Origin of the sequence: Variovorax sp. CF079, from assembly GCF_900101545.1 — a bacterium.
Taxonomy (GTDB): domain Bacteria; phylum Pseudomonadota; class Gammaproteobacteria; order Burkholderiales; family Burkholderiaceae_C; genus Variovorax.
On sequence record NZ_FMZU01000030.1, the window covers coordinates 1 to 55,129 of the forward strand.

Here is a 55,129-nt window from a genome sequence, read left to right on the forward strand (position 1 = left end):
AGCGACCGGATGCGGGCGATTGGACGAAGCCTCTGACTTGAGCGGTGCTGCCCGAAATCGAGTCCTTCGTCGCCGGCGTGGCCGCGACACTACCGTCTTGGCTGGGCGATTTCTTCGCCGATGAGTTCGCGCAGTCCTGTCCTATCCCGCCCGACGCCGACAGGCAGAATGCGGCCATAAGCGGGCGTGCGACGGCACCTCAGAACTCGCGGGACCGGTGAGAGCGGCGAGCAGCGCTGCTGACAATGCAGTGCATTGCCAAGACAATGCAATTGCATTACTATCCGGGGAAGCAAAATTTTCAGGAGGCCGAAATGGCTGCCACCCTCGAAGCTGAAAGCACCCTCACCGACCGCTACCAGACCACAGTGCCCGAGCCAATTCGGCAGGCGTTGCGGTTGGGCAAGCGCGACAAGATCCACTACGAGCTGAAGGATGGTAGCGTCGTGATCAGCCGTGCCGAAGCAGCCGCCGAGGCGGATCCTGTCATGGGCCAGTTCTTGAATTTCCTGGCCAAGGACATCGCTGCCCACCCGGAGCGCGTGAAGGCCGTGGACGCGGGGTTCGTGGAGCGCCTGCGTGGCCTTACCGAAGGCGTCGATGTCGACCTGGATGCTGCGCTGTCGTGTGACGACGAATGACCGAGGCCGCTGAACCGAGGCCTCTGATCATCAACGGCTGGAACATCTTCGCGCACCCGCTCTTCCTGGACCAACTCGAGGAACTCGCGCAAAAGGTGGAGGCGCTGAAGAAGCGCGACTCGAAGGGATGGATGAAGAAGAATGCGGCCAAGCGCCTGGCTGCGGTAACGAAGGTCGCGTTTGAACTGATCCCTCAAGACCCTACGCATCCGCAGTTCCGCCAGGGCGACACCCTGGGAGACGAGTACAAGCATTGGTTCCGTGCCAAGTTCCTGCAGCAGTACCGCCTGTTCTTCCGCTACCACGCCGAGACCAAGACGATCCTGCTGGCCTGGGTGAACGACGAGGACACAAGGCGTGCCTACGAGAGTGATACAGATGCCTACAAGACCTTCCGAAAGATGCTCAAGGATGGCAACCCGCCCGACAGCTGGAATGCGCTGCTGAAGGAGGGACGGGAGCAGATCGAGCGGCTGGCCAAGGTGGCCGCGGCGACGAAGTAGGTCCCGGTGGAGGCGGACAGCGTCTCTGGGTTTGAGGCTGCCATCTCAGCCCGGCAATCGCTGGCCGAGATTGCCTCCCTGGACTGGCGAGGGCCGGGTGAAGAAACTGTCGTCCACAGACGTGAAGGACCGCACGGGCCCTAACCGGCTGTTCCCCTTTGCTCCATTGCGGGCCTACGGCTCTTGCACAAAAAGGAACGACCCCCGGCAGCAAGTGACTCGGAGGTCGTTTGGCGTCTTGGGCTTTGGCGTCAACGCTTTAAGCCAACCCCGAGGGCCACGAGCCCGGTTTTTTTAGGGGTTGCTGGAGAGCAATCCGTTCGTGCGGGCGTGGTGCAGCGCCTGCGTCCGGCTCTTCACGCCGAGGCGCCGGAACAGGCGCCACAGGTGCACTTTCACCGTGTGCTCGCTGATGTCGAGCTCGGTCGCGATGTCGCGGTTGCTCATGCCCTGGTCGAGCATGGCGATCAGCTGGGTCTGGCGCTTCGACAGCTTGCTGTTGGCGGCGGCCACCGGCTCCTCGGCCTCGGTGTCGGCCATCAGGAGGCCGCGCAGCGCGGCGGTGAGTTCCGCGGAACTGGCCGACTTCTCGATGTAGGTGTCGGCGCCGGCCTCGATGCAGGCCTCTTCCATGTCGGCTGCCGGCGAAGCCGAGTAGACCGCGACCGGAACGTCGGGGTAGATCTGCTTCACCGCGATCACGCCTGAAACGCCTGTCACATCGGGCAGTTTCAGGTCGAGGCAGAACAGCCCCGGCGCACCGTGCTGCTTGACGGCGCTGGCCAGCTTGTCGAGCCGTTCCAGCTCCACGATGTTCTCGGCCGGCCGCAGGCGCCGCAGCACCATCACGATGGCGTCGCGCATCAAGGGGTGATCGTCGATGACATAAATACTCATAACTTTTTTCTCACTGTGTGCGCGCTGGCCGGCGGTGCCGGTCGTCATCGCGCGGAATCTTCCCTAGTTCTTCTCGTTTGCAGCCTCGGATGCAAGCGCTTCCAGGGCCTCCGTTGTCGTTCGCATGCCCGCATTGTCGATGGGTTCGAGTTGCGCGGCGATCAGGGTCAGTCCGGCGCCGCGCTGCTCGCGCAGCGTCGCGATCGCCCGGCCCGCCTCCTGCGGCGACGCGAAACCCAGACTTTGTATCAGTTGTGCACCATTCGCGTCGAGCAGCTTGAAATAAAAAAGCCCGTCTTTTTCGCGGTATTGCTTGAAACTCGGCCGCGCGGCCCTGGCTGCCTTGCGGGCCGTGCCCTGGCTCCCGGCCCCCAGATTGCGCAGGCCGACGGCATGGCGCAGCTCGGCCATGAAGGGGCGGGAGAGCGCTCGCGCCTTGTCGGCGCCGGCCAGGAGGATCTTCTCGATCTGCGCCGGGTCATTGAGCAGGGCATCGTAGTGTTCGCGCATCGGCGCGACCTCGCGGTCGATGCGCTCGAACAGGATCTGCTTGGCATCGCCCCAGCCGATGCCGTCGGCGTAGGCTTTGCGCAACGCTTCGGTTTCCTCGCCGTCGGCGAAGGCCTGGTAGATCTGGAACAGCGCCGAGCCCTCGGTATCCTTGGGCTCGCCGGGTGCGCGCGAGTCGGTCACGATGCCGGCAATCAGCTTCTGCAGCTGGGCGCGCGGGGTGAAGAGCGGGATCGTGTTGTCGTAGCTCTTGCTCATCTTGCGGCCGTCGAGGCCCGGCAGCGTGGCCACCGCGTCGTCGATCTCGGCCTCGGGCAGCGTGAAGTGCTCGCCATAGAGATGGTTGAAGCGCTGCGCCATGTCGCGCGCCATCTCGATGTGCTGCACCTGGTCGCGGCCCACCGGCACCTTGTGGGCGTTGAACAACAGGATGTCGGCGCCCATCAGCACCGGGTACATGAAGAGGCCGGCGCTCACGTCGGCGTCCGGGTCCTCGCCGCGCGCGATGTTCTTGTCCATCTGCGCCTTGTAGGCATGGGCGCGGTTCAGCATGCCCTTGCCGGTGACGCAGGTCAGGAGCCAGGTGAGCTCGGGAATCTCGACAATGTCGGACTGGCGGTAGAAGGTGACGCGCTCCGGATCGAGCCCGCAGGCCAGCCAGGTGGCGGCGATCTCGAGGGTCGAGCGCTGGATGCGCGCCGGCTCGTCGACCTTGATCAGCGCGTGGTAGTCGGCCAGGAAGTAGAAGCTCTGCACATGGGCCTGGCGGCTGAAGCGCACCGAATGCCGCACCGAGCCGACGTAGTTGCCCAGATGCGGCGTGCCGCTGGTGGTGATGCCGGTGAGGAAGCGGACGGGAGCGGTGGAGGACGTTGCCATGGGGGAAAACTCAGCGCAGCAGGGCCGTGAGGGGGGAGATCAGCAGGTTGATCGCCTGGTAGCCGAAGCTCATCAGCGGGCGCAGCCACCAGGTGCTGACGATGCCGGCGATGACCAGGCCCATCACGATGAAGAAGCCGTAGGGTTCGATGCGCGCGAGGAACTCCTGCGCGCCGCCGCGCGGCAGGAGGCCGGCCAGCACCCGGCCGCCGTCGAGCGGGGGCAGCGGAAACAGATTGAAGGCCCACATCACGAGATTGACCAGCACGCCGCCTTGGGCCATCTTGATGAAAAAGGTTTCGTCGACGCCCGCGGCGACCAGGCCGACCAGCAAGAGCGCCCACAGGATGGCCTGGATGAAATTCGAGGCCGGCCCCGCCAGCGCCACCCAGATCATGTCGCGCTTCGGATTGCGCAACTGGCCGAAATTGACCGGCACCGGCTTGGCATAGCCGAACAGGAAGGCGCCGGAGGTCGCGAAGTACAGCAGGAGCGGCATCAGGATGGTGCCGATGGGGTCGATGTGCTTGACCGGGTTGAGCGTCACGCGCCCCAGCACGTAGGCCGTGTTGTCGCCGAGGTAGCGTGCCACGTAACCGTGGGCCGCCTCGTGCACCGTGATCGCGAAGACCACGGGCAGTGCGTAGATCAGCACGGTTTGAATCAGGTTTGAAATATCCACCAACCCATTGTCTCAGACCGGCCAGGGAGGCCGGGCTCAAAGGCCGAGCACCGCCAGCGCGCCGCGGCCCTGCCGCACCAGGACCGGATCGCCGCCCATGCCCATCGGCGTGAGGTCGACCACCGTGGTCGGCTCCGAAGGGCAGGCGCCGGCGTCGATCACGGCGCCGATCTGCTTTTCGAAGCGTTCGCGGATCAGCTGCGCATCGTTGAGCGCCTCGGTCTCGCCGGGCGGGATCAGCGTGGTGGCCAGGAGCGGCTCGCCGTGCAGCATGAGCAGTTCACCCAGCACCCTGTGGTCGGGCACGCGCAGGCCGATGGTCTTGCGCTGCGGATGGCTGACGCGCCGCGGCACTTCCTTGGTGGCTTCGAGCAGGAAGGTGTAGGGCCCGGGCGTGGCCGCCTTGAGCAGCCGGTACTGCTTGTTGTCGACCCGCGCATAGGCGGCGAGCTCGCTCAGGTCGCGGCAGATCAGCGTCAGGTGGTGCTTCTCGTCGACCTGGCGGATGCGACGCAGCTGGTCCACCGCATCCTTGTCGTCCAGGTGACAGGCCAGTGCATAGCTCGAATCGGTCGGCACCGCGACGATCTCGCCGCGCGCCAGCAGGGCGGCGGCCTGCTTGAGAAGGCGCTGCTGCGGGTTGTCGGGGTGGAGTTCGAAGTACTGGGCCATGGCCTTGCGCATTCTGCCTAGGATTCGGCCGGCTCGATCGGCACGCGGCGCTCGCGCACCGTGAGCCAGGCGCCGGCCGCGCCGCAGATCGCGATCGTCGCGATGCCGATCAGCGAGAGCCGGTCCGGCACCTGCGAGAACATGAGCCAGCCGCCCAGCATCGCAAAGGCGATCTGCGCGTAGAGGTAGGGCGTGAGGGTGGAGGCTGGCGCGCGCTGGTAGGCCAGGATCAGGATGAAATGGCCGACCGTGCCCATGAAGCCCATCAGGCACAGCAAGGCCCACCAGTGCCAGCCCGGCAGTGCCGCCCACGCGAAGGGCAGGGTGAGGGAGGCGATCAGCGTGCCGACCCAGCCGGTATAGAAGTGCATCGTGAGCGGGTTCTCGGTCTGCGCCAGCTTGCTGGTCAGCACCTGGAACCAGGCGTTGGTGAGCACCAGTCCGATCGGCAGCAGCACGGCCCAGCTGAAGGCTTCGCCACCCGGGCGCAGGATGACCAGCGTGCCGGCGAAGCCGCCCGCCACCAGCGCCCAGCGCAGTGGCGACACCTGTTCCTTGAGCGTGGTCGCGGCCAGGAGCGTGATGACCAGCGGCGCGATCAACACCACCGAGGTGAATTCGGCCAGCGGCATGTAGCGCAGGCTGAGGAAGGCCAGCGTGCTCGACGCGAGCAGCAGGGCGCCGCGCAGCAGCTGGTACTTGGGATGCTGGGTGCGCAGCAGCGCGGGGCCGTGCTTGGGCAGCAGCACGACCGTGGTCGCGACCGCCTGGAAGGCATAGCGGAACCACACGCCCATCAGGATCGGCACGCCGGCGGTCGAGAGCTTGGTGGCGGTGTCCAGCGTTGCGAAGCAGGCGACGGCCAAGAGCACCAGGCCGATGCCGGCCAGGATGCGCTCGGATGCGATGTCGCGCGTGCTCTTCCGGACGGCCAGGCCGCCGCTCGTCGACGGCCCGGTCACTGGATGCGGTGCTCCAGCAGCTCCCACACCGGTGTCAGTTTGCCGGGGAGCCAGGGAAGTTTGCCCAGGTCGCAGTGACTCTCGTCGGGGCTGTGGAAGTCGCTGCCGCGCGAGGCGGCGAAGCCGAACTCCAGCGCCTTGTCGGCGTACTCCTCGTATTCGGCCGGCGAGTGGCTGCCGGTGACGACCTCGATCGCCCGGCCGCCGTGCTCCTTGAATTCGAGGAACAGGGCGTACTCCTCGTTGGCAGTGAACCGGTAGCGGCCGGGGTGCGCGATCACGGCCAGCCCCTTGGCGCCGGTAATCCATCGCACCGCGTCCTTCAGCGTGGCCCAGCGGTGCGGCACGTAGCCGGGCTTGCCTTCGGTGAGGAACTTGCGGAACACCTCGTTGGTGTCGCGGCAGTGGCCCTGCTCGACCAGGAAGCGTGCGAAATGCGTGCGCGAGATGAGCTCGGGATTGCCGACGAACTTGAGCGCACCTTCGTAGGCGCCATGGATGCCGACCTTGGCCAGGCCTTCGGACATCTCCATGGCGCGTTTGCCGCGGCCGCCGCGCGTGTCGTAGAGGCCCTCGGTTATCGCCGCGTCCTCGGGGTCGAAGCCCAGGCCCACGATGTGCACCGTTTCATTGGCGAAAGTGACCGAGATCTCGGTGCCCGTGAGGTACTTCATGCCCTGCTCGCGGGCCGCCGCGGCTGCGCGGTGCTGGCCGCCGATTTCGTCATGGTCGGTCAGGGCCCAGAGTTCGACGCCGTTGGCGGCGGCCCGGGCGGCCAGCTCTTCGGGGGTCAGGGTGCCGTCGGACACCACGGAGTGACAGTGCAGGTCTGCATTGAGGATGGAAGACACGCCACGATCTTATTCTTTTCGTCTTTTCAGCGTTTCTTGCGGAATGCCACCCAGGCCGCGATCGCGGTGAAGCTCAGCACGATCGCCACCACCACCCAGAAGCCGTGCTTGTCCTCGGCCAGCGGGATGCCGCCCACGTTCATGCCGAACAGGCCGGCCAGGATGTTGATCGGCAGCGCCAGCACGGTCACCACCGTCAGCACGAACAGGCTGCGGTTGTTGTCCTCGTTGACGTTGGCCGCGATCTCTTCCTGCAGCAGCTTGATGCGCTCCTGCAGCGCACCCATGTCGCGCAGCACCACCGAGAACTCCTCGGTCGAGCCGCGCAGTTCCTGGGCATCGGCTTCGGCCATCCAGGAGGGCGGGCGCTGCAGCAGCCGGAACAGCGCCGCCGGTTCGGGCGCCAGCAGGCGCTGCAGCCGCACCAGCAGGCGGCGCATCGCGCCGAGCCGGGCGCGCTTGTGGTCGAGTCGGCCGGCCAGGAGTTCGTCCTCGATCGTGTCGATGCGCGCCGTCACGCCGCGCACGATGTTCACCAGCACCTCGGCCTGCGCGCGCAGCAGGTGTTCGAGCAGCTCGGTGGTGGAGCGCGGCGCATCGCCGGCCTTCACCGCCGTGCGCAGCGCGTCGACCGAGCGCAGCGGCTTGGCGCGCGCCGTCACCACCAGGCGCGGGCCGACGCTGATCCACAGGGTGGAGATGTCCGAGGGCTCGAAGCTGAACTCGAAATGCACGTCGTTGATGACCGCGATCAGCGAATCGTCGGCGCGCTCGATGCGGGTCGAATGCAGGCCTTCCTTCAGCGTCTCGAAGAAGGTGTCGGACAGGTCCGCATGCCGCTGCAGCCAGCGCTCGGCCTGCGCGTGGCTCAGGTTGAAGTGCAGCCACAGGAAGGCGCCGGCCGGCGGCTCGGCCTGCTGCAGCCAATCGGCCGCAGCGGCGGAATCGATGGCGCTCGCCGGCTCTTCGGCCGCTGCGTCGAAGAGGTAGCCGCAGATCAGGCCTGCTTCGTCCCCGCCATACGATGCGGTGGCGATATCCCGGGGTGAGGGCAAGGCGGAGCGGTTCAGAACGTCAGAGGGTCGGAAGGCAGGCGAATCCCGCCAATGCTGTGCGTCTCATATGTCAGTATCGTGACGACACGCCGAAAGCGCCTTTTCTGTCACATGTTCGTCATGCAGGCGGGGCAGCATGGTCTTTTCCCCTGATTCGAGCCGACCATGACGCTGCCCAGCACCCTCAGCGACCACAACGACCTGATGGAGCGCATCGCACGCGACCTGGTCGACAGCTACGACGAGGAGTTCGAGCTCGAGATCGAGGATCGCAATCTCGAGGAGCTCGAATCGGGCCGCACCGCCGACAAGGCTGAGCGCCAAGCCTATTTCAAGGAGCTCTTCCGCCTGCAGGGCGAACTGGTCAAGCTGCAGGACTGGGTGCAGCACAGCCGGCAGAAGGTGGTGATCCTGTTCGAGGGCCGCGACGCGGCGGGCAAGGGCGGCGTGATCAAGCGCATCACCCAGCGGCTCAATCCGCGCGTGGCCCGCGTGGCCGCGCTGCCGGCGCCCAACGACCGCGAGCGCACGCAGTGGTACTTCCAGCGCTATGTGGCCCATCTGCCGGCCGCGGGCGAGATCGTGCTGTTCGACCGCAGCTGGTACAACCGCGCCGGCGTCGAGCGCGTGATGGGCTTCTGCACCGACGACGAGTACGAGGAGTTCTTCCGCACCGTCCCGGACTTCGAGCGCATGCTGGTGCGTTCGGGCATCAAGCTCATCAAGTACTGGTTCTCGATCACCGACGAAGAGCAGCACATGCGCTTCCTGGGCCGCATCCACGACCCGCTCAAGCAGTGGAAACTGAGCCCGATGGACCTGGAATCCCGCCGCCGCTGGGAGGAATACACCAAGGCCAAGGAAACCATGCTCGAGCGCACCCATATCGAGGAGGCGCCCTGGTGGGTGGTGCAGGCCGTCGACAAGAAAAAGGCGCGCCTGAACTGCATCAGCCACCTGCTGGGCCAGCTGCCCTATCACGAGGTGCCGCACCCGCCCATCGAACTGCCGGCGCGCGTGCGCAATGCCGACTACCTGCGCCAGCCGGTGCCGGAGTCGATGTACGTGCCCGAGGTGTACTAGCCCAGGCCGGGCGCGGAAGCTGCTAAGGTGTACCGGGCCGGTGAATCCGGCCCACGCATTCACCATGGCCCGTCGTCCCCCGACCTTCGCCGCTTCGGCATTCACGCGCGCCTACCAGCGCAGCCTGAAAGCGCTCACCAATGCCACGCTGCGCAGCGGCACGCGCATCGCGGGCGAGGTGACGCGCGCCGCCGCCAAGCAGCTCAAGCCGCCGCGCGGCCCCGGCGACTGGCTGTCCGGCATGGCCATCGGCCCCGGTGGCGCGCGCCGCTATCACCTGTACCGGCCGCCTGATATCCAGCCCAGTGAACGCCTGCCGCTGCTGGTGATGCTGCACGGCTGCGGGCAGACCGGGCGCGACTTCGCGGTCAGCACGCGCATGAACCTGCTCGCGGCGCGCGAGCGCTTCTTCGTGCTCTACCCCGAGCAGGACCGGCTCGCTCATCCGCAGGGCTGCTGGAACTGGTACGACCGGCGTTCCGGCAAGGCCGACGCGGAAGCCGCGACCCTGATGTCCGCGCTCGACCAGGCCTGCACGCTCTATCCGGTGGACCGCGAGCGTGTCGCCGTGGCTGGCCTCTCCGCCGGCGCCAGCATGGCCGCCTTGCTGGCCACGCGCTACCCGGTGCGCTTCAAGGCGGTAGCCATGCACTCCGGCGTGGCGCCCGGCGCCGCCAGATCGCCGGCCACCGCGCTGGGCGCCATGCGCGGGCGCCACGTGCCGCCCATGCCGGCGACCGCCGTCGGCAAGGCCATGGGCGCCGCCGCCGTCTTCACCACGCTGCCGCCCCTGCTGGTGCTGCACGGCGATGCCGACGTCGTGGTCTCGGCCAGCAATGCGGGCAGCACGGCGGAGGTCTGGGCCACGGCCACCGGCGCCAAGCCCGGCGCGGAGCGTACGCTGCAGCGCGGCAAGCGGCATGCGATGCGCGTGACCGAATTCAAGCGCGGCGGCCGCACCTTCGTGATGCTGTGCGAAGTGGCCGGCCTGGGCCATGCATGGAGCGGCGGGGCGCCGCGGCTGCCCTTCAGCGATGCAGCCGGGCCGAGCGCCACGCGCCTGATCTGGGCCTTCGCGGCCAAGCAGTTCAAGGTGGCCGCGGCGGTCTGAGGCCATGCCCGGCGTTCCGTACGACCCCAGTCGCACCGCGCTCTACTCGCCCGAGCGGCGCGAGACGCTGTTCGAGCCCGGCCAGAGCTACACGCCCGCGCAGTGGGCCGTCGAGTCCGCACGGCTGGCCTACTACCGCGCCGAGACTTCGGAGGCCGAGCGGCTGCGTTTGACCGAGGCGCTGCGCCACGCCGGCTTCGGCGCGCCGAAGCTCATCGCGCACGCCGAGACCCACGGCTTCGCCTTTGCCGCCCTGCATGCCGACGGCAGCGCGCTGCTCGCATTCCGCGGCACGCAGCCCGACGAGATTCGCGATCACGCGACCAACCTGCAGGCGCACCAGGTCGACTGGGCCGAAGCCGGCGGCCGTGTGCACGCGGGCTTCGCGCGTTCGGCGCGCGCCCTGTGGCCCGCGGTGCGCGAGTGGGCGGAAGGCGAGGCCGCCGGCCGCAGCGCCTTGATCGTGACCGGCCACAGCCTCGGCGGCGCGCTCGCGATGCTGATCGCGACCCTTCTGCCCCCGACCCTGCTGGTCACGCTGGGCTCGCCGCGCGTGGGCAACACCGAGTTCGTCGCGGCCCTCGCCGGGATCGAGATCGTGCGCCTGGTCGACGGCTGCGATCTCGTGACGCAGCTGCCGCCTGCCTTCTCGCTCTATGCGCATGCGGGGGCCACCAGCTATATCACCTGCGCCGGCGAGTGCCTGCACAACCCCGACGCCAGCTTCATCGAGGCCGACCGCACCCAGGGCCGCGCCCGCTACGTGATAGACCATGCATGGCGCCGCGGCGCCGTGCTGCTGCGCGACCTGGCGGATCATGCGCCGATCAACTATGCGAGGGCGTTCTTCGCGTGATGCTGGAAAATTCGTTCTCATAATTGCTACAATTGAAGCAAAATTGAGAACATGCCCGGTATTGCCGAATATCTGCTGGGCCAGACACGCTCGCGCGTGTTGGCCGCCCTGTTGCTGCACCCGGAGAAGGCGCTGCACGTACGAGAGCTGGCACGCCTGACAGGCGCATCGGCCGGCTCGCTGCATCGAGAGTTGCGCGGCCTGAGCGACGCCGGGCTGTTACTGCGCAGCGAGGTCGGCCGCCAGGTTCACTACCAGGCGAACACGCAAAGCCCGGTGTTCAATGACCTCGCCGGTTTGCTTCGGAAGACGGCCGGGGTCGCCCGTACTGCGTGACGCACTTTTTCCTCTAGGCGAATCCGTGTCGCTGGCCTTCGTCTACGGTTCGATGGCCTCGGGCACGGAGAGCCCACGCAGCGACCACGACGTGACGGTGCTGGGAAGCGCACGATTCGCGGATGTCGCGTTGGCCTTGACCGAAGCCCAGGCGACATTGGGCCGAGAGGTGAATCCCACGCCCATGAGCGTGGCGGATTTCGCAAGGAAGCTGAAGGAAGGGCAGGGCTTCGCGGTCAACGTCGCCGGCGGCCCCAAGATATGGCTGAAGGGGGAAGAAAATGACTTTGCAGAACTTGTTGAGCATCGCAAGGCTCAAGGCGCACGTCGCCACCGCACTTGAGATGGTGTCCCTGAAGAAGCATCCGAAAAGAAATCATCCGGATCTTCTGCGCCGCTGAGGCCTCGTACGCCACCCGGCGTATTCCCGCTCCGTGACCGATTCCGCAGACTCCTCTCCATCGTTCAAACCACCAGGAGAAGGAGTCTTCATGCAACAACGTCGTTTCACCCTCAAGGCGCTCACCGCCGCCGTGGCGCTTGCCAGCCTGTCCGCCGTGCCGGCCTTCGCGGCCGACACCATCAAGGTCGGCGTGCTGCACTCGCTGTCGGGCACGATGGCGATCTCGGAAACCGTGCTCAAGGACACCGTGCTCATGGCGATCGACGAGATCAACGCCAAGGGCGGCGTGCTCGGCAAGAAGCTCGAGCCCGTGGTGGTCGATCCGGCCTCCAACTGGCCGCTCTTCGCCGAGAAGACCAAGCAGCTGCTCGGCCAGGACAAGGTCTCGGTGATCTTCGGCTGCTGGACCTCGGTGTCGCGCAAGTCGGTGCTGCCGGTGGTCGAGGAAATGAACGGCCTCCTGTTCTACCCCGTGCAGTACGAGGGTGAAGAGCTCAGCAAGAACGTGTTCTATACCGGCGCCGCGCCCAACCAGCAGGCCATTCCCGCGGTCGACTACCTGATGAGCAAGGACGGCGGCGGCGCCAAGCGCTGGGTGCTGCTGGGCACCGACTACGTCTATCCGCGCACCACCAACAAGATCCTGCGCGCCTACCTGAAGAGCAAGGGCGTGAAGGACACCGACATCGACGAGAAGTACACGCCCTTCGGCCACAGCGACTACCAGACCATCGTGGCCGACATCAAGAAGTTTTCTTCCGGCGGCAAGACGGCCGTGGTGTCGACCATCAACGGCGACTCCAACGTGCCCTTCTACAAGGAACTCGGCAACGCCGGCCTGAAGGCCAAGGACGTGCCGGTGGTCGCCTTCTCGGTCGGCGAGGAAGAGCTGCGCGGCGTCGACACCAAGCCGCTGGTCGGCCACCTGGCTGCATGGAACTACTTCATGTCGATCAAGAACCCGACCAACACCGCCTTCATCAAGCAGTGGAGCGACTACGCCAAGGCCAAGAACATCGCCGGCCACAAGGACAAGCCGCTCACCAACGACCCGATGGAAGCCACCTACATCGGCATCCACATGTGGAAGCAGGCGGTCGAGAAGGCCAAGAGCACCGACACCGACAAGGTGATCGCGGCGATGGCCGGCCAGACCTTCACCGCGCCTTCGGGCATCGTCTCGAAGATGGACGAGAAGAACCACCACCTGCACAAGAGCGTGTTCATCGGCGAGATCAAGGCCGACGGCCAGTTCGGCGTGGTGTGGAAGACGCCGGGTCCGGTCAAGGCCAAGCCGTGGAGCCCGTACATCGAGGGCAACGACAAGAAGCCGGACCAGCCGGCAGGGAAATCTTTGTAACACCCTCAGGCTGCGCGCACTTCGTGTCGCTACGCCAACCCCCTTGCAGGGGGCAACACCAGCGGACCGGCGGAGCCGGATCCGCGGTGTTCCTGGAACAGAGAACGCCGTGTACACATTCTTGCGCTCCATCTACTGCTGCGCGGCGGCGCTCGCGCTGCTCGCCGCCGCTCCTGCCCACGCGCTGACCGCCGACGAGGCGAAGGCCATCGCTTCGGGCGATTCCGAAAACCGCATTGCCGCGCTCAACAAGGCCGTCGCCACGGCCGACGAGAAGACTTCGGCCTTCATTCAGGCCATGGCCGACGATGCGGTCAAGTACACCGAAGACCGCGTGTTCCTCATCAGGGACGACAAGGCCTTCGACCCTGTCACCGGCGCCGAGCAGAAGCTGCCCGACAACGCCGAGGACGTGGTCAACAACAACCTGATGCGCGGCGCGCTCGATGCCGCGCAGGCCGCACTCAAGCTCACCAGCAAGGACGAAGCGGTGCGTGCCGAAGCGGCGCAGGCCCTCTTCAAGGAGCCCGACGAGTCGCGCCTCCCATTGGTCGAGAAGGCGCTGGCCGCCGAGACCAACGCCAAGATCAAGGCCCAGCTCGAACTGGTGCGCGCCGCCAGCATGCTGAGCAGCGCCGACAAGGCCAAGCGCATCGCCGCGGCCAAGGCGCTCGGCGAGAGCCGCAATCCCGACACCAAGCTGCTGCTCAACCAGCGCCTTGCCGACGAGACCGACCCCGAGGTCAAGGCCGTCATCGACGCGTCCATCCGCAGCATCGACGGCGCGCTGGTCTGGGGCGACCGCATCAACGCGATCTTCAGCGGCGTGAGCCTCGGTTCGGTGCTGCTGCTCGCCGCGCTGGGCCTCGCCATCACCTACGGGCTGATGGGCGTGATCAACATGGCGCACGGCGAGCTGATGATGATCGGCGCCTACGCCACCTACGTGATGCAGGGCATCTTCCAGCGCTACATGCCCGAGGCGGCCTTCGGCTGGTACCTGGTGGCTGCGATTCCGGTCGCCTTTCTCGCCTCGGCGCTGGTCGGCGCGGTGCTGGAACGCGGCGTGATCCGCTTCCTCTACGGCCGGCCGCTCGAGACCCTGCTCGCCACCTGGGGCATCAGCCTGATGCTGCAGCAGCTGGTGCGCTCGCTCTTCGGCGCCCAGAACGTCGGTGTCGAGAACCCGGCCTGGATGAGCGGCGGCTTCACGATGCTGAGCAACGTCACGCTGCCGTGGAACCGTATCTGCATCGTCATCTTCGCGGGGCTGGTGCTGCTGGCGATGGGCTGGCTCATCGGCAAGACGCGCCTGGGCCTGTTCGTGCGCGGCGTCACCCAGAACCGGCCGATCGCCTCCTGCATGGGCGTGAACACGGCGCGCATCGACACCTATGCCTTCGCGCTCGGCTCCGGCATCGCGGGGCTCGCGGGTTGCGCGCTCTCGCAGATCGGCAACGTCGGCCCCGACCTCGGCCAGAGCTACATCGTCGATTCCTTCATGGTGGTGGTGATGGGCGGCGTCGGCCAGCTCGCCGGCACCGTGTATGCGGCCATGGGGCTGGGCGTGCTCAACAAGTTCATCGAAGGCTGGGCCGGCGCGGTGCTCGCGAAGATTGCGGTGCTGGTCTTCATCATCATCTTCATCCAGAAGCGGCCGCAGGGCATCTTCGCAGTCAAAGGCCGGAGCGCCGAGGCATGACCCGAGTCGCACTTCCTTCCAAGGGCCCGCTCCTGAGCGGCAAGGGCTGGACCGCCTTTTTCATCGCATTGATCGCCGTCTGCGCGCTGGCGCCGGTGCTCAACCTGCTGGTGCCCGCGGGCAGCCAGCTGCACATGAGCGACTACGCGGTGGCGCTGGTCGGCAAGATCATGTGCTACGCCATCTGTGCGCTGGCCATGGACCTGATCTGGGGCTACACCGGCATCCTCTCGCTGGGCCACGGCCTTTTCTTCGCATTGGGCGGCTACATGATGGGCATGTACCTCATGCGCCAGATCGGCCGCGACGGCAACTACAAGAGCGAGCTGCCGGACTTCATGGTCTTCCTCGACTGGAAGACGCTGCCCTGGCACTGGAGCTTGAGCGACAGCTTCGTCGCCACGCTGATCCTGATCGTCGCGGTGCCGGGCCTGATCGCCTTCGTGTTCGGCTTCTTCGCCTTCCGCTCGCGCATCAAGGGTGTGTACTTCTCGATCATCACGCAGGCCATGACTTTCGCGGCGATGCTGCTGTTCTTCCGCAACGAGACCGGCTTCGGCGGCAACAACGGCTTCACCGATTTCAAGCGCATCCTCGGCGTGCCGATCGCGACGCAGGAGATGCGCATGACGCTCTTCGCGCTCACCGGCCTCACGCTGCTCGGCTTCTTCCTGTTCGCCAGGTGGCTGATCGGCAGCAAGTTCGGCCGTGTGCTGCAGGCGATTCGCGATGCCGAGTCGCGCGTGATGTTCTCGGGCTACAACCCGCTGCCCTACAAGCTCACGATCTGGGTCATCTCGGCCATCATGTGCGGCGTGGCCGGTGCGCTCTATGTGCCGCAGGTGGGCATCATCAATCCCGGCGAAATGAGCGCCGCCAACTCGATCGAGATCGCGATCTGGGCCGCGGTCGGCGGCCGCGCCACGCTGATCGGCCCGATCCTCGGCGCCTTCATCGTCAACGGTGCCAAGAGCTGGCTCACGGTGGCCTACCCGGAGTACTGGCTCTACTTCCTGGGTGCACTTTTCATTGCTGTCACGCTGTTCCTGCCGAACGGCATCGTGGGCTTGGTCAAGAAATGGGCGGCCAGGGAGAAGGCGCCGGCGAGCGAAGGCCGGCGCGAGGCGCAACGTGCCATGGCTGCGGAGCAGGGCGTCGAGCCCTCTGCGCTCGCGCCGCTGGTGGTGGAAGCGAAGGGAGCCCGCGCATGACGCCCGATCTGATGGAAGCGGGCGCGCAGCGCATCGCGCGGCACGGCCACGGCGACCGCGCCAGCCTGACCGAATCGGGCGGCCGCGAAGCCGGCTACGGTCGCCATGCGACGGCGGGCGAGGTCGACATCACGCACGGCCGCATCCTCTACCTCGAGGACGTGAGCGTGAGCTTCGACGGCTTCAAGGCCATCAACAAGCTCACTCTCGACATCGCGCCGGGCGAGCTGCGCTGCATCATCGGCCCCAACGGCGCCGGCAAGACCACGATGATGGACATCGTCACCGGCAAGACCCGGCCCGACGAAGGCACCGTCTTCTTCGGCAGCACCATCGACCTGCTGCGCCACAAGGAAGCCGAGATCGCGCAGCTCGGCATCGGCCGCAAGTTCCAGAAGCCGACCGTGTTCGAGCACCTCACCGTGTTCGAGAACCTCGAGCTTGCGCTCAAGACCGACAAGGGCGTGAAGGCCTCGATGCTGTTCAAGCTCGATTCGGCGCAGAGCGACCGGCTGGCCGAGGTGCTGCACACCATCCATCTCGAAGGCAGCGTGCTGCGCCTGGCGGGCAACCTGAGCCACGGGCAGAAGCAGTGGCTCGAGATCGGCATGCTGCTGATGCAGGATCCGAAGCTGCTGCTGCTGGATGAGCCGGTGGCGGGCATGACCGACGAGGAGACCGCGCGCACCGCCGAGCTCTTCCTCAAGCTCAAGGGCCAGCACTCGCTGATGGTGGTGGAGCACGACATGAGCTTCATCCGCACCATCTCCGAGATTGTGACCGTGCTGTGCGACGGCTCGGTGCTGGCGCAGGGGACGCTGGACGAGGTGCAGGCGGACGAGCGCGTCATTGAGGTCTATCTGGGAAGGTGACCATGCTTTCAGTCAAGAATATCCACCAGTACTACGGCGGCTCCCACATCCTTCGCGATGTGAGCTTCGAAGCCCACGCTGGCAAGGTCACCGTGCTGCTCGGCCGCAACGGCGTCGGCAAGACCACGCTGCTCAAGTCGCTGATGGGCCTGGTCCCGATCAAGAGCGGCAGCATCGAGTTCGACGGCGCGCCTATCCACAAGAAGACGCCCTACGACCGCGCCCGTGCCGGCATGGGCTTCGTGCCGCAGGGCCGCGAGATCTTCGCGCGGCTCACGGTCGAGGAGAACCTGCGCATGGGCCTGGCCTACAGGCCGGGCTCGACGCCGGTGCCGCCCGAACTCTACGAAGTCTTCCCGGTGCTCAAGCAGATGCTCAACCGCCGCGGCGGCGATCTCTCGGGCGGGCAGCAGCAGCAGCTCGCGATCGCGCGCGCGCTCGCGCCCAACCCGAAGCTCCTGATCCTCGATGAGCCGACCGAAGGCATCCAGCCCAGCATCATCAAGGACATCGGCCGCGTGATCCGCATGCTGGCCGAGCGCGGCGACATGGCCATCGTGCTGTGCGAGCAGTACTACGACTTCGCGCAGGACCTGGCCGACGACTACCTCGTGATGGAGCGCGGCGAAGTGATCGCGCGCGGTCTCGGCAAGGACATGGAAGCGCAGGGTGTGCGCCAGCTGGTCGCGATCTGAGTGCGCCCGCGGGCCGGCCGCGCCCGTTGGCGGTACGCTCCGGGCATGCAGGAATTGATAGCTCTGATGGTCGACCACGCGATCGCCGTGGTGTTCCTCGTGAGCTTCGCGGCCCGCGTCGGGCTGCCGGTGCCGGCAGCGCCGGTGCTGGTGGTGGCCGGCGGATTGGCGGCCGTGGCGGAGCCGGCCCTCCTCGCAACCATGGTGCTGGCCGCGGTGCTCGCCAACGTGCTGGGCGACGGCGTCTGGTTCTATACCGGCCGCACCTACGGCTACCGCTTCATGCGCCTGCTCTGCAAGATCTCGATCTCGCCGGACTCCTGCGTGCGGCGCAGCGAAACGCTGATCGGCCGCTGGGGTGGCATGTCGCTGGTGGCTGCCAAGTTCGTGCCCGGCGTCTCGGTGGTGGCGCCGCCGATGGCGGGTGCGCTGGGCATGTCGACGCCGCGCTTCCTCGCCTTCGAGACGGCGGCCGCGCTGCTGTGGGCCGGCGTGTTCCTGGGCCTGGGCTGGCTGTTTCGCGAGCAGATCCAGGCGGTGCTCGATGCCCTGGCCAATGCCGGCAGCGTCGCGACCGCGGCGCTGGTGATCGTGCTGGCCGCCATGCTGGCGCTGCGCTGGTGGCGCCGTCGCGCCATGCTGCGCATCACCAGCATGCCGCGCGCCACCATCGACGAACTGTTTGCCCTGATGGAAGGCGAGGCGCCGCCGATCGTGGTCGACGTGCGCGGCGAGGCCGGCATCCAGGTCGATCCGCGACGCATCCCGGGCGCGCTGCCGATCCCGCTGAAGGCGCTGCAGCAGCGGCGAGCGGACCTGCCCTTCGAGGACAGGGGGCGCGAGATCATCCTGTACTGCAGCTGCCCCAACGAGGTGTCGGCCGCGTTGGCCGCGCAGGCCTTGATGGCGCGCGGCTTCGTGCGCGCGCGGCCGCTGGCCGGCGGACTCGAAGCCTGGGTGGAGGCCGGGCGGCCGACCACGCAGCACTGAAATTCAGGGGGCCAGCAGCCGCAGCAGGGTGTTGGCGACCACCAGCGTCGCCTTGTGCAGTTCGTCCAGCGGAACGCGCTCGTCGGCGCGGTGGCCGTTGGCTTCGAGCAGCGTCTGCGGGCCGGCGCCGTACATCACGGTGGGGATGCCGGCCTCGCTGTAGAGGCGCGCATCGGTATAGAGCGGCACGCCGATCGGCGTCACCGGCTTGCCCATCACGGCGGCGGCCTCGCGGCACACGAGATCGGCCAGCGCCTGGGCGCCGGGCGCCGGTGCGAACGGCCGGGCCAGCAGGATCTGCCTGATCTCGACCGAGATGCCCGGCAGCGCGCGGCAGGCGTCCTCGATCACGCTGCGCAGCTCGGCCTCCGCGGCTTCGGGCACTTCCTCCGGAACGATGCGCCGGTCGATTCGCAAGCTCAGCGTGTCGGCGACCACGTTGGTGTTGATGCCGCCGTCGATGAGGCCGACCACCATCGTCGGATGCGTGATGCCGGGTGTTTGCGAAGGCCGGCCGGCGAGTGCATCGCGGTAGCGGTAGAGCGCGGGCAGGAGCGTCGCCGCGGCCTCGATGGCATCGTGGCCGGTGTCGGGGCGCGCGGCATGGGCCGACTTGCCGCGCACCGTCACCTCGAGGTGCAGGCAGCCGTTGTGGGCCACCACCACGTGGTGCGAGAAGGCTGCCGAGAGCACGTAGTCGGGACGACTCAGGCCTTGCGAAAGAATCCAGCCCGGCCCGGTCATGCCGCCGGTTTCCTCGTCGTAGGTGAAGTGCAGTTCGACCGTGCCGGCCAGCGGCATGCCGGATGCGTGCAGCTGCTTCAGCGCGCGCAGGGCAAAGGCATAGGTCGTGAAGTCGGACTTCGATACCGCTGCACCGCGGCCGTAGAGCCAGCCGTCCCGCACTTCGCCGCCATAAGGGTCGACGCTCCAGCCCGAGCCCGGCGGCACGACGTCGCCGTGGGCGTTGAGCGCCACCACGGGACCGTCGCCGAAGCGTTCGCGCACGATCAGGTTGGTGATGCTTCGCATGCCGTGCGCCGCTGCGAATTCGGCCGGCACCGTATGCCTTTCGACCTCGAAATCCATGGCCTCGAGCAGGCGGGCCGTGAGCTCCGCATGCGGCGCGCAGTCGCCGGGCGGATTGTCGGAAGGGCATTGCACCAGTTGCGCGAGCGTGCGCACCTGCCCGTCGAAATGCGTGTCGATGAACTGGCGCAGTGTGTCGCGCGCGGAAGAAGAGTCGGTCATGGTGGGGAGGTCAGAGAAAACGGTCGATGCGAAACGGGGTGATGTCGATCTCGGTGCGGCCGTGCACGATCAGCTCGGTGACGAGGCGCGCAACGACGGGCGCCAGCGTGTAGCCGTTGGAGCTGACGGCGTTGTAGAAGCCGGGCACGCCGGGCACCTCGCCGAGGATCGGCGCGCCGTCGATGTTGACGTTCATGCCGGCCCAGCAGCGCACCATGTGCAGACCGCTCACGGCGGGCAGCACCCGGCGCGCCACCCACAGGCTGCCCTCGATGCTGGCGCGCTCGGCGCGGTTCAGGCGCATGCCTTCGTGGAAGGCAGCGGTCCAGCCGCCGCCGATGATGAGTCCGCCGCTGGCCGCCTGCTTGAGGCTCAGGTGCCGGTCGGCATGCGCGATCAGGTGGTCCACCAGCGGCGGCGCCGGCTCGGTGACGATCATCTGCAGCGGCGCGCCCTTGACGGGGATCTTCACGCCCAGCATGTCGCCGACGGTGCTCGACCAGGCGCCGCTCGCGTTGACGATGCGGCCCGCATGAATGGTGCCGCGCGAGGTGTGGACCGTGAAGCCGGCGCCATCGCCGGGCAGCCGCTCGATGTCCTGCACGTTGCAGCCGCGCAGCATGCGCGCGCCTTGCTGTTGCGCGCGCGTCGCCACCGCATAGGTCGCGCGCAGCGGGTTGATCTTGCCTTCCATCGGGCACAGTTCCGCACCCAGCAGCTGTTCCGAAAGCGCGGGCGAGAGCCGCCGCAGTTCGGCGCCGTCGATCACCTGCGCATCGATGCCATGGCTGCGCTCCAGCGCGGCCTTGGCGTCGATGAAGCGCATGCCGGCCACGCTGTCGGCCACCATCAGGCCGCCGGTGATCTTGATCTCGAGGTCCTCGCCGCAGTCGGCCTCGATCTGCTGCCAGAGGCGCACCGACATCGGCCCGAGCGGCAACGTGGCCGCGGCCGGGCCGCCGCCTTCCTGTGCCTTGGCGCCGAAGTCGAAGGACAGCAGCTGCACGTGCAGGCTGCCCGCGTTGGCGCCGGAGGCCTGCAGGTTGATGTCGTCGCGCTCCACCACCGTCACGTCCCGGCCGGCCTTCGACAGGTAGTAGCCGAGGCACGATCCGAGCACGCCGGCGCCGATCACCAGCACCTCGGTGTGCAGCGGCGCGAATGGCGCGTGCTCCACGGGCCGGGCGAGGTTGGGGGTGATGGCAGGCTTATGGCCGCCCCATTCGGGCTTCTCGAAGCCCAGCGCACCGGCCGGCACCGGCTTGGCCGGCGGGCGTGGCGCGAAGTACTGCTCGACCTCGGGCGGCCGCCCCGTCAGCTCGCTCACGAGCTTCGCGGCGGTCACTGCGCAGTAGCGGCCCTGGCAGCGGCCCATGCCCAGGCGCGTGTTGCGCTTGAGTGCGGCCAGTGTGTCGCGGCCGGCGCGGATTTGTTCGCGCACCGAGCCGAAAGTGATTTCCTCGCAGCGGCACAGCAGCGTGTCGTCGGGTGTCGTGGACAGCGAGACCGGTGGTGCCTGGTAGAGCGACCACAGCGCCTGCTGGAAGCGCTCGGCCTTCCGCAATTGGCCGAGCTCCTTGCGCGGCTCAGGCGCGGGCAGGTTGAGGTTGCGTGCTGCCGCCGTGCCGGCCAGGGTGCCGCGTGCCAGAGCGACGCGTGAGCCGCCCATGTCGGCGCCGTCGCCCACGACGAACACGCCGGGCAGGCTGGTGGCGCCGTCTTCGCGCGTCACCGTGGCGAGGTAGCCGAGATGGCGATCCACCGCGCGGTGTTCGCAGCCCAGCATGCGTGCGAGCTCGGTGGAGGGAATGAAGCCGTAGCCCAGGCACAGCGTGTCGGCCTCGAAGCGCAGCGTCGCCGATTGCCCGTCGATCGCCGCGGCCTGCACGGCGCGCAGTTCGTCCTCGCCTTCGGCTGAGACCACCGCGTGGCCCCACAACAATGGAACGCGATGGGCGCGCAGTTGTCGCATGTAGCGCCAGCCATCGCGCAGCAGATCGGGTGCGGTGCGCGCGGCCGTCCACAGTTGCCGCCATTGGGCCAGGGAAGGGCGCATGGCCGATTCGAGCACCGCGACGACCTCGGCGCCGCCGGCCAGCAACTCCGCGGCCAGCTGCAGGTTGAGCGGCCCGTTGCCCGCAATCACCACCCGCTGGCCCGGCGCCACGCGGTAGGCCCGCGCCAGCGTCTGGGCGGCGCCGGTGCTCATCACGCCCGGCAGCGCCCAGCCGGGAAAAGGCACCGGGCGCTCGTAGGCGCCGGGTGCGATCACGAGCTGCCTGCAGCCGATGACGGTCGCGTGCCCGTCGATCAGCGCGCCGACCTGCTGCGGCGAGAACGCCGCCCATACCTGCGCGCCTTGCTGCACCGTGACGCCGGCGGCGCGCACCTGCTGTTCGAGCGCGAGGCCTTGCGCGAACTGGCGATCGGGCGGCGCGGCCGCCTGGTGGGACGGCGCCAGCGGCTTGTAGAACTGGCCGCCTGACTGAAGGCGCTCGTCGAGCACCAGCACCTCGGCCCCGGCCCGCCGCGCCGCGAGCGCCGCCGACAGGCCCGCCGGCCCGGCGCCGATCACCAGCAGGTCGACCTGCCGGCTTGCCGGCTCGGGGGCTGCTTCGGGCGCGAGCGGGCGCAGCGGATCCGCCGGCGTTCCCGCCGGCATGGCGGAGCGCACCTGCTGGCCCTCGGCCACCTTGGTGAGGCAGGCGCGCTGGCTGGCTTGGCCATCCACCGTCACCAGGCAATCGAAGCAGGCGCCCATGCCGCAGTACAGGCCGCGGCGCTCGCCGCCGCGGGTATGGCGCAGCTGCCGGATGCCGCCGGCGGCCAGGGCGGCGGCGATCGTTTCGCCCTCCAGGCCGTCGATGGGCCGGCCGTCGTACCAAAAGCGCACGGGGCGCCCGCTGGCGGTGATGGAGGGGTGGGTCAGTCTGGCGCTCATTGCAGATCGAAGCAAAAAACCGCATTGACGCGATTCAATGTATACGTATACTACACGTATACATATACTTCGTCATTCGATTTTCACCGAGGACCGAGCAATGACAGCGTTCCGAGGCACCTATACGGTGCTCATCACCCCCATGACCGCCGACGGCAAGCACGTGGACGTGCCGGCACTGAAGAAGCTGGTCGACTGGCAGATCGAGGAGGGCATCCATGGGCTCATCCCCTTGGGAAGCACCGGCGAATTCCTGTCGCTGACGGCCGAAGAGCGGCAGTTGGTGATCGAAACCTGCGTGAGCACGGCAGCAAAACGCGTGCCCGTGCTGATCGGCACCGGCGCGGAGTGGACCGACGAGTGCGTGCGGCTGAGCCGCGAGGCCGAGACCATGGGCGCCGACGGCGTCATGATCATTCCGCCCTTCTACAGCACGCCCACCGACGACGAGCTGTTCGCGCACTACCGCAAGGTGGGCGAGGCGATCGGCATTCCGATCATGGTCTACAACAATCCGGCCACGGCCAACGTCGACCTCAAGCCCGAGTTGGTGGCGCGGCTCTCGCGCATCGACAACTGCAAGTACATCAAGGAGTCGACGCTCGAGGTCACGCGCGTGCGCGACATCATCGAACTCTGCGGCGACCGCATGACGGTGTTCGCCGGCATCCTCGGCTACGAGTCCTTCTGGCTTGGCGCGCAGGGTTGGGTGGCGGTGTGCTCCAACCTGATCCCGAAGATGTCGGCGCGCCTGTTCGAGCTGGTCGCCGACGAGAGCGACATGCCTGCCGCGCTTGCGCTCTACAAGAAGATGCTGCCGATCGTGCGCTGGGTCGGTGGCCACCGCTACGTCGCCGCCTCCAAGGACGGCCTCTCGATGATGGGCCTGCCGGTCGGCAAGCCCCGCGCGCCGCGCCTGCCGCTGCCCGAGGCCGACGCGGTCGACCTGCGGCGCGCGCTCGACCAGCTCGGCCTGCTCGACTCGATCCGCGCCTGAGCGCCTTTGCCGCCCCGGTTCCCCTTTCTCGTCTCGTCCATCTCCTGAAGGAATCCATCATGAAATTGCTTCCCGCTCTCGCATCGGCAACGGCTCTCTTCGTCTTCGGCATGGGCGGGGTTCAAGCCCAGGCCCAGGCCTGCAAGTCGCCGGTGCCCGACTCGGCGCTGGTCAAGAAAGGCACGCTGGTGATGTCGGTCAACCCGACGCTGCCGCCGATGCAGTTCGTCGACCAGTCCGGCGCGCTCAAGGGCATGCGCGTGGAGCTCGGCGAAGCCATCGCCAAGCGCCTGTGCCTTACGCCCGAATACGTACGCATCGAGTTCTCGGCCATGATCCCGGGCCTGCAGGCCGGCCGCTGGGACGTCATCAACACCGGCATCTTCTACACCGAGGAGCGCGCCAAGCTGATGCAGATGCTGCAGTACGAAGACCAGGCCATCAGCATCAGCACGGCCAAGGGCAACCCGCTGAAGATTGCCAAGCCCGACGACCTCTCCGGCAAGAGCATCGGCGTGGAGATCGGCGGCTTCGAGGAGCGCAAGGCGCGCGAGCTCGACAAGCAGCTCACCGACAAGGGCATGAAGGGCATGACCATCCGCACCTTCGAGAACTTCGCGATGGCCTTCCAGGCGCTGCGCGCGGGCCAGGTCGAGGTGGCGCTGTCGATCGACTCCACCGGCGCCGAGTACCAGAAGCGCGGCGATTTCGACCGCGTGCTCAACGGCCTGTTCCCGACGCCGGTGGCGCTGGCCACGCGCAACAAGGAACTTGCGGTCGCGATGGCCAAGGCGCTCAACGACATGAAGGCCGACGGCAGCTTCCAGAAGCTCTTCGACCAGTACGGCGTGAAGGCGATCGACGGCGCCGTGACCGTCAAGGGGCCCGCGAGCTGATCGCGCCGCGGTCCCTGAGTACACGAAGGAAAGTCCATGGGACAAGGCTGGAACTGGTCGGGGTTCGCCGACTACCTGTTCAATCCGTACATCCTGAGCGGCGCCGTGACCACGCTGTGGCTCACGCTCGCCGCGATCGCCGGCGGGCTGGTCGTCGGATGCGCGCTGGCCTTGGCCAGGCTCTCCAGCCAGCGCTGGCTGGCCGGGCCGGCGCACTTCTACATCTGGGTGTTCCGCGGCACGCCGCTCCTGGTGCAGCTGATCATCATCTACACCGGCCTGCCGCAGCTCGGGCTCAAGCTTTCGGTGATCGAGTCGGCGCTGCTCGGGCTGATCCTCAACGAAGCGGCCTATCTCGCGGAGATCATTCGCGGCGGCATCCAGTCGGTGCCGGTGGGCCAGACCAACGCGGCGCGCGCGGTCGGTTTCAGCAACGCGCAGACCATGCGCTACATCGTCATGCCGCAGGCCATGCGGCTCATCATCCCGACGCTGGGCAACAGCATCAACGGCCTGCTCAAGACCACTTCGATCACCTCGGTGATCTCGATGGAGGAGCTGCTGCGCCGCACGCAGGTGCTGATCCAGGAGAAGTTCATGGTGCTCGAGCTCTTCCTCGTCGCCGCCATCTACTACCTGCTGATGACCACCGCCTGGGACTTCGTGCAGCGCCGCATCGAGCGCCACTACGGCCGCGCCTACGGCAACGCGAGCGCGCCGGTCGTGGCTGTGGACGTCGTGCTCGAGCAGCGCTAGCCGGAGATTCATCATGAGCAGCTACGACCTGATCCTTCGCAACGCCGACATCGCCACCGTCGGCGACCGCTACCGCGCCGACATCGGCGTGCGCGACGGCCGCATCTGCGCCATCGCGCAAGGGCTAGACGCCAGCGCCGCGCGCGAGATCGATGCGGCCGGGCGCCTGGTCACGCCCGGCGGCGTCGACGGCCATTGCCACTTCGACCAGCCGACCAGCGACGGCTCGCGCTTCGCCGACGACTTCTTCACCGGCACGCGCTCCGCGGCCTGCGGCGGCACCACCACCGTGCTGCCCTTCGCGGCCCAGCAGAAGGGGCGCAGCATCCAGGAAGCGGTCGACGACTACCACCGGCGCGCCGAGGGCAAGGCGGTGATCGACTACGCCTTCCACCTGATCGTCGCCGACGCCACCAAGGACGTGACGCAGCGCGAACTCCCCGCGTTGATCGAGAAGGGCTACACCTCCTTCAAGATCTACATGACCTACGACGATCTGAAGCTGAACGACCGGCAGATCATCGAGGTGCTCGCGGCCGCGCGCCGGCATGGCGCGATGACCATGATCCATGCCGAGAACAGCGACTGCATCGCCTGGCTCACCGAGCAGCTGCTCGATGCCGGCCTCACGGCCCCGCGCTACCACGGCAGCTCGCGGCCGATGGCGGTGGAGCGCGAGGCCACGCACCGGGCCATCGCGCTGGCCGAGCTGGTCGACACGCCGATCCTGATCGTGCACGTGTCGGGCCGCGAAGCGGTCGAGCAGATCCACTGGGCGCGCGGGCGCGGCCTGCCGATCCACGCGGAGACCTGCCCGCAGTACCTGTTCCTGAGCGCCGAGGATCTGGGCATCGATCCCGACGACCCGATGCACGGCGCGCGCTGCATCTGCAGCCCGCCGCCGCGCGACAAGGCCAATCAGCAGTTCATCTGGAACGGGCTCGCGAGCGGGCTTTTCACGATCTTCTCGTCCGACCACGCACCCTTCAACATGAACGGCGCCGACGGCAAGCGCGTGGCCGGCGACCAGCCTGCCTTCGACCGCATCCCCAACGGCATTCCGGGCGTGGAGACGCGCCTGCCGCTGCTGATGAGCGAAGGCGTGCTCGCGGGCCGCATCGACATCCATCGCTTCGTCGAACTCACCGCCACCAACCCGGCGCGCCTCTATGGCCTGTACCCGAAGAAGGGAACGATCGCGGTCGGCAGCGATGCCGACTTCGTGGTGTGGGACGTCTTCGCCTCGGGACAGGAGAAGCGGATCTCCAACGACATGCTCCATCACGCGGCCGACTACACGCCCTACGAAGGGATGAAGCTGCGCGCCTGGCCCGGCGTCACCGTTTCGCGCGGGCGCGTGGTCTGGCAGGACGGCGTGTTCTCGGCCGAGGCCGGCTCGGGCCGCTTCCAGCCCTGCCTGCGGCCGCGCGCGCCGAACGACGGCAACCCGTTGGACAAGTGGCTGTGAGGATAGCGGCCCTCGCAATGCCGGCCTGATAAGCTTTTCCCCGTCCCCTCGTGGAAATCGCCTCCCCTCGCATGCCAAGCCTCCCCAGTCCGGCGCAACCCGCCACCATCACGATCGCACCGCTCGAGGTGCGCTCCGCCAGCCTTGCCGAGCAGGCCTACGAACGGTTGCGCACGCTGATACTTGACCGCCAGATCTCGGCCGGCAGCCCGCTGCAGGAAGCGCGCCTGGCTGAAGACCTGCGCATCTCGCGCACGCCGATGCGCGAAGCGCTGGTGCGCCTGGCCGGGGAGGGCCTGCTGGTGCGGCGCGACGCGCGCTCCTATGCCGTGCGCGCGCTGGGCACCAAGGAATACTTCGACTGCATGCGCGCGCGCGAGGTGATCGAGTGCGAGGCCATCGCGCTCGCCGTCGGCAAGATCACGGATGCGGAGATCGACACGCTCGAGGCGGACATCCGGGAACTCGACAGCGGCGAGCACAACGAAACCGAGCACTGGCACTTCGACGACCGCTTCCATCTTCTGATCGCCACCGCCAGCGGCAACGTGGTGTTCCCGCGGCTGGTGGAGGAACTGCGCGTGAATGCGCGGCTGTTCCGCCTGCACAGTCCGCTGCACCGGCAGCGCGAGAACCACGACGAGCACGGCGAGATCGTCCGCGCGCTGCGCGCCCGGGATCCGGAGCGGGCGAGGGCGGCGATGCGCGAGCACCTGCGCAGCTTGCAGGAAGACGTCAAGCGCGCTCTTGTCGAGTGATGGCGGAGGCGTCGCCGTCCGTATGCAATCCGAGCGGCGGCGCCACGTCCTCGAGCGGCCTGCGCTCCGCATCCACCGCCCAGCGCAGCGCGAGCAGTCCGGCCACGATGACCAGCGCGGCGCCGATCGCATAGCCGATGGCCACGGCGCCGCGGTTGCCGGTTTCGATCAAGGCGCCGAACAGCACCGGCGCCACGAAGCCGCCGGCCCCGGTGCCCACGGCATAGAAGATCGCGATCGCGATCGCGCGCATCTCCAGCGGAAACACCTCGCTCACCGTGAGGTAGGCCGAGCTGGCCGCGGCCGATGCGAGAAAGAACACCGCCGACCAGCACAGCGCCTGGCTGCGCGCATCGAGCCAGCCCTGCATGAAGGCCCAGCCGGTCAGCGCCAGGCCCACGCCCGAGAGCACGTAGGTCAGCGCGATCATGCGGCGCCGGCCCACGTGGTCGAACAGCGGACCCAGGAGCAGCGGCCCCAGCACGTTGCCGAGCGCGAACGGAAAGATGTAGAGCGCCACCTTGCCCTCGGCCACGCCGTGGAAGCGCGTCAGCACCAGCGCGTAGGTGAAGAAGATCGCGTTGTAGAAGAAGGCCTGCGAAATCATCAGCGCCAGCGCCACCATGCTGCGCTGCGGGTAGCGCGAGAGCAGCACCTGCGCGACCTCGCGCCAGCCGGGGCTCGCGCGGTCGCCATAGTGCACCCGGCCGGGAGCCGAAGGCAGTGCGCCCTGCTGCGCAACGATCTCGGCCTCGATGCCCGCAACGATGAGCTCGGCCTCTTCGGCCCGGCCATGCGCCATCAGCCAGCGCGGGCTCTCGGGCACGTTGCGCCGCACCAGCAGGATCGCCACGGCCAGCAGCGCGCCGAGCCCGAAGCCCGCGCGCCAGCCCCACACGGGGCCCAGCACCCCCGGATCGAGCAGCCACAGGCTCAACCCGGCGCCGAGCGCCGCGCCGACCCAGAAGCTGCCGTTGATGGCCAGGTTCACGCGCCCGCGCACGCGCGCCGGGATCAGCTCGTCGATGGCCGAATTGATGGCCGCGTACTCGCCGCCGATGCCCAGGCCGGTGAGAAAGCGGCACAGCGCGAAGAAGGCGAAGTCGGGCGAGAAGGCGGTCGCCAGCGTGGCCAGCGCATAGACCGCCAGCGTGATCAGGAACAGCTTCTTGCGGCCCAGGCGGTCGGTGAGCCTGCCGAAGAGCAGCGCGCCGATCACCGCGCCGCCGACGTAGAGCGAGCCCGACCAGCCGATCTGCGCCGCGCTCAAGCCCAGCGTGTCGGGCCGCTCCAGCACGCCGCCGATCGAGCCCACCAGCGTGACCTCGAGACCGTCGAGCACCCAGGCCACGCCGAGCGCGATCACCACGCGCCAGTGCCAGCGCGACCAGGGCAGGCGGTCGAGGCGGGCCGGGATGTCGGTGCCGGCCGGGGTCGTGCTTTGTTGTTGCATCGCCCGGCAGTCTAGGCAGACCCGCCGCGCCGCCTCGTCGGACGAGGCCCCTACATCGCCCAGATGCGCGGCGGCGTACCCGTCATGTGCCAGAGCTCGGCCCGCCATGCCTTCCACACCTGCCGCAGCAGCTGCATGGCCGGCTCGACCACCGGTGCGAGCGCGCGCAGCACGATGATTTCGGCATGCGGGCTGGTCGCGCCGGCGCTCTCGCGCAGGCCGTGCGCATCGATCAGCGCGCGCGCGACCTCGAGCGCCGCGTCGCGCCGCGCGCGCGCGATCGGCGAGCCCGCGACGAAGAAGATCGAGGCGAGGCAGCGGTGTCCGGCCAGGCCGATTGGGCTTTGCAGCAGGCGCGTGTCCGCGGCATCGATGCGCCCGCGTTCCAGCCACACGCCCGGCACCTCGATGTGCTGCTGCAGGCTGCCGAGCTCGAAGGGCTTGCCGGCGCCGGGCAGGCCCAACGCCGTCACGTCCCAGCCGATCAGCTCGGCGCCCTCGGCTGCGCGCAGTGTCAGCCGATTCTCGGCGCGGCAGCCGCTGTAGCAGATGGCTTCGAGCGGCAGCCATTCGAGCCGCGCGCCAGCCTCGAGCGTGAGCTCGGTGCGCTGCAGCGCCAGCTCGCCTTCGGAGCGGTAGAAGCGCGTGGCGCCCGGCGTGGTGATGAGGCCGTGGCTGCCCGCCGCGGCGCGCACCGCGATGTCCAGTGTGTCGCCGCCGACCAGCCCGCCGGGCGGATGCACCAGCACGTTGTGGCAGACGGCGTCGCCCTCGGGGTAGAGGCTTTGCAGGATGCGCAGCGGGCCTTCATGGCGAAAGCGGGCGACGCTGCGCTGGTTTTCTAGGTTGTAGGCGAGGGCTAGTCGCGCGTGCCATGGCATGGGGCTAGTGTAGGGATGCGGATCGGACGCGATCCATCGCGTCGACCACCGCGTCCACCGCGCGCTGCGGGCTCAGCAGTGCGGTATCGATGATCAGGTGGTCCCTGGTCCAGGGTACATAGTCGTGCCTCGTCACCGACGACCATGTCGGCAGGGCCAGTCCGTCGATGTCGCCGATGCGGCCTTCGACGCGGCGCCGATGCTCGTTCGCGTCCGAGCAGATCACTTCGACCTCGACCAGCGCCACTCCGACCTCGCGCGCCACCGACTGCCAGGCCGCGCGCGTGATCGGCAGCGGGTTGACGCAGTCGGCGACCACCATCCGGCCCAGCTCGAGATTCGATCTGGCGAGTGAATAGGCCACCATGTAGCCGGCCGGGCCGATGTCCGCGGCCAGCATCTTCGAATCCCTGATGGCCTGCTCGATCGCATCGATCCGCAGGTAGGCGGCCTGGCACCGGCGCACGAGCTCGCGTGCGATGGTCGACTTACCGACCCCCGGCAATCCCCCGAATACGACCAGCATCGGTTCTCCGTCGCCTTCAGTAGTGAGGCGGCAGCTCGTCGCGCAGGTTGCGCGTCGCGCCGGCTCCGGGGTCGGGACTCTGCTGCCGAAGCTGTGTGACCTGAAGGGCCAGGCTGTCGATCTGCTGCTGTTGTCTGTAGATGGCCAGGTTCAACTGGTCCAGCAGGTCTTCGGTGAAACTGGCCTTGATCTCCAGTTCGTTGAGGCGGCGTTCTGTGTCGTGCGGGCTTTGCATGGCGCTATTGGACAGCAAGAGCAGGCTCAGTCCTTCCACGCCCCCACGTGCGCCGCAATGGCTTCGTCGAGCAGCGCCGGGCCGATGCATTCGATGGGATGCGACGAGGCTTGGAACACATCGCGGCACGAGAGCTCGGCATCGCGCTGCTCGGGGCGCTCGCCGCGGAACATGCGCAGCCGCTCGGCGTCGATGCCGAACACCACGCGGCCGATGTTGGACCAGAAGATCGCGCCGGCGCACATCACGCAGGGTTCGGCGGACGAATAGAGGGTGGCGCCCGCCAGCTCTTCGCGCGACAGCCCGCGCTCGCCGAGCGCGCGCACGGCATTGGTTTCGGCATGGCCGGTGACGTCGCCGGTCTCGGCCGTGTTGCAGTAGGCCTCGGCCAGCACCTCGCCGGTGGCCGACACCACGATGGCGCCGAAGGGCCGGTTGCCGCGGCGACGTGCTGCATGCGACCAGACGATGGCCTTGCGCAGGTAGCGGCCGTCGCGCTCGTCGAGTTCGATTTCGCTGGAAAGGGAAAGGGGGCTCATGCTGGGATGTTAGGGCCTGTTAACGCCATTTTCGACCCCGCAAATAGCGTTAACAGGCCCTCGTGCGATGCACTGCGGCGGTGCGCGCACTGTGAAATGCTTAATGGTTTGGTATGACAAATGCATGACGCATGCCAGCGTCTGCGAGACAATCCGGGCGCGCAACTTGCAATGAGATCTGCGCAGAGTAGAAGCGTTCAGTCCGGCGTCCTGATTTCGACGGGAGCCGCGGCGGGAAATTGCTCTTTCATGTGTTCCCACGCAACCGAAGGAGTTCTTTCATGCTCGTCACGCAGCAACCCGTTTTCCGCAAGTTCTGGCATGCCGTCATGCCGCTGGCCGATCTGCAGCAGGGGCCCAGGCCCTTCACGCTGCTGGGCGAGAACATCGTTCTTTTTCTCGATGCAAAAGGCCAGCCCGCCGCTTTGCGCGACCGCTGCTGCCACCGCACCGCCCGGTTGTCGAAGGGCTGGTGCGTCGATGCCGAAGGCAAGGCCTGCGCCCAGGGCGCCATCCAGTGCGGCTACCACGGCTGGACCTACGACCGCAGCGGCCAGGTGATCCGCATCCCGCAGTACGAGGCCGAGCGCAGGATCTCGCCCGAATATCGGACCACGGCCTACCACTGCACGGCGCGCTACGGCTATGCCTGGGTCGCGCTGGAAGACCCCATCGCGGAGATCCCGCAGATTCCCGAGTTCGACGACCCTGGCTACCGCACCATCTTCCAGTTCCACGAAGAGTGGCAGACCAGCCCGATGCGCGCGCTCGAGAACTCCTTCGACAACTCGCACTTCAGCTTCGTGCACCGCGCGACGTTCGGGGTGGCCGCGAGTCCGAAGCCGAGCAAGTACGAGCTGGTCGAGAACGAGAGCGGCTTCCATGCCGAGACCGTGATCGAGGCGACCAACCCGGCCAAGTTCCACGCCATCAGCGGCGTCGTCGACCCGATCACCACGCGCCACATGCGCAACGCCTACTTCCTGCCCTTCTCGCGCCGGCTCGACATCGAATATCCCTCGGGCATCCGACACATCATCATCAACTGCTTCACGCCCATCGACGATGGTCGCATGCAGCTGTGCCAATGGCTGTTTCGCAACGACACCGAGGCCGACTGCGCGGCGCAGATGCTGATCGACTTCGACGCGGAGATCACGCGCGAGGACAAGGACATCCTCGAATCGACCGACCCTGATGCGCTGGTCGACACGCGCCGCCGCGGTGTCGAGTACTCGATGGAGTCCGACCGGCCCGGCATGCTGATCCGCAAGCACTTGATGCAGCTGCTCGCGAAGCATGGCGAATCGGAGGTGCACCGCGGGATGCGCGTCGAGCCGCTGGTGCGAGCGGCCTGAGGTTTGCTGTCTGCCGACCGGTGGCACCCGCCGGCCGTCAATGCAGCCGGTAGTCGCGGATCACTTCAGCGCTCGGCTCGATGCCGAGCCCGGGGCCCTGAGGCACGGCCATCATCCCGTTCTTCGGAACGATGGCGTCGCCACAGAGCTGCGCTTCCAGATCGAAGAAACGCCACTCGACCAACGCATTGGCGCCGCCCAGCGCTGCGCTGCCGTGAATGCCGGCCAGAAGCCCGGGCCCGTCGTAGAACGCGTGCACCATGACCGTCGTGTTGTTCGCATTCGCCAGCGCGAAGACCTTGCGCAGTTCGTGATTCCGCCCATCTTGGCTGAATCGCCTCGATGTGCTGAATCTTCATTCAAAGCGCTCCTGAAGGCGGTGGCCGCCGCTTTGGCGGCCGGCCATCGATGTCATCCCTTGGGGAGAACGAGTCTACGGCGTTCTCGACCGCAGCCCGTGCCGGAAGTGCTACAAACTGCCCGGATCGACCGGTTCGCCGCGCGCCCGCGCGGAGCCGATGGATTCACCCCCATGAGCGAGCGCCTCTATCTCCGCCTCGACGACGACCCCTTGCACGGGCCGGAAGCGAGCGCTCCCGCCGGCACGCTGCAGTCCTTCGACGTGGCCGCGCCGCTGCGCCGGCACGTTTCGCACATCCTCCTGTGCCGCGAGACCATTCCCGAGGGGCACGAGGTGTTGGAGCGCGTGCTGCCCGACGGCGCGGTGCGCCTCATCTTCAACCTGGGCGATGCGCCGTCGGCGAGCGAGGGCGCTGGCGAGCCCGTCGAGGCGATAGGCGCATCCACGGCGCCGGCCATGGTGCGCCTGCGCAGCAGGATCGAAGGCCTGTGCGTCACGCTGCGCCCCGGCGCGGCGGCGGCCCTGCTGGGCATGCCGGCCGGCGAGATCGGCGGCACGGCCGTGCATCTGGACGCGTTGTGGCGTGGCGCGGGTGCCGAGCTGCTGGAGCGCATCGCCGAGGCGCGCGACGATGCCGCGCGGGTCGCGCTGCTCGGCGCCGCGCTGCAACGCCGCCTGCTCGCGAGCGAGGTATCGCCGCAGCTTTCGGCCGCCATGCATGCGGCGCAGCGCATCGCCGCTTCGGGCGGCCGGCTTCCGCTGCGCGAAGTGGCCGCCGCGCTGGGCATCGGCGAGCGTCGATTGCAGCAGCTCTTCCACGAACACGTGGGACTTTCGCCGCGCGCCTGGAGCCGGCTGGCGCGGCTTCACGCCTGCCTGCGCGCGCTTCGCCAACAGCAGACGCCGGCCTGGGCGGAGCTCGCGCTCGATGGCGGCTTCTACGATCAATCGCATTTGGTGAACGAGTTCCGGGCGCTCTGCGGCATCACGCCGACCGAGTTCCTCGGCCACCGCATTTCGGGTTCTTCCAAGACGGCGGCTTGAGTCCGCACTACCGTAGGCCCTAAAGCCAACGAAAGGAGAACGAATGCAGGACAAGAACACGGACCGGCCACTGAAGGGACGCGTCGCCATCGTGACGGGTGCCAGCCGGGGCGCCGGGCGCGGCATCGCCGTCGAGCTGGGCGCCGCCGGGGCCACGGTGTACGTCACCGGGCGCAGCACGCGGGCGCAACCCGCCGACACCTACGGAGACATCCTCGCGCTGTCGGGGCTCGCCGCGGTGCCGGGCAGCATCGATGCGACGGCCGAGGAGGTCACGGCAGGCGGCGGCCACGGCATCGCGGTGCGATGCGATCACACGCGCGAAGACGAGGTGGCGAAGCTGTTCGCACAGGTGCAGCGCGATGAAGGCACGCTCGACCTGCTCGTGAACAACGCCTGGGGCGGCCACGAGACCTTCAACGGCGTATTCGAGGCGCCCTTCTGGGAGCACTCGCTCGCGCAATGGGATTCGATGTTCGACCGCGGCGTGCGCAACCACCTGCTGGCCAGCCGCTTTGCCGCGCCGATGATGGTCGGCCAGGGCCGGGGGCTGATCGTGACCACCACCTTCTGGGACCGCGATCGCTACCTGCGCGGCAATCTCTTCTACGACCTGGCAAAAGCCGCGATGAGCCGCCTGGCCTTCGGCATGGCGCAGGAGCTGCGCCCGCACGGCGTCGCTTCGCTGGCCGTGTCGCCAGGCTGGATGCGCACCGAATTCGTCCTGACCGGGCACAAGACCGACGAGGCGCATTGGACCGAGCGCCCGGCACTGGCGCGTACCGAGTCGCCGCGCTACCTGGGCCGCGCGGTGGCCGCGCTGGCGGGCGACCCGAAGGTGCTGGACAAGAGCGGCGCGGTGCACCGCGTGGCGGACCTGGCGCGCGAATACGGCTTCACCGACATCGACGGCCGCCAGGTCGAGGCTTTCGAGATGTAGGGCCTGTTAACAGGCCCTCAGCGACTACCATCGGGCGCTGTCACCAGCAGGGGCGCCCGATGGCAACGCCTGGATTCACAGGCGGCGCCGGCCGAATCTCTCACCCTTCAAAGGAAATTCCATGAGCATCACGGTCCGCCGCGACGGCACCACCGGCACCCGCCACATCCTCAAGGTTCGTGCCCACGAGATCGCGGTCGACACCTCGCCCGATGCAGGCGGCACCGACGCGGGCCCCTCGCCGCACGACCTCTACGATTCCGCGCTGGCCGCCTGCAAGGCGCTGACCGTGCTGGTCTATGCCCAGCACAAGGGCATTCCGGTGGAAGACATCGAAGTCGTGGTGAACCGCGACGACAGCGAGGAACGCAAAGGCGTCTACAGGCTCGACTCCACCCTGCGCGTCACCGGCCCGCTCAGCGACGAACAGCGCGCCTCGCTGCTGCGGGTGGCGGGCAAGTGCCCGCTGCATCGGCTGATGACCGAGGTCAAGACGGAGATCGAGACGCGGCTGGTGTGATCAGCCCACCACCACCTCGCTGATCTGCATCACCGGCTTCAGGTCGGTGTAGTTCCGGATGTCGCCAAGGATCTCCTTGGCGTGCGGGCCGAAGGCCGTCTGGAAAGCCTCCGCCGAGTCGCAGAAGATGTGGCAAGACGCGACATAGGTGGGCGGTTCGCCAGGTGCCCCGCCGGCCAGCCCTTTGTCGATCGTGTAGGACTTGCAGGCGTCGCCCATCCTGCTCTTGAGCAGCGGCATGTGCTTGTCGCGGTAGTAGTCGTGGTCGAATCGCGCTCCGGGCGTATGGGGGTACATCACGCTGACCTTGATCATTGCTTATCTCCTTGTTGGGGGGCCGCCAGCATAGGAGAAGGCGCAGCGGGAAACAACCGGCCGTATGGCCGGCTATGCAACCGCCGCGCCGGATTTCAGTCCGTAGGTCTTGCGGTACATCTCGCGCAGGTGCTCCCCGGCCGTGCACGGGGCGTAGCGCGGCGCCTCGCCGGCTGGTACCGTGCCCGGCACAGCTTCGATGCGTGCGAAGTAGTCGGGCTCGTAGAAGAAGGGGATCGAATAGCGCGGCGCGCCGCCCGAATGCAGGTTGCGCACGCGGTGCGGGTTGGAGTGGTAGAGGCCGTTGGTCCAGCGCGGGACCATGTCGCCGAGGTTGACGACGAAGCAGCCCTCGATGGGTGTCGCGGGCACCCAGCTGCCGTCGGGCATGCAGACTTCCAGGCCGCCGTGCGCGTCCTGCGCAAGGATCGTGACGGCGCCCCAGTCGGTGTGCGTGCCGGCGCCGAAGGTGCGCTCGTCGGCATCGGCCGGATGGGCGGGGTAGCGGATCATGCGCAGCGTGAGCATCGGGCTTTCGCTGCTCGCGTCGAAGTAGCCCTCGGGCAGGCCCAGCGACAGCGCCATGAGCTGCATGAGTCGCGTCGCGAGTGCGAGCATCGTGCGGATGTAGCGCTCGCACTGCGCCGGCGCATCGGGCAGTTCGCTCGGCCACTGGTTGTGGCCGTAGGTCTGGTAGCCGGCTCGCACGTAGGGGTGTTCGTCGGGATAGGCCATCCCGCAATAGAAGCTCTCCTTCAGGTCGGGGCGAGCCTCGGCGTCGAGCGTCTGCGCGCCGATATTCTCGAAGCCGCGCATCGTTGGCGAGTGCTGCATCGACAACGCCTCCCGTGTCTCCTCCGGAAGCGCCATCAGCCGGTGCGCGACGTCGAACTGGCGTGCCACGAGCTCGGCGTCGACGCCATGGTTGCGCACATAGAAGAAGCCGGAGGCCATGGCGGCGGCGCGCAGTTGCGCAGCGGCCTCCGCGCTGCGCGCGCCGCCGGGCGCCAGCGCGTGCTGCAGGTCGATGACGGGGATCGCCACGGCGCGCCCTTGTATCTCGTCAGGCCTTGAGCTTGCGGTCTGCCGCCAGCGGCAGGAAGCGCTCGGTCCAGAGGTCCGCGACCGCCGGGCTGCTCTTCAGGCCGAAGGCGCCCACCGTCTCGTCGATCGTGGCCTGCAGCCGCGCGGTCGTGGCGGCGCCCCAGCCGTTGCTGCGCGTGTCGGGTGTCTTCATGGTGCCGTCGACGATCAGCTTCAGGCGCTCGAACTCGATCTCCTCGTTGGCGAGCGGCTCGCGCGTCTTGATGGCGCCGGCGCCGGCCTTCGGGTCGGCGATCGCCTCGATCCAGCCGCGCGTCGATGCCTTGACGAAAGCCTTCATGGTATCGCCCTGTTCCTGCATGCTCTTCGCGTTGGCCACCAGGCCGTTGCCATAGGACTTCATGCCGTGATCGGAAAAGCGGAACACGGTGATCTGCTCCGGCCCCATGCCGCGGGCCTTGAGGTTGAGCAGGCCGGTGAAGAAGAAGTAGGCCGAGGCGTCGAAGTCGCCCTTGACGAAGCGCGTGTCGCCGATGTCGGGCGCGACGTTCTCCCACTTGACGCCCGAGGGGTCGAAGCCCTGGGCCTTGGCGAAGGCGGGAAAGAGCTTGCGCGAGGCGTTGAAGGGCTGGCCCAGGATGCTCTTGCCGGCCAGGTCGGCCGGCTTGGCGATCGGGCCGCCCTTGCGCACCAGGATCGCGTTGGGATTCAGGTCGTACTGGATCGCGACGGCCTTGAGCCCGGCAGTGGGGTTGTTCACGTTGAACTCGATCATCGTCGCGAGGTCGGCCGAGGCGCAGTCGTAGGCGCCGCTGCCGACCAGGCTGATCGCCGACGCCGAGCCGTTGCCGGTGTCGATCGCCACCTCGAGACCCACATCCTTGTAGTAGCCGCGCTGCTGCGCGAGCAGGAAGCCGGCACCGGAAGCCTCGACCTTCCAGCCGAGGTTGAACTTGAACTTCTGGAGCGAGCCCTGGGCGCGTACGAAGGGCGCGGCGGTGACGAGGGCGCTGGCGCCGGCGGCGCGCAGAAGAGAACGACGTTGCATGGATGAAAACTCCGTGGGCGGTTGGAAACAGGACACCGGAGGCAGCGCTGGCGTGCGCTGCCTTCGGAGCAATTTCCGGCCGACACGCCGCAGAAGCCGCACCGTCGTTGGGCGTCTTCACGGCGAAACGGTGAACGCTTCTACTCCGCGGAGTCTGGTGCAGGTTCCGTGCCAGTAGCGCTCGAGCGCCTGCGGCGGCGGCCCTCGACCAGACTGAATGCGAGCATCCCGGCCAGCATGGCCGCCACGAAGATCAGCGCCTGCGCACTGCCGCCGGCCGCGCTCACGAGCGCCGGTCCCGGGCAGAAGCCGGCCAGACCCCAGCCGGCGCCGAAGGCCAGGCTGCCGAGCAGGAGCCGCCGGTCGATGCGGGTGGCGGCGGGCAGTTGCATCGCTTGCCCAAGCCAACTCCGGCGGCGCCGTTTCGCCAGCGCGAAGGCGCCCGCGCCGACCGCGACCGCACCGCCCATCACGAGGGCGAGCGACGGATCCCAGCTGCCCGCAAGATCGAGGAAGCCGAGCACCTTCGCCGGGTCGGTCATGCCCGAGAGGATCAGGCCCAGGCCGAACAGAAGTCCGGCCAGCGCTGCGCTTGCATTCAACATCGTTCAGGCTCCCAGCAGGTGACGCACGAGGTAGACGGTTGCGAAGCCCGCGCCCATGAAGGCGGCCGTGGCCACCAGCGAACGCGGCGAGCCACGCGACAGGCCGCAGACGCCGTGGCCGCTGGTGCAACCGCTCGCGTAGCGCGTACCGACGCCGACCAGCAGCCCGGCCGCGATCAGCACCGGCGTGCTCGCGGCGATGGCGACCGGCGGCAGTGCGCCTGCGAGCTGCCAGACCCACGGTGCCGCCAGCAAGCCGGCGACGAAAGCCAGCCGCCAGCCCCGACCGCCGCCTCGTTGCAGCAGGCCCCCGACGATGCCGCTGATGCCGGCGATGCGGCCGTTGAGCAGCAGGAACAGCGCGGCCGCGAGTCCGATCAACAGGCCGCCGGCCAGGGCGCTCCACGGCGTGAAGTGGGGCCAGTCGATGCTCATCGCGACTTCGCCGCGGTCCTGCGCGCGGGCGCCTTCTTCGTGCGGGCGGGCTCGGCGCAGAAGATGCCGTAGAGCGTTTGCATCACTGCCATGACCTCTGCGCTGGCGAGGCTGTAGTAGACGAACTTGCCCTCGCGGCGCGCGGTCAGCAGCCCCTCGTCGCGCAGCACGCCGAGCTGCTGCGACAGCGAGGGCTGCACGATGCCGGAGAGCGCCTGCAGCTCGCCGACGTTGCGCTCGCCGCCGATCAGCTGGCACAGCAGCAGCAGGCGCGTCTCGTTCGCCATGGCCCTGAGCAGCGAACAGGCCTCGGTGGCGGCCGAATGCAACTGCGCCATCGCCTCGGTGGATGGCGGCGCGGGGAGGACGGAGTCGAATTCCATGCCTACACTTTATTGAAAAACATAATGTATATCAATAGAATGTCAAAATATAGAATGTTGGAGCGATGCATCCCATGGACGCGCAGGTACAGGCCTTTTTCGACGACGACACGTCGACCATCACCTACGTGGTGTTCGAGGCCGATGGTGGCGAATGCGCCGTCGTCGACCCGGTGCTCGACTACGACCCCGGGTCCGGCCGCACCTCCACCGTGTCGGCCGACCGGGTGATCGCCTTCGTGCAGGCCCATGGCCTGAAGCTGTCGTGGCTGCTGGAGACACATGCCCATGCCGACCACCTGTCGGCGGCGCCCTATCTGCGTCAGCGACTCGGCGGCACCATCGCCATCGGCGGGGCGATCCGCGCCGTGCAGGGTGTGTTCAAGACCGTGTTCAACCTCGAACCCGAATTCCGGCTCGATGGCTCGCAGTTCGGCCACCTGTTCGCGCCCGACGAGGTGTTCCATGTCGGCCGCCTGCGCATGAAGGCCCTGCATGTGCCGGGCCACACGCCGGCCGACATGGCCTACGTGCTGGAGAGCGAGGCGGGGGAGACCCGGCTCGCTTTCGTCGGCGACACCTTGTTCATGCCCGACGTGGGCAGTGCGCGCTGCGACTTTCCGGGCGGCGACGCCCGGGCGCTGTACCGCTCGGTGCAGAAGCTGCTGGCCTTGCCGGCGCAGACCCGTCTTTTCATGTGCCACGACTATCCGCCCGACGGGCGCGCACCGAACTGGGAGACCACGGTGGCAGCGCAGCGCGAGAAGAACATCCATCTGCACGACGGCGTCGACGAAGAGGCCTTCGTCGCCATGCGCGAGAAGCGCGATGCCACCCTGGCCATGCCGGCGCTGATCCTGCCCGCGATCCAGGTCAACATCCGAGCCGGCGAGCTGCCGCCGTCGGAATCCAATGGCGTGCGCTACCTGAAGATTCCGGTGAACACGTTGTAGTGCGGCGGCCGGTTCATTTGGCCGGCGGCTCAGGCGCCCCGGCTTTGCCAGAAGCCTCGGTGCGTGGCGATCATCTCGTCGGCCACTTCCGGTACCGGCCCAATGACCTCGATCTGCTTCTGCCCGCGCGCGAAGACTTCGCGGCAGGGCAGCGAGAGCGTCGGGTTCTCGGGGTGGTCGCCGGTCAGCGCGAGCAGCGCGCTTTCTTCGGCGCCGTAGACCACGCGGCCGATATGGGCCCAGTAGATGGTGCCGGCGCACATCGCGCAGGGTTCGAAGGTCGTGACCAGCGTGCACTGCGCGAGGTACTCGGCGGGGTAGTTGAGCGAGGCGTTTCGCGCCAGCGTGGCCTCGGCGTGCTGCACGGTGTCGATGTTGCCCTGCTCGGCCAACACCGTTTCGCCGTCCGGCGCGACGAGCACCGCGCCGAAGGGATGGCGGCCCATGGCCATCGCGCGCCGCGCGACCTCGTCGGCGCGGCGCAGAGCCTTGACGATCTGCTCAGGGGTCATTCGTTTTGAGAGCCTCGATGCGCCCAGCCGGTCGTGTGCTTCTCGATCGCACTGAAGAGCTCGTACATCCCCATCGCCATCGCGCCCACCACCATCAGGCCCGCGAAGGCCAGGCCCATCTGCATGGCCGAGCCGGCCGAGATCAGCAGGTAGCCGATGCCTTCGTTGGCGGCCGTCATCTCGCTCACCGTGGTGCCGACGAAAGCCAGCGTGATCGCGACCTTGAGCGAGCCGTAGAAGTAGGGCATGGAGCGCGGCAGGCCTATCTTGACGAGCACGTCCCAGCGCTTGGCGCCCAGCACGCGCAGCACGTCCTCGAGCTCGGGCTCGAGCGTGGCCAGGCCGGTCGCGATGTTGACCATGATCGGAAAGAAGCTGATCAAGAAGGCCGTGAGGATCGCCGGCCCGATGCCGATGCCGAACCACACCACGAGGATGGGCACGAAGGCCGCCTTGGGCAGCGCGTTGAAGGCGGTCATCAGCGGATATACCGCCGCGTAGGCCAGGCGCGAGCTGCCGATCACGAAGCCCAGCAGCACGCCGACCACGATCGCCAGGCCGAAGCCCGCCATCGTGACCCAGAAGGTGCGCCAGGCGTGGCCCGCGATGATTTCCTTGAACTCCCAGAACTGGGTCCAGATGCGCCACGGGCTCGGGAAGATGAAATCCGAGACGCCGAAGCCCGCGCAGATGATCTGCCACAGCACGAGCACCGCGACCAGCAGCAGCCAGGGCGACCAGCGTTCGATTTGTTTGCCGTTCTTCATGCCGGGCTCGCTGCGGCGGCGGCTGCGATGGCATTGCTTCGGATGGCACCGATGTGGCCGCGAAGCTCCAGCACGATGTCGGTGAATTCCTTGGTGTAGGTCAGTTCCAGCTCGCGCGGCCGCGGCAGCTCGATCTGGCGCTTGACCACGAAGCGGCCCGGGCTCTTGCTCATCACGTAGACCGTGTCGGCCAGGAACACCGATTCGCGCAGGTCGTGCGTGACCAGGATCACGTTGAACTGCTGCTCGGTCCAGAGGTCGCGCAGGATGCACCAGAGCTCCTCGCGCGTGAAGGCGTCGAGCGCGCCGAAGGGCTCGTCGAGCAGCAGCATCTTGGGCTCGTGGATCAGCGCGCGGCAGATGCTGGCGCGCTGCTGCATGCCGCCCGAGAGCTGCCACGGGAACTTGTCTTCATAGCCGGCGAGGCCCACCTTCTGCAAGAGCTTGCGCGCGCGCTCCACGTATTCGCGGCGCTTGGCCTTGAAGGTGGAGCGGTAGGGCTCGACGATCTCCAGCGGCAAGAGCACGTTGTCGACCGTGGTGCGCCAGGGCAAGAGCGAGGGCGCCTGGAAGGCCATGCCCGAGATCTTGAGCGGGCCGTTCACGGGCTGGCCGTCGATGCGGATCTTGCCCATCGAGGGCATCTTCAGGCCTGTGGTGAGCTTCATGAAGGTGGACTTGCCGCAGCCCGAGGGCCCGACGATGGCGATGAACTCGCCGCGCTTCACCTTCAGGTCGATGGCCTCGACCGCGAAGTGGTTGGCGGCGAGCAGCTCCTCGTTGTAGGCGAGCCAGACGTCCTGGAAGTCGACGAAGGGCGTGGTCTCCGCGACCGCCATCACTTCTTCAGGATGTTCAGTTCGGCCGTAGGGGGCAGCAGCGCGGCGGTCCACACCGCGTCGGGGCTCACGCGCGTCTTGGTGTTGAAGGCGTCTGACACCTGCGAGGCCATCAGCGAGAGCCGGCCCGCGTTCACCGCGCCGAAGCCTTCGGCGCGCGCGTCGGGGCTGTTGATCACGGTGTCGATCGCCAGCTTGAGGCGGCGCGTCTCGAGCGCGCTGTCGATGATGCCGTCGCGCTTCTTGACCGATTCGATGGCCACGGTCGGATTGGCGATCACTTCCTTCGCGCCCTTGGCGAAGGCCGAGAGGAAGGCCTTGACCGCCGCCGGGTTCTCCTTGATCAGCTTGGGCGAGGCGATGATCACGTTGCCGTAGAGCTTCACGCCGTAGTCGGGGTAGGGCAGCACCACGATATCGGCCGCCTTGGCGCCGCGCGCCTCGAGGTTGAGCAGCGAGGTGAAGGTGAAGCCGGTGATGGCGTCGATGTCGCCGCGGATCAGCATGGTCTCGCGCAGCGTCGGGTCCATCGCGGTCCAGTTGACCGCGCCGATGTTGTTGGCCTTGGCGAAGATCGGGAAGGCGCGGCGGCCGGCGTCGAACACGGGCGCGCCGAGCTTCTTGCCGGCCAGGTCGGCCGGCTTGGCGATGCCGCTCTTCTTGAGCGCCATGACCGAGGCCGGCGTGTTGTTGTAGACCATCATCACCGCGACCGGCTTGTTCGGGCTGTCGGGGTTGTTGGCATGGAACTCCATCAGCGCGGCCAGGTCGGCGAAGCCCATGTCGTAGGCGCCCGAGGCCACCCGCGTGACCGTGCCGCCCGAACCGTTGCCGGCGTCGATCGTCACGTCGAGCTTGGCATCCTTGAAGTAGCCCTTGGCGGCCGGATGGAGGAACAGCGCCGCCGGACCTTCGAAGCGCCAGTCGAGCTGGAACTTGATCGGCGTGAGCGCTTGGGCGTGGGCGGTGACTAGGCCGAAGCTGAGCGCCGAAGTGGCAAGAAAGGTCTGGAGCAGTTGGCGCTTGTTCATGGGAGTCCGTGAAAGGTGATGCACGGGATTCAAGCAAAAACGGTGCCGGCACGCACTTGGTGCGAACCCTCCCGATGAGCCAATGGGGTGCATGGCCGATGGCCATTGCCACTCGGAGCGGGCGTGAAAACGCCCCGTCGCATGCACTGCGGCGGGGCGTCGATCGTGGTGCGCTGCCTACTTGGACGAGGTGGCGTTGGCCACGGCGAGCGCCGTCATGTTGAGCACGCGGCGCACGGTGGCCGAGGGGGTCAGGATGTGGGCCGAGCCGGCCGCGCCCATCAGGATCGGACCCACCGTCACGCCGTTGCCGCCGGTCATCTTCAGCACGTTGAACAGGATGTTGGCGGCATCGAGGTTCGGGCAGATCAGCAGGTTGGCCTCGCCGTTCAGCGAGGTCTCCGGCAAGGCGTTGTGCCGCACCGTGTCCGACAGCGCGGCATCGCCGTGCATCTCGCCGTCGCATTCGATGTCGGGCGCCATCTTGGCGAACAGGTCGCGCGCCACCCGCATCTTGCGCGCCGAAGCGCGCTCGGAGGAGCCGAAGTTGGAGTGCGACAGGAAGGCCACCTTGGGCGGCAGGCCGAAACGGCGCACTTCCTCGGCCGCCATGACCGCGATCTCGGCCAGCGTCTCGGCGCTTGGGTCTTCGTGCACGTTGGTGTCGGCGATGAAGAGGGTGTACTTCTCGAGCGTGAGCGCGTTGAGGGTGGCGAAGCCCGGGGCGCCGCGCTTCAGGCCCAGCACGTTGTGCAGGATGCGCAGGTGGCTGTCGAAGCGGCCCACCAGGCCGCACAGCATCGCGTCGGCGTCGCCCAGCTGGACCATCAGCGAGCCGATGGTGGTGTTGGAGCGCCGCACCATCGCCTTCGAGGCCTCGGGCGTGATGCCGCGCCGGCCCATGATCCGGTGGTAGGCCTCCCAGTAGGTGCGGAAGCGCGGGTCGTCCTCGGGGTCGACCACGTCCACGTCCACGCCGGGCTTGATGCGCAGGCCGGCCTTCTTGATGCGCGTCTCGATCACCGCCGGGCGCCCGATCAGGATGGGCTTGGCCAGGCCTTCGTCCACCGCCAGTTGCGCGGCGCGCAGCACGCGGTCGTCCTCGCCCTCGCAGTAGGCCACGCGCTTGGCGCTCGCGAGCTTGGCGGCGCTGAACACCGGGCGCATGAACATGCCAGTCTGGTAGACGAAGCGTGCCAGGTTCTGGCGGTAGGCCTCGAGATCCTCGATCGGGCGCGCGGCCACGCCCGAGGCGGCCGCGGCCTTTGCCACCGCCGGCGCGATGCGCAGGATCAGGCGCGAGTCGAAGGGCTTGGGGATGATGTAGTCGGGGCCGAAGGCGAGCTCCTGGCCCGCATAGGCGGTGGCCACCTCCTCGCTGATGTCGGCCTTGGTGAGGTCGGCGATCTCGTGCACGCAGGCCAGCTTCATTTCTTCCGTGATCTTGCTTGCGCCGCAGTCGAGCGCGCCGCGGAAGATGTAGGGGAAGCAGAGGACGTTGTTGACCTGGTTCGGATAGTCCGAGCGGCCGGTCGCGATGATGCAGTCGGGGCGGACTGCCTTGGCGAGCTCGGGCCGGATCTCGGGCTCGGGATTGGCCAGCGCCAGGATGATCGGCTGGCTGCCCATGCTCTTGACCATGTCCTGCGTGACCACGCCGGGCGCCGAGCAGCCGAGGAACACGTCGGCGTTCTTCATCACGTCGGCCAGCGTGCGCGCGCCGGTGTCCTTCTGCGCGTAGCGCGATTTCGAGTCGTCGAAGCCGCCCGGGCGGCCGATGTAGATCAGGCCCTTGGAGTCGACCGCGTAGATGTTGGCCGCTTTCGCACCGAGGCCGATCATCACGTCCAGGCAGGCGATCGCGGCGGCGCCGGCGCCCGAGACGGCGATTTTCACTTCCTCGATCTTCTTGCCGACCAGTTCGAGCCCGTTGATCAGCGCCGCTGCCGAGATGATGGCCGTGCCGTGCTGGTCGTCGTGGAACACCGGGATGTTCATGCGCTCGCGCAGCTTCTTCTCGATGTAGAAGCACTCGGGCGCCTTGATGTCCTCGAGGTTGATGCCGCCCAGCGTGGGCTCGAGCGCGGCGATGATCTCGACCAGCTTGTCGGGGTCGGTTTCGGCGAGTTCGATGTCGAACACGTCGATGCCGGCGAACTTCTTGAACAGGCAGCCCTTGCCTTCCATCACCGGCTTGGCGGCCAGCGGGCCGATGTTGCCCAGGCCCAGCACCGCGGTGCCGTTGGTGACCACGCCGACCAGGTTGCCGCGCGAGGTGTATTCGGCCGCCTTCGACGGGTCGGCCTCGATGTCGAGGCAGGGGTAGGCGACGCCCGGCGAGTAGGCCAGCGAGAGGTCGCGCTGGTTCAGCAGCGGTTTGGTCGGCGAGATGGAAATCTTGCCCCGGACGGGGCTGCGGTGGTATTCGCGGGCGGCTTCGCGCAATGCTTCTTCTGCCGGTGACAGGGTGTCGGCCATGAAAAATCTCCTTGTTTCTGACGACCAATGAGGCTACTCCAAAAGCGCGTGCCCTTCGTGTAGTGGGAACCACGAGGGGGCCATGGCGCGATCGCTACACTCGGGCCGCATTCGCGCTCCAACCGAGCACATAACCACGACCGAGGGCCCGCCATTCATGGCAGTTCAGCAATTCACAACCATGGATCCAGATGCCGTCGTCATCGGCGGCGGGCCTGCCGGCTCGACGGTCGCCGCACTGCTCGCGGACAAGGGCCACGACGTGGTGCTTCTCGAAAAGGCACATCACCCGCGCTTTCACATCGGTGAATCGCTGTTGCCGATGAACATGCCGCTCTTCGACCGGCTGGGCGTGCGCAGCGAGGTCGAAGCCATCGGCATCGCCAAGCACGGCGCCGAGTTCGTCTCGCCCTGGCACGACCACACCAGCCTGTTCTTCTTCGGCGAGGCGATGGACAAGTCCTTTCCGTACGCCGTGCACGTGCGCCGTTCGGAGTTCGACGAGCTGCTGTTCCGCCACGCCGCCAAGCGCGGCGCGCGCACCTTCGAAGGCCACAAGGTCACGCAGGTCGACATGGACGCCGGCAAGGGCAGCGACGGCCGTGCGCTGGTGATGGTGAAAGCCGAAGACGGCACCGAGACCGCCTGGCGCCCGCGTTTCGTGATCGATGCCAGCGGACGCGACACCGTGCTGTCGAACCGCTTCGACGCCAAGCAGCGCAACCGCAGGCACGCGAGCGCCGCGCTGTTCGGCCACTTCGCGAACGCCCGGCGTACGCCCGGCCGCTACGAAGGCAACATCACGCTGTTCTGGTTCGACCACGGCTGGTTCTGGTTCATCCCCTTGCTCGATGGCACCACCAGCGTGGGCGCGGTCGCCTCGCCGGCCTACTTCAAGCAGCGCAAGGGCGATCTCACCAGCTTCCTGATGGAAACCATCGCGCTCGCGCCCAAGCTGGCCGAGCGGTTGAAGGATGCCACCCTGATCGAGGGCGCGACGACCACCGGCAACTATGCCTACGACTCGAAGTTCTGCCGCGGCGACCGCTTTGCCATGATCGGCGACGCCTATGCCTTCGTCGACCCGATGTTTTCGTCCGGCGTCTACCTGGCGATGAACAGCGCCTTCGAGAGCGCCACGGCCGTCGATCACTGGCTCAGGGGCGAGGCGAGCCAGGCGGAGCGGGCCTTCCGCCGCTTCGAGAAGGTCATGAAGCACGGGCCCCGGATGTTCTCGTGGTTCATCTACCGCATCACCTCGCCGGCCATCCGCCGGCTCTTCATGCAGCCGGAGAACAACGTCTGGCGCATGCGGGAAGCGCTGCTGTCGATCCTGGCGGGCGACCTGTTCCGCGGCACGCCGGTCGGCCCGCGGCTGCTGGGCTTCAAGGTGATCTACTACCTCTCGTGCATCACGATCCTGCCGCAGGCCTTCAAGACCTGGGCCTGGCGGCGCCGGAACCTGAAGGAGGCGCTGGCAGCCGCTGGTCAGAACCCGGCGGAGAACCTCAACATTCGCGGCTGATCGCTCAGTCCGGCTGAACCGGATGCTGCGCCAGCGCTTCCAGAGCCTTCACCAGTGCCGAATGGTCGGACTGGCCATGGCCCAGGGCGGCGCAGGCGTTCATCAGTTGCGCAGCACCCGCCGTCTGCGGCAGCGCCACGCCCAGAGAACGTGCGCTCTGCATCGCAAGGCTCAGGTCCTTCTGGTGCAGCGCGATGCGGAAGCCCGGCGCGAAGGTGCGCTTGATCATGCGCTCGCCGTGCACTTCGAGGATGCGCGAGGACGCGAAGCCGCCCATCAGCGCCTGCCGCACCTTGGCCGGGTCGGCGCCGGCCTTGCTGGCGAACACCAGCGCCTCGCCGACGGCCGCGATGTTGAGCGCCACGATGATCTGGTTGGCCACCTTGCAGACCTGGCCGTCGCCCGCGCCGCCGACCAGCGTGACGTTCTTGCCCATCTTCTCGAGCAGCGGCCGCACGCGGCCGAAGGTGCCCTCGTCGCCGCCGCACATGATGGTCAGGCTGGCCGCCTTGGCACCCACTTCGCCGCCCGAGACCGGCGCGTCGATGTAGCCGCAGCCGAGGTCGACGATTTTCTGCGCGAAGCCCTTGGTCGCGATCGGATCGATGGAGCTGCAGTCGACCACCGTCTTGCCCTTGGTCAGTGCGCCCGCGACGCCGTTCTCGCCGAACAGCACTTTCTCCACGTCGGGTGTGTCCGGCACCATGATGAAGACGATGTCGGTCTGCTTCGTCACCTCGGCCGCCGAGGCGCATACCGTGGCCTTGGAAACGAAGAGCTCAGGCACCGGGCCTTGGGTGTTGACGAAGAGCTGGTGGCCGGCGTCGAGCAGGTGGCCGGCCATGGGCGCGCCCATGATGCCGAGGCCGATGAAACCGATCTTCTGGGGTGCCGTGTTGGACATTCGCTGAGTTCCTTGTCTGTGTGTATTTATTGCGTGAGGGCGGTGCGCCAGCCGAGGCCGTTGACGGTGTCGCTCTTCGGCTTGTATTCGCAGCCGATCCAGCCCGTGTAGCCGGCGGCATCGATGTGCTTGAAGAGCCACGGGTAGTTGATCTCGCCGGTGCCGGGCTCGCCGCGGCCCGGGTTGTCGGCCAGCTGGATGTGGCCGATCTTGGCCATGTTCTTCGCGATCGTCGCGCCCAGTTCGCCTTCCATGCGCTGCGCGTGGTAGATGTCGTACTGCAGCAGCAGGTTGGCCGAGCCGACTTCCTCGATCAGCGCCAGCGCCTGGTCGGTGCGGGTCAGGAAGAAGCCGGGAATGTCGAAGTGGTTGATCGGCTCGATCAGCAGCATGATGCCGGCCGCCTGCAGCTCGCGGGCCGCGAAGCGCAGGTTCTCGACCGCCACCTTGTTCGCCTCAGCCGGGCCCACGCCCTGCGGCAGCTTGCCCAGCAGGCAGTTGAGCTTGGGGCAGCCCAGCGCCGTTGCGTAGTCGATCGCCATGCCCACGCCTTCGCGGAACTCGCTCACCCGGTCGGGATGGCAGCCGATGCCGCGCTCGCCGCCGTCCCAGTTGCCGGCGGGCAGGTTGTGCAGCACCTGCTGCAGGCCGTTGGCACGCAGGGCGGCGGTCAGTTCCTTCTTGTCGTAGGCATAGGGGAACAGGTATTCGACCGCCTTGAAGCCGGCCTTGGCGGCGGCCTCGAAGCGTTCCATGAATGGCAACTCGGTGAAGAGCATCGTGAGATTCGCTGCGAATCGGGGCATCTGTGTTGTCTCCTCGGGAATCAGTCGAGCATTGCCACGCCAACGGCCGTGGGCGCGTCTTCGCGGCTTTCGGCCAGCGGCTCGAATTCGTTGACGGCGTCGATCTCGGTGCCCATCGAGATGTTGGTCACGCGCTCCAGCATGACCTCGATCACCACCGGCACGCTGAACTCGGCCATCAATGCTTCGGCGCGCTGGATGGCGGGCTTCATCTCTTCCTGCTTGTAGACGCGGATCGCCTTGCAGCCCAGGCCCTCGATCACCTTGAGATGGTCCACGCCGTAGCTGCGCTCGACGCCGCTGTCAACGCCCGCGTTGATGTTCTCGAAGCCGAGCTGCACGCAGTAGTCCATCTCGAAACCGCGCTGCGCCTGGCGGATCAGGCCGAGGTACGAGTTGTTGACCACGATGTGGATGTAGGGCAGCTTGAACTGTGCGCCCACGGCCAGCTCCTCGATCATGAACTGGAAGTCGTAGTCGCCCGAGAGCGCGACGATCTTGCGCGTCGGGTCCGCGGCGCGCACGCCGAGCGCGGCGGGAATGGTCCAGCCCAGCGGGCCGGCCTGGCCGCAGTTGATCCAGTTGCGCGGGTTGTAGACGTGCAGGAACTGCGCGCCGGCGATCTGCGAAAGCCCGATGGTGCTCACGTAGCAGGTGTCGCGGCTGAAGTTGCGGTTCATGCACTGGTAGACGCGCTGCGGCTTCATCGGCACGTCGCCGAAGTTGGTCTTGCGCAGCATCGTCTTCTTGCGCTCCAGGCATTCGCCGGCCCACGTGCCGCGGTTCGGCAACTGGCCCTTGGCCTTCATGGCCTCTGCGACTTCGACGAAGAGCTCGAGCGCGGCCTTGGCGTCCGACACGATGCCGAGGTCGGGCGTGAAGACGCGGCCGATCTGCGTCGGCTCGATGTCGACGTGCACGAAGGTGCGGCCCTTGGTGTAGACCTCGACCGAGCCGGTGTGGCGATTCGCCCAGCGGTTGCCGATGCCGAGCACGAAGTCGGAAGCGAGCATGGTCGCGTTGCCGTAGCGGTGGCTGGTCTGCAGGCCGCACATGCCGGCCATCAGCGGATGGTCGTCGGGGATGGTGCCCCAGCCCATCAGGGTCGGGATCACCGGCACGCCGGTGGCCTCGGCGAAGCGCACCAGCAAGTCGCTGGCGTCGGCATTGATGATGCCGCCGCCGGCCACGATCAGCGGGCGCTCGGCCGCGTTCAACATCGCGATCGCCTTCTCGATCTGCGCGCGCGTGGCGGCCGGCTTGTAGGGGGTGAGCGGCTGGTAGGTGTCGATGTCGAACTCGATCTGCGCCATCTGCACGTCGAACGGCAGGTCGATCAGCACCGGGCCCGGGCGGCCCGAGCGCATCAGGTGGAAGGCCTGCTGGAACACCTGCGGCACCTGGCCCGGCTCGCGCACCGTGACCGACCACTTGGTGACCGGCTTGGAGATCGACTCGATGTCCACCGCCTGGAAGTCTTCCTTGTAGAGCCGCGCGCGCGGCGCCTGGCCGGTGATGCACAGGATCGGGATCGAATCGGCCCACGCCGAGTAGAGGCCGGTGATCATGTCGGTGCCGGCCGGCCCCGAGGTGCCGATGCACACGCCGATGTTGCCGGCGATGGCGCGGGTGTAGCCCTCGGCCATGTGCGAGGCGCCTTCGACGTGGCGCGCCAGGATGTGGGCGATGCTGCCGTGCTTGCGCAGCGCCGAGTAGAGCGGATTGATGGCGGCGCCGGGCACGCCGAAGGCCTGGGTCACGCCTTCTTTTTCCATCACCAGAACGGCGGCCTGGGCCGCGGTCATCTTTGCCATGTTGCTTGTCTCCTTCAGAGGCCTCGACTGTAGGAATTCGAGGCCTCGTGCAGAAGGCGGCGCCGGACCATAAAAGCTATTCCAGGGCGGAATAACTGGCTACGATCCAGGGCATGGATCGACTGTTGGCAATGGAGATGTTCGTGCGCGTGGTGGAGACCGGCAGCTTCTCCAAGGCGGCGCGCGAGTTCAACACCACCCAGCCCACGGTGACCAAGCAGGTCGCGGCCACCGAGGCGCGGCTCAAGGTGCGCCTGCTCAACCGCAACACGCGCGGCGTGAGCCTCACCGAATCGGGCGCGCTCTACTACGAGAAGTGCAAGTCCATCGTGCGCGAGACCGAGGAGGCCGAGAGCGTGGTGCGGCGGCGCGAATCGCAGGCGCAGGGGCTGTTGCGTGTCGGCACCTCGGTCGCCTTCGGCCGGCGCGTGGTGGTGCCGCTGGCGCTGGAGTACATGGCGCGCAACCCGCAGGTGCAGGTGGATCTCAGCTTCGAGGACCGCTACGTCGACCTGATTGCGCAGGGCATCGACGTCGCGGTGCGCATGGGCAAGCTGGCCGATTCCTCGCTGGGCGCGCGCTTTCTCGGCATGAACCCGTGGGTCATGGTGGCGGCGCCGGGCTACTTGAAGAAGCACGGCACGCCGAAGCGTGCGCAGGACCTGAGTGCGCACGTGGCGCTGATCTACAGCAGCGTGGTGGGCGACGACGTCTGGCGCATGCACACGCCCAAGGGGGAGCCGGTCACGGTGCCGGTCACGGGCCGGCTGCGCTCCAACAATCTTTCGGCCGTACTCGCCGCGGCACGCGAGGGGCTCGGCATCGCGCTGATGCCGCGCTACGTGGCGAGCGATTCGCTGGCCGCGGGCAAGGTGGTCGAGGTGCTGCCGGGCCATGCACTGCCCGAGCAGGAGATCCACGCCGTGTTCCCTTCGCCCAAGCTGGTGCCGGGGAAGGTATCGAGCTTCGTGGCCTTTCTGCAGGGGCGCTTTGGGGAAGGGTGGTGGGAACGGTAGGGCGACGTCGCTCAGCAGGGATGTCTCAGATCGGTGGTATCGGCCAATTGATCAGGGGCCCAGTGTCACGCCTGCGCCGATCAGCACGAACACGGCTCCGAAGATCTGGTTGAAGCGCTTGCCGCTGCGGTGCAGCCAGCCGCGCATGCTGCTGGCCAGCAAGGTCATCAGAAGTTCGACAAAGAACTCGATGACGGCGAATGTCGCGGCCATCGCGACGAACTGCGTCACGAGATCGCGATGCGGGTCGATGAAGGGCGGCAGGAACGCGACAAAGAACAGAACTGCCTTGGGGTTGGTCACCGCAGACAGGAAGCCCTGGCTGAAGAGGCTCCATCCGTGGCGCGGCAGCTGCCGCTGCGAAGCGACCTCGAGTGCAGGCGGCGGCGAGCGCCACACCTGGATGCCCAGCCACACGAGGTAGGCACCGCCGAGCCACTTCATCACCGTGAGCGCCTGTGCCGAAGCGCCCAGCACGGCACCGATGCCGAACATCGACAGCGCGAGCACGAGCACGAAGCCGAGCACGCCTCCGCAAATCGTGAACAGCGTGATGCGCCGCCCGTAGAGCGCGCCGTGCGTCAGCGCGAGCAAGCCGTTGGGGCCGGGCATCAAGGCCAGGCCGGTGGCTGCTGCCAGATAGATCAACCAAGTGCCGAGCGCCATGATTGCGAATCCGTACGAGTGAAGGAAAGTGGATGCACTGTCACACACCGTGGGTCAAACACCGAAGTAAGATTTGGACGTGTTACCAGCCGATTTGGACATCGCCAGAACCGCGGTTCGCAAGCGACCCGGCCGCGTCGTGCTGCCGCCTGCGCAGGCGAAGCCCATCGCGCCGGACGTGCGCGTGCTCATCCTTCCGCTGCCGGATTTCGCGCTGCTGCCCTTTGGCGGCTTTCTCGACAAGCTGCGCTTCTCGGCCGACGATGAGGACTACAGCCGGCAGCGCCATTGCCGCTGGGACATCGTGGGCCTCAAGGCCGGCACTGTCACTTCGAACAGCGGCGTGGAGATCTCGATCCAGCTCACGCCGCAGCAGGTGCGCTGGTCCGACTACGACTACCTCGTCGTCTTTGGCGGCCGCAGCGCCACCGACACGCGGCGCCGGGCGCGGGCCTACGCGTCGCTTGTCAAGGGCGCGGTGCGGCATGGGCTCACGCTCCTGAGCATGGACAACGGCTGCTTCCTGCTCGCAGAGCTTGGGCTGTTGGACGGGCACAAGGTCGCGCTGCATCCGCGGCACGCACTGGAATTCGAGGCCGCATTCCCGCGCATCCCCATCAAAACCGAGCAGCTCTATCTCTTTGATGGCAAGCGCATCACCTGCGCAGGCGGCAGCGCCGCGATCGACGTGGCCGTGGAGCTGCTGGTGCAGCACTGTGGCCGCGCACGCGCGCTCAAGGGCCTGGCTGACATGCTGGTTGACGAGCCGCGCGCAAGCCGCCATCTGCTCAAGTCGCAAAGTGCCGAGCCGCAGGTCGGCCGCTACGTCGGTCGCGCCATCGGCCTGATGCGCAAAAGGCTCGCCAGCACGTGTTCGGTCGCTGATATCGCGAGCAGCGTGGGCATCAGCCGGCGCCAGCTCGACCGCCGCTTCCTGCAGCAGTTCGAGCAGACCGCGCAAGCGTACTGGCAGGAGATGCGGCTGCAGCACCTTCGCTGGCGCTTGCTCAACGCCGATAGCAGTCTTGCCGCGCTGGCCGACGAAATCGGCGTGCGAGACGCAAGCTATGCCGGCAAGCTTTTCAGGCGTCGCTTCGGCATGAGCACGGGGGACTTCAGGAAAGAGGCCGAGAGGCAAAGAGTCGAGGCGGCGAATGCATCACCTGCGCTTTCGCGACGCGTGAGGCAGCGCTGAGGCCTGCAGGCCCTTCGTGGATCGGTCATACGGATCGTCCATAATGAGAATGACTCTCATTTGCTCTCCATTGCCAAAGTCGATTTGTGCTCGAGCGCTACTACCAGGAACTGCTGAATTTCTGCTCGCGCACGGCGCGCAGCCGCGATGCCGCGGCCGATCTGGTGCAGGAAAGCTATGCGCGCGTCCTCGCGGTGCAGCGCTCGGGGCAGGCGGTGCCCGAGCCGCGCGCGCTGCTCTATCGCACGGCGCGCAACCTGCAGATCGACCAGTACCGCCGCAGCGAAGTGCGCGGCGAGGCGCTGCAGCCGGATGCCGAGGAGGCCGCCCTCGATCTCGACGAACTGGCCGCGCCGCGGGCCTTCGAGCCCGACATGGCCGCCGCCTCGGGCCAGGCGGTGAGCGCCATGCTCGCCACCATCGACGCGCTGCCGCTGCGCTGCCGCGAGGCTTTCATCCTGCACAAGTTCGACGGCCTGCCGCATGTAGAGGTGGCCGAGCGCATGGGCATTTCGCGCAAGATGGTCGAGCAGCACATTCAACTGGCCATGCAGGCCTGCCGGCGCTGCAAGAACGCACTCGATGGCACGGCATAGGGTTTCAGGCCGCTCGTGCGTCTACATGAAGGAGCCGAATACTGCGCCATGACCACACAGCCGCCAGCCGAACCGCCAGCCGCGTCATCCGCAGAGCCCGAGAGCACGGCTCTGGATTGGCTCGTGCGCCAAAGGGGCGGGGGCTTCGGTGCCGCCGACGAAGCCGCGCTCCAGGCCTGGCTGGCTGCGGATGAGGCCCACGGCAAGGCCTTCGCGCGCTGGCAGCGCGACTGGGATGCGCTCGATGCGCTGCCGGCGGAGGGCGTGCGCAGCCTGCGGAAGAAGCTGGCCGGGGACAAGGCCGCGGCGCAGGCGCGATCGCATCGCCGCGCCTGGTGGCACCAGCTGACTGCCCTGGTACCGCAAGGGGCCGTCGCCGCAGCGGCTCTCGTGGTGTGCTGCGGCGGCTACCTGGCCTGGAACCACTGGCAGCAGCCGGTGTTCGCCCAGAGCTTTGCCACCGCGCGCGGCCAGGAGCTCGAGCTGACATTACCCGACGCCACCCACCTGCGGCTCGACACCGCGAGCCGTGCCGAGGTGATCTTCCATCGCCGGCGCCGCGAGCTGCGTTTGCCCGAGGGCCAGATCGAGCTTCAGGTCAAGTCCGATCCCTCGCGTCCTTTCGACGTGTGGGCGGGGCCGCTGCGCATCACGGTCGTCGGCACCCGTTTCTCGGTGCGCCACACACCCGGCATCGCGGGCAACCAGAACGTGCGCGTGGCGGTGGAGGAGGGCCGCGTGCGCGTGGCCGGCGATGGCGCCGCCGTAGAACTGAGGGGCGGCCAGCAGATCGTCAGCGATGCGGCAGGCCGGCTCGGCGCTGCGACTGCCGTGCCGGCCGCCGGCATCGCCCCCTGGCGCGACAGCCGCGTGAGTTTCGACAACGCGTCGGTGGCGCAGGCGCTGGCCGAATTCGAGCGCTATGGCCCCGCGAAGCTGATCGTGCGCGACCCGGCTGTGGCTGCGCTGCGGGTCACCGGTACTTTCGATCCGCGCCGGCTC

Annotated in this window: 58 protein-coding genes (1 of these 58 cut by a window edge); 28 read left to right on the plus strand and 30 right to left on the minus strand. The window is 67.6% G+C overall.

The genetic code is table 11. From position 1 onward, the window contains the following. The first annotated feature begins 314 nt into the window (after positions 1-314). The gene (locus BLS74_RS30265; RefSeq protein ID WP_093111276.1) at positions 315-641 is read left to right on the plus strand and encodes a type II toxin-antitoxin system PrlF family antitoxin; all 327 of its coding nucleotides are present in this window, start codon (positions 315-317) and stop codon (positions 639-641) included. Continuing rightward, on the plus strand, positions 638-1,144 hold the full coding sequence (locus BLS74_RS30270) for a type II toxin-antitoxin system YhaV family toxin (RefSeq protein WP_093111161.1): 507 nt from the start codon (positions 638-640) through the stop codon (positions 1,142-1,144). The genes BLS74_RS30265 and BLS74_RS30270 overlap by 4 nt, the downstream gene beginning before the upstream one ends. Positions 1,145-1,438: 294 nt before the next feature. Here BLS74_RS30270 and BLS74_RS30275 read toward each other — a convergent pair whose 3' ends face one another. The 7 genes from BLS74_RS30275 to BLS74_RS30305 all read right to left on the minus strand — a co-directional run bounded on the left by BLS74_RS30275 (position 1,439) and on the right by BLS74_RS30305 (position 7,652). Beyond that, positions 1,439-2,041, minus strand: a complete 603-nt coding sequence (locus tag BLS74_RS30275) for a response regulator transcription factor (RefSeq protein ID WP_093111278.1) — start codon at positions 2,039-2,041, stop codon at positions 1,439-1,441. A gap of 63 nt (positions 2,042-2,104) precedes the next feature. Then, the gene (locus BLS74_RS30280) at positions 2,105-3,430 is read right to left on the minus strand and encodes a tryptophan--tRNA ligase (RefSeq protein ID WP_093111163.1); all 1,326 of its coding nucleotides are present in this window, start codon (positions 3,428-3,430) and stop codon (positions 2,105-2,107) included. Between the two features lie 10 nt (positions 3,431-3,440). Next, positions 3,441-4,112 (minus strand): site-2 protease family protein, encoded by a 672-nt coding sequence (locus BLS74_RS30285; RefSeq protein WP_093111280.1) that lies wholly within the window; start codon positions 4,110-4,112, stop codon positions 3,441-3,443. Between the two features lie 36 nt (positions 4,113-4,148). After that, the gene (locus tag BLS74_RS30290) at positions 4,149-4,784 is read right to left on the minus strand and encodes an L-threonylcarbamoyladenylate synthase (protein ID WP_093111282.1); all 636 of its coding nucleotides are present in this window, start codon (positions 4,782-4,784) and stop codon (positions 4,149-4,151) included. A 17-nt stretch (positions 4,785-4,801) separates the two neighbouring features. Beyond that, entirely contained in the window at positions 4,802-5,746 is a 945-nt protein-coding gene (locus BLS74_RS30295) for a DMT family transporter (RefSeq protein WP_244504086.1), read from the minus strand. Further along, complete coding sequence (locus tag BLS74_RS30300; RefSeq protein ID WP_093111165.1) at positions 5,743-6,597, minus strand: 3',5'-nucleoside bisphosphate phosphatase; 855 nt, start codon at positions 6,595-6,597, stop codon at positions 5,743-5,745. The genes BLS74_RS30295 and BLS74_RS30300 overlap by 4 nt, the downstream gene beginning before the upstream one ends. Before the next feature lie 26 nt (positions 6,598-6,623). Beyond that, positions 6,624-7,652, minus strand: coding sequence for a transporter (locus BLS74_RS30305; protein WP_093111167.1), 1,029 nt, complete (start codon positions 7,650-7,652; stop codon positions 6,624-6,626). Between the two features lie 165 nt (positions 7,653-7,817). Here BLS74_RS30305 and ppk2 point away from each other — a divergent pair, with 165 nt between their 5' ends. The 11 genes from ppk2 to BLS74_RS30355 all read left to right on the plus strand — a co-directional run bounded on the left by ppk2 (position 7,818) and on the right by BLS74_RS30355 (position 18,271). Beyond that, positions 7,818-8,735, plus strand: a complete 918-nt coding sequence (ppk2, locus tag BLS74_RS30310; RefSeq protein ID WP_093111169.1) for a polyphosphate kinase 2 — start codon at positions 7,818-7,820, stop codon at positions 8,733-8,735. 64 nt (positions 8,736-8,799) lie between these two features. Beyond that, entirely contained in the window at positions 8,800-9,846 is a 1,047-nt protein-coding gene (locus tag BLS74_RS30315; protein WP_093111170.1) for an extracellular catalytic domain type 1 short-chain-length polyhydroxyalkanoate depolymerase, read from the plus strand. A 4-nt stretch (positions 9,847-9,850) separates the two neighbouring features. After that, positions 9,851-10,702, plus strand: a complete 852-nt coding sequence (locus BLS74_RS30320; protein ID WP_093111172.1) for a lipase family protein — start codon at positions 9,851-9,853, stop codon at positions 10,700-10,702. A gap of 51 nt (positions 10,703-10,753) precedes the next feature. After that, positions 10,754-11,038 carry a winged helix-turn-helix domain-containing protein gene (locus BLS74_RS35385; protein WP_244504087.1) on the plus strand — a complete coding sequence of 95 codons (285 nt, stop codon included), beginning with the start codon at positions 10,754-10,756 and terminating at the stop codon, positions 11,036-11,038. 25 nt (positions 11,039-11,063) lie between these two features. Then, positions 11,064-11,381, plus strand: coding sequence for a nucleotidyltransferase family protein (locus BLS74_RS35390; RefSeq protein WP_244504088.1), 318 nt, complete (start codon positions 11,064-11,066; stop codon positions 11,379-11,381). 148 nt (positions 11,382-11,529) lie between these two features. Next, positions 11,530-12,801: an urea ABC transporter substrate-binding protein gene (gene urtA, locus BLS74_RS30330; protein WP_093111174.1), complete on the plus strand. Its 1,272-nt coding sequence runs from the start codon at positions 11,530-11,532 to the stop codon at positions 12,799-12,801. A gap of 157 nt (positions 12,802-12,958) precedes the next feature. Further along, the gene (urtB, locus tag BLS74_RS30335; protein ID WP_093111285.1) at positions 12,959-14,503 is read left to right on the plus strand and encodes an urea ABC transporter permease subunit UrtB; all 1,545 of its coding nucleotides are present in this window, start codon (positions 12,959-12,961) and stop codon (positions 14,501-14,503) included. Then, positions 14,500-15,714 carry an urea ABC transporter permease subunit UrtC gene (gene urtC / locus BLS74_RS30340; RefSeq protein ID WP_093111176.1) on the plus strand — a complete coding sequence of 405 codons (1,215 nt, stop codon included), beginning with the start codon at positions 14,500-14,502 and terminating at the stop codon, positions 15,712-15,714. Before urtB ends, urtC begins: the two co-directional genes overlap by 4 nt. Further along, a complete protein-coding gene (urtD, locus tag BLS74_RS30345; RefSeq protein WP_093111178.1) occupies positions 15,711-16,586 on the plus strand; it encodes an urea ABC transporter ATP-binding protein UrtD in 876 nt (291 codons plus the stop codon). The genes urtC and urtD overlap by 4 nt, the downstream gene beginning before the upstream one ends. Before the next feature lie 2 nt (positions 16,587-16,588). Beyond that, the gene (gene urtE, locus BLS74_RS30350; protein WP_093111180.1) at positions 16,589-17,281 is read left to right on the plus strand and encodes an urea ABC transporter ATP-binding subunit UrtE; all 693 of its coding nucleotides are present in this window, start codon (positions 16,589-16,591) and stop codon (positions 17,279-17,281) included. 66 nt (positions 17,282-17,347) lie between these two features. Then, the gene (locus BLS74_RS30355; protein ID WP_244504089.1) at positions 17,348-18,271 is read left to right on the plus strand and encodes a rhodanese-like domain-containing protein; all 924 of its coding nucleotides are present in this window, start codon (positions 17,348-17,350) and stop codon (positions 18,269-18,271) included. Positions 18,272-18,274: 3 nt separating this feature from the next. Here the strand turns inward: BLS74_RS30355 and BLS74_RS30360 are convergent, their stop codons facing one another. After that, positions 18,275-19,522, minus strand: coding sequence for a M20/M25/M40 family metallo-hydrolase (locus tag BLS74_RS30360; protein WP_093111184.1), 1,248 nt, complete (start codon positions 19,520-19,522; stop codon positions 18,275-18,277). Between the two features lie 10 nt (positions 19,523-19,532). Continuing rightward, on the minus strand, positions 19,533-22,463 hold the full coding sequence (locus BLS74_RS30365) for an FAD-dependent oxidoreductase (protein WP_093111186.1): 2,931 nt from the start codon (positions 22,461-22,463) through the stop codon (positions 19,533-19,535). Between the two features lie 100 nt (positions 22,464-22,563). Between BLS74_RS30365 and BLS74_RS30370 the strand changes: the two genes are divergently transcribed. The 5 genes from BLS74_RS30370 (at position 22,564) to BLS74_RS30390 (ending at position 27,338) form a co-directional block, all read left to right on the plus strand. Continuing rightward, a complete protein-coding gene (locus BLS74_RS30370) occupies positions 22,564-23,460 on the plus strand; it encodes a dihydrodipicolinate synthase family protein (RefSeq protein WP_093111188.1) in 897 nt (298 codons plus the stop codon). A 59-nt stretch (positions 23,461-23,519) separates the two neighbouring features. After that, the gene (locus tag BLS74_RS30375) at positions 23,520-24,356 is read left to right on the plus strand and encodes an ABC transporter substrate-binding protein (RefSeq protein ID WP_093111190.1); all 837 of its coding nucleotides are present in this window, start codon (positions 23,520-23,522) and stop codon (positions 24,354-24,356) included. Positions 24,357-24,392: 36 nt separating this feature from the next. Next, positions 24,393-25,112: an amino acid ABC transporter permease gene (locus tag BLS74_RS30380; RefSeq protein ID WP_093111192.1), complete on the plus strand. Its 720-nt coding sequence runs from the start codon at positions 24,393-24,395 to the stop codon at positions 25,110-25,112. A gap of 13 nt (positions 25,113-25,125) precedes the next feature. Further along, the gene (gene hydA, locus BLS74_RS30385; RefSeq protein ID WP_093111194.1) at positions 25,126-26,580 is read left to right on the plus strand and encodes a dihydropyrimidinase; all 1,455 of its coding nucleotides are present in this window, start codon (positions 25,126-25,128) and stop codon (positions 26,578-26,580) included. A 71-nt stretch (positions 26,581-26,651) separates the two neighbouring features. Further along, a complete protein-coding gene (locus BLS74_RS30390) occupies positions 26,652-27,338 on the plus strand; it encodes a GntR family transcriptional regulator (RefSeq protein WP_093111196.1) in 687 nt (228 codons plus the stop codon). On the opposite strand, the gene BLS74_RS30395 is transcribed toward BLS74_RS30390, so the two are convergent. From BLS74_RS30395 to BLS74_RS30415, 5 genes are read right to left on the minus strand one after another with little or no spacing between them, the layout of a single operon-like run. After that, positions 27,316-28,791, minus strand: a complete 1,476-nt coding sequence (locus tag BLS74_RS30395) for an MFS transporter (protein WP_093111198.1) — start codon at positions 28,789-28,791, stop codon at positions 27,316-27,318. The two genes, BLS74_RS30390 and BLS74_RS30395, sit on opposite strands and share 23 nt — an antisense overlap. Positions 28,792-28,841: 50 nt before the next feature. Further along, positions 28,842-29,672 carry an urease accessory protein UreD gene (locus BLS74_RS30400; RefSeq protein WP_093111200.1) on the minus strand — a complete coding sequence of 277 codons (831 nt, stop codon included), beginning with the start codon at positions 29,670-29,672 and terminating at the stop codon, positions 28,842-28,844. A 4-nt stretch (positions 29,673-29,676) separates the two neighbouring features. Then, positions 29,677-30,198: a P-loop nucleotide/nucleoside kinase family protein gene (locus tag BLS74_RS30405; RefSeq protein WP_093111202.1), complete on the minus strand. Its 522-nt coding sequence runs from the start codon at positions 30,196-30,198 to the stop codon at positions 29,677-29,679. Between the two features lie 16 nt (positions 30,199-30,214). Continuing rightward, positions 30,215-30,433 carry a SlyX family protein gene (locus BLS74_RS30410; protein ID WP_093111204.1) on the minus strand — a complete coding sequence of 73 codons (219 nt, stop codon included), beginning with the start codon at positions 30,431-30,433 and terminating at the stop codon, positions 30,215-30,217. A gap of 26 nt (positions 30,434-30,459) precedes the next feature. Further along, the gene (locus tag BLS74_RS30415) at positions 30,460-30,972 is read right to left on the minus strand and encodes a nucleoside deaminase (protein WP_093111206.1); all 513 of its coding nucleotides are present in this window, start codon (positions 30,970-30,972) and stop codon (positions 30,460-30,462) included. A 281-nt stretch (positions 30,973-31,253) separates the two neighbouring features. On the opposite strand from BLS74_RS30415, the gene BLS74_RS30420 reads away from it, so the two are divergent. After that, positions 31,254-32,330 carry an aromatic ring-hydroxylating dioxygenase subunit alpha gene (locus BLS74_RS30420; protein ID WP_093111208.1) on the plus strand — a complete coding sequence of 359 codons (1,077 nt, stop codon included), beginning with the start codon at positions 31,254-31,256 and terminating at the stop codon, positions 32,328-32,330. Positions 32,331-32,367: 37 nt separating this feature from the next. Here the strand turns inward: BLS74_RS30420 and BLS74_RS30425 are convergent, their stop codons facing one another. After that, positions 32,368-32,592, minus strand: a complete 225-nt coding sequence (locus tag BLS74_RS30425; protein ID WP_244504090.1) for an enolase C-terminal domain-like protein — start codon at positions 32,590-32,592, stop codon at positions 32,368-32,370. Positions 32,593-32,862: 270 nt separating this feature from the next. On the opposite strand from BLS74_RS30425, the gene BLS74_RS30430 reads away from it, so the two are divergent. From BLS74_RS30430 to BLS74_RS30440, 3 genes are all read left to right on the plus strand, one after another. After that, positions 32,863-33,735, plus strand: coding sequence for a helix-turn-helix domain-containing protein (locus tag BLS74_RS30430; protein WP_093111210.1), 873 nt, complete (start codon positions 32,863-32,865; stop codon positions 33,733-33,735). Positions 33,736-33,778: 43 nt separating this feature from the next. Next, a complete protein-coding gene (locus BLS74_RS30435; protein WP_093111212.1) occupies positions 33,779-34,675 on the plus strand; it encodes an SDR family NAD(P)-dependent oxidoreductase in 897 nt (298 codons plus the stop codon). Between the two features lie 121 nt (positions 34,676-34,796). Further along, complete coding sequence (locus BLS74_RS30440; protein WP_093111214.1) at positions 34,797-35,195, plus strand: OsmC family protein; 399 nt, start codon at positions 34,797-34,799, stop codon at positions 35,193-35,195. Here the strand turns inward: BLS74_RS30440 and BLS74_RS30445 are convergent, their stop codons facing one another. The 6 genes from BLS74_RS30445 to BLS74_RS30470 all read right to left on the minus strand — a co-directional run bounded on the left by BLS74_RS30445 (position 35,196) and on the right by BLS74_RS30470 (position 39,025). Next, positions 35,196-35,510, minus strand: a complete 315-nt coding sequence (locus BLS74_RS30445) for an EthD family reductase (protein ID WP_093111216.1) — start codon at positions 35,508-35,510, stop codon at positions 35,196-35,198. 72 nt (positions 35,511-35,582) lie between these two features. Next, complete coding sequence (locus BLS74_RS30450) at positions 35,583-36,554, minus strand: isopenicillin N synthase family dioxygenase (protein ID WP_093111218.1); 972 nt, start codon at positions 36,552-36,554, stop codon at positions 35,583-35,585. Positions 36,555-36,573: 19 nt separating this feature from the next. Further along, positions 36,574-37,602: an ABC transporter substrate-binding protein gene (locus tag BLS74_RS30455; RefSeq protein ID WP_093111219.1), complete on the minus strand. Its 1,029-nt coding sequence runs from the start codon at positions 37,600-37,602 to the stop codon at positions 36,574-36,576. A 140-nt stretch (positions 37,603-37,742) separates the two neighbouring features. Further along, complete coding sequence (locus BLS74_RS30460) at positions 37,743-38,207, minus strand: YeeE/YedE family protein (RefSeq protein ID WP_093111221.1); 465 nt, start codon at positions 38,205-38,207, stop codon at positions 37,743-37,745. Between the two features lie 3 nt (positions 38,208-38,210). After that, positions 38,211-38,642 carry a YeeE/YedE family protein gene (locus tag BLS74_RS30465; protein ID WP_093111223.1) on the minus strand — a complete coding sequence of 144 codons (432 nt, stop codon included), beginning with the start codon at positions 38,640-38,642 and terminating at the stop codon, positions 38,211-38,213. Then, positions 38,639-39,025: an ArsR/SmtB family transcription factor gene (locus BLS74_RS30470; RefSeq protein ID WP_093111225.1), complete on the minus strand. Its 387-nt coding sequence runs from the start codon at positions 39,023-39,025 to the stop codon at positions 38,639-38,641. The genes BLS74_RS30465 and BLS74_RS30470 overlap by 4 nt, the downstream gene beginning before the upstream one ends. Positions 39,026-39,099: 74 nt before the next feature. On the opposite strand from BLS74_RS30470, the gene BLS74_RS30475 reads away from it, so the two are divergent. Beyond that, the gene (locus BLS74_RS30475) at positions 39,100-39,978 is read left to right on the plus strand and encodes an MBL fold metallo-hydrolase (protein WP_093111227.1); all 879 of its coding nucleotides are present in this window, start codon (positions 39,100-39,102) and stop codon (positions 39,976-39,978) included. Between the two features lie 29 nt (positions 39,979-40,007). On the opposite strand, the gene BLS74_RS30480 is transcribed toward BLS74_RS30475, so the two are convergent. From BLS74_RS30480 to BLS74_RS30500, 5 genes are all read right to left on the minus strand, one after another. After that, positions 40,008-40,490: a nucleoside deaminase gene (locus BLS74_RS30480; protein WP_093111229.1), complete on the minus strand. Its 483-nt coding sequence runs from the start codon at positions 40,488-40,490 to the stop codon at positions 40,008-40,010. Beyond that, entirely contained in the window at positions 40,487-41,257 is a 771-nt protein-coding gene (locus tag BLS74_RS30485; protein ID WP_093111231.1) for an ABC transporter permease, read from the minus strand. The genes BLS74_RS30480 and BLS74_RS30485 overlap by 4 nt, the downstream gene beginning before the upstream one ends. Further along, positions 41,254-42,096, minus strand: a complete 843-nt coding sequence (locus BLS74_RS30490; RefSeq protein WP_093111233.1) for an ABC transporter ATP-binding protein — start codon at positions 42,094-42,096, stop codon at positions 41,254-41,256. The genes BLS74_RS30485 and BLS74_RS30490 overlap by 4 nt, the downstream gene beginning before the upstream one ends. Continuing rightward, positions 42,096-43,127, minus strand: coding sequence for an ABC transporter substrate-binding protein (locus tag BLS74_RS30495; RefSeq protein ID WP_093111235.1), 1,032 nt, complete (start codon positions 43,125-43,127; stop codon positions 42,096-42,098). Before BLS74_RS30495 ends, BLS74_RS30490 begins: the two co-directional genes overlap by 1 nt. 177 nt (positions 43,128-43,304) lie before the next feature. Then, positions 43,305-45,605 carry an NADP-dependent malic enzyme gene (locus tag BLS74_RS30500; protein ID WP_093111237.1) on the minus strand — a complete coding sequence of 767 codons (2,301 nt, stop codon included), beginning with the start codon at positions 45,603-45,605 and terminating at the stop codon, positions 43,305-43,307. 181 nt (positions 45,606-45,786) lie between these two features. Here BLS74_RS30500 and BLS74_RS30505 point away from each other — a divergent pair, with 181 nt between their 5' ends. Next, positions 45,787-47,130, plus strand: a complete 1,344-nt coding sequence (locus BLS74_RS30505; protein WP_244504091.1) for an NAD(P)/FAD-dependent oxidoreductase — start codon at positions 45,787-45,789, stop codon at positions 47,128-47,130. A 4-nt stretch (positions 47,131-47,134) separates the two neighbouring features. On the opposite strand, the gene BLS74_RS30510 is transcribed toward BLS74_RS30505, so the two are convergent. The 3 genes from BLS74_RS30510 to gcl are packed head-to-tail and all read right to left on the minus strand — an operon-like array spanning position 47,135 to position 50,654. Further along, positions 47,135-48,034 carry a 2-hydroxy-3-oxopropionate reductase gene (locus BLS74_RS30510; RefSeq protein WP_093111241.1) on the minus strand — a complete coding sequence of 300 codons (900 nt, stop codon included), beginning with the start codon at positions 48,032-48,034 and terminating at the stop codon, positions 47,135-47,137. Between the two features lie 26 nt (positions 48,035-48,060). Beyond that, positions 48,061-48,840, minus strand: a complete 780-nt coding sequence (gene hyi, locus BLS74_RS30515) for a hydroxypyruvate isomerase (RefSeq protein WP_093111243.1) — start codon at positions 48,838-48,840, stop codon at positions 48,061-48,063. Between the two features lie 20 nt (positions 48,841-48,860). Beyond that, a complete protein-coding gene (gene gcl / locus BLS74_RS30520; RefSeq protein ID WP_093111244.1) occupies positions 48,861-50,654 on the minus strand; it encodes a glyoxylate carboligase in 1,794 nt (597 codons plus the stop codon). Positions 50,655-50,767: 113 nt separating this feature from the next. On the opposite strand from gcl, the gene BLS74_RS30525 reads away from it, so the two are divergent. Beyond that, positions 50,768-51,670: a LysR family transcriptional regulator gene (locus BLS74_RS30525; protein ID WP_093111245.1), complete on the plus strand. Its 903-nt coding sequence runs from the start codon at positions 50,768-50,770 to the stop codon at positions 51,668-51,670. A 51-nt stretch (positions 51,671-51,721) separates the two neighbouring features. Here BLS74_RS30525 and BLS74_RS30530 read toward each other — a convergent pair whose 3' ends face one another. Continuing rightward, positions 51,722-52,336 (minus strand): LysE family translocator, encoded by a 615-nt coding sequence (locus BLS74_RS30530; protein ID WP_093111247.1) that lies wholly within the window; start codon positions 52,334-52,336, stop codon positions 51,722-51,724. Positions 52,337-52,430: 94 nt separating this feature from the next. On the opposite strand from BLS74_RS30530, the gene BLS74_RS30535 reads away from it, so the two are divergent. From BLS74_RS30535 to BLS74_RS30545, 3 genes are all read left to right on the plus strand, one after another. Then, positions 52,431-53,531, plus strand: a complete 1,101-nt coding sequence (locus tag BLS74_RS30535) for a GlxA family transcriptional regulator (RefSeq protein ID WP_244504092.1) — start codon at positions 52,431-52,433, stop codon at positions 53,529-53,531. 86 nt (positions 53,532-53,617) lie between these two features. After that, positions 53,618-54,127, plus strand: coding sequence for a sigma-70 family RNA polymerase sigma factor (locus tag BLS74_RS30540; protein ID WP_093111249.1), 510 nt, complete (start codon positions 53,618-53,620; stop codon positions 54,125-54,127). A 48-nt stretch (positions 54,128-54,175) separates the two neighbouring features. Further along, positions 54,176-55,129, plus strand: the 5' portion of a protein-coding gene (locus BLS74_RS30545) for a FecR family protein (RefSeq protein WP_093111251.1). It continues 87 nt past the right edge of the window; only the first 954 of its 1,041 coding nucleotides appear in the window; it begins with the start codon at positions 54,176-54,178; the stop codon falls past the right edge of the window.

Coding starts and splice junctions, on each gene's coding strand:
- BLS74_RS30265 (WP_093111276.1), top strand. CDS start 315: ATGGCTGCCACCCTCGAAGCTGAAAGCACCCTCACCGACCGCTACCAG.
- BLS74_RS30270 (WP_093111161.1), top strand. CDS start 638: ATGACCGAGGCCGCTGAACCGAGGCCTCTGATCATCAACGGCTGGAAC.
- BLS74_RS30275 (WP_093111278.1), bottom strand. CDS start 2,041: ATGAGTATTTATGTCATCGACGATCACCCCTTGATGCGCGACGCCATC.
- BLS74_RS30280 (WP_093111163.1), bottom strand. CDS start 3,430: ATGGCAACGTCCTCCACCGCTCCCGTCCGCTTCCTCACCGGCATCACC.
- BLS74_RS30290 (WP_093111282.1), bottom strand. CDS start 4,784: ATGGCCCAGTACTTCGAACTCCACCCCGACAACCCGCAGCAGCGCCTT.
- ppk2 (WP_093111169.1), top strand. CDS start 7,818: ATGACGCTGCCCAGCACCCTCAGCGACCACAACGACCTGATGGAGCGC.
- BLS74_RS30315 (WP_093111170.1), top strand. CDS start 8,800: ATGGCCCGTCGTCCCCCGACCTTCGCCGCTTCGGCATTCACGCGCGCC.
- BLS74_RS30320 (WP_093111172.1), top strand. CDS start 9,851: ATGCCCGGCGTTCCGTACGACCCCAGTCGCACCGCGCTCTACTCGCCC.
- BLS74_RS35385 (WP_244504087.1), top strand. CDS start 10,754: ATGCCCGGTATTGCCGAATATCTGCTGGGCCAGACACGCTCGCGCGTG.
- urtA (WP_093111174.1), top strand. CDS start 11,530: ATGCAACAACGTCGTTTCACCCTCAAGGCGCTCACCGCCGCCGTGGCG.
- urtC (WP_093111176.1), top strand. CDS start 14,500: ATGACCCGAGTCGCACTTCCTTCCAAGGGCCCGCTCCTGAGCGGCAAG.
- urtD (WP_093111178.1), top strand. CDS start 15,711: ATGACGCCCGATCTGATGGAAGCGGGCGCGCAGCGCATCGCGCGGCAC.
- urtE (WP_093111180.1), top strand. CDS start 16,589: ATGCTTTCAGTCAAGAATATCCACCAGTACTACGGCGGCTCCCACATC.
- BLS74_RS30355 (WP_244504089.1), top strand. CDS start 17,348: ATGGTCGACCACGCGATCGCCGTGGTGTTCCTCGTGAGCTTCGCGGCC.
- BLS74_RS30360 (WP_093111184.1), bottom strand. CDS start 19,522: ATGACCGACTCTTCTTCCGCGCGCGACACACTGCGCCAGTTCATCGAC.
- BLS74_RS30365 (WP_093111186.1), bottom strand. CDS start 22,463: ATGAGCGCCAGACTGACCCACCCCTCCATCACCGCCAGCGGGCGCCCC.
- BLS74_RS30370 (WP_093111188.1), top strand. CDS start 22,564: ATGACAGCGTTCCGAGGCACCTATACGGTGCTCATCACCCCCATGACC.
- BLS74_RS30375 (WP_093111190.1), top strand. CDS start 23,520: ATGAAATTGCTTCCCGCTCTCGCATCGGCAACGGCTCTCTTCGTCTTC.
- BLS74_RS30380 (WP_093111192.1), top strand. CDS start 24,393: ATGGGACAAGGCTGGAACTGGTCGGGGTTCGCCGACTACCTGTTCAAT.
- hydA (WP_093111194.1), top strand. CDS start 25,126: ATGAGCAGCTACGACCTGATCCTTCGCAACGCCGACATCGCCACCGTC.
- BLS74_RS30390 (WP_093111196.1), top strand. CDS start 26,652: ATGCCAAGCCTCCCCAGTCCGGCGCAACCCGCCACCATCACGATCGCA.
- BLS74_RS30395 (WP_093111198.1), bottom strand. CDS start 28,791: ATGCAACAACAAAGCACGACCCCGGCCGGCACCGACATCCCGGCCCGC.
- BLS74_RS30400 (WP_093111200.1), bottom strand. CDS start 29,672: ATGCCATGGCACGCGCGACTAGCCCTCGCCTACAACCTAGAAAACCAG.
- BLS74_RS30405 (WP_093111202.1), bottom strand. CDS start 30,198: ATGCTGGTCGTATTCGGGGGATTGCCGGGGGTCGGTAAGTCGACCATC.
- BLS74_RS30410 (WP_093111204.1), bottom strand. CDS start 30,433: ATGCAAAGCCCGCACGACACAGAACGCCGCCTCAACGAACTGGAGATC.
- BLS74_RS30415 (WP_093111206.1), bottom strand. CDS start 30,972: ATGAGCCCCCTTTCCCTTTCCAGCGAAATCGAACTCGACGAGCGCGAC.
- BLS74_RS30420 (WP_093111208.1), top strand. CDS start 31,254: ATGCTCGTCACGCAGCAACCCGTTTTCCGCAAGTTCTGGCATGCCGTC.
- BLS74_RS30425 (WP_244504090.1), bottom strand. CDS start 32,592: ATGGTGCACGCGTTCTACGACGGGCCCGGGCTTCTGGCCGGCATTCAC.
- BLS74_RS30430 (WP_093111210.1), top strand. CDS start 32,863: ATGAGCGAGCGCCTCTATCTCCGCCTCGACGACGACCCCTTGCACGGG.
- BLS74_RS30435 (WP_093111212.1), top strand. CDS start 33,779: ATGCAGGACAAGAACACGGACCGGCCACTGAAGGGACGCGTCGCCATC.
- BLS74_RS30440 (WP_093111214.1), top strand. CDS start 34,797: ATGAGCATCACGGTCCGCCGCGACGGCACCACCGGCACCCGCCACATC.
- BLS74_RS30445 (WP_093111216.1), bottom strand. CDS start 35,510: ATGATCAAGGTCAGCGTGATGTACCCCCATACGCCCGGAGCGCGATTC.
- BLS74_RS30455 (WP_093111219.1), bottom strand. CDS start 37,602: ATGCAACGTCGTTCTCTTCTGCGCGCCGCCGGCGCCAGCGCCCTCGTC.
- BLS74_RS30460 (WP_093111221.1), bottom strand. CDS start 38,207: ATGTTGAATGCAAGCGCAGCGCTGGCCGGACTTCTGTTCGGCCTGGGC.
- BLS74_RS30465 (WP_093111223.1), bottom strand. CDS start 38,642: ATGAGCATCGACTGGCCCCACTTCACGCCGTGGAGCGCCCTGGCCGGC.
- BLS74_RS30470 (WP_093111225.1), bottom strand. CDS start 39,025: ATGGAATTCGACTCCGTCCTCCCCGCGCCGCCATCCACCGAGGCGATG.
- BLS74_RS30475 (WP_093111227.1), top strand. CDS start 39,100: ATGGACGCGCAGGTACAGGCCTTTTTCGACGACGACACGTCGACCATC.
- BLS74_RS30480 (WP_093111229.1), bottom strand. CDS start 40,490: ATGACCCCTGAGCAGATCGTCAAGGCTCTGCGCCGCGCCGACGAGGTC.
- BLS74_RS30485 (WP_093111231.1), bottom strand. CDS start 41,257: ATGAAGAACGGCAAACAAATCGAACGCTGGTCGCCCTGGCTGCTGCTG.
- BLS74_RS30490 (WP_093111233.1), bottom strand. CDS start 42,096: ATGGCGGTCGCGGAGACCACGCCCTTCGTCGACTTCCAGGACGTCTGG.
- BLS74_RS30495 (WP_093111235.1), bottom strand. CDS start 43,127: ATGAACAAGCGCCAACTGCTCCAGACCTTTCTTGCCACTTCGGCGCTC.
- BLS74_RS30500 (WP_093111237.1), bottom strand. CDS start 45,605: ATGGCCGACACCCTGTCACCGGCAGAAGAAGCATTGCGCGAAGCCGCC.
- BLS74_RS30505 (WP_244504091.1), top strand. CDS start 45,787: ATGGATCCAGATGCCGTCGTCATCGGCGGCGGGCCTGCCGGCTCGACG.
- BLS74_RS30510 (WP_093111241.1), bottom strand. CDS start 48,034: ATGTCCAACACGGCACCCCAGAAGATCGGTTTCATCGGCCTCGGCATC.
- hyi (WP_093111243.1), bottom strand. CDS start 48,840: ATGCCCCGATTCGCAGCGAATCTCACGATGCTCTTCACCGAGTTGCCA.
- gcl (WP_093111244.1), bottom strand. CDS start 50,654: ATGGCAAAGATGACCGCGGCCCAGGCCGCCGTTCTGGTGATGGAAAAA.
- BLS74_RS30525 (WP_093111245.1), top strand. CDS start 50,768: ATGGATCGACTGTTGGCAATGGAGATGTTCGTGCGCGTGGTGGAGACC.
- BLS74_RS30530 (WP_093111247.1), bottom strand. CDS start 52,336: ATGGCGCTCGGCACTTGGTTGATCTATCTGGCAGCAGCCACCGGCCTG.